The 57,671-nt window shown below is 66.1% G+C and carries 39 protein-coding genes, 12 tRNA genes and 1 other RNA gene (1 of these 52 only partly in view); 18 read left to right on the top strand and 34 right to left on the bottom strand.

The features are described from left to right. Together AC5P57_RS00565 and AC5P57_RS00560 are read right to left on the bottom strand one after the other, a co-directional pair. Positions 1–8,401 carry the 5' portion of an autotransporter-associated beta strand repeat-containing protein gene (locus AC5P57_RS00565; RefSeq protein WP_495219408.1) on the bottom strand. The gene continues 2,492 nt to the left of window position 1, outside the view, so only the first 8,401 of its 10,893 coding nucleotides appear in the window; the start codon lies at positions 8,399–8,401; the stop codon falls past the left edge of the window. A gap of 359 nt (positions 8,402–8,760) precedes the next feature. Next, on the bottom strand, positions 8,761–9,078 hold the full coding sequence (locus AC5P57_RS00560; RefSeq protein ID WP_099553816.1) for a DMT family transporter: 318 nt from the start codon (positions 9,076–9,078) through the stop codon (positions 8,761–8,763). Between the two features lie 300 nt (positions 9,079–9,378). Here AC5P57_RS00560 and ffs point away from each other — a divergent pair. After that, an RNA gene (gene ffs / locus AC5P57_RS00555) (signal recognition particle sRNA small type) lies at positions 9,379–9,475 on the top strand. A 119-nt stretch (positions 9,476–9,594) separates the two neighbouring features. On the opposite strand, the gene AC5P57_RS00550 is transcribed toward ffs, so the two are convergent. The 3 genes from AC5P57_RS00550 to AC5P57_RS00540 are packed head-to-tail and all read right to left on the bottom strand — an operon-like array spanning position 9,595 to position 11,497. Then, the gene (locus AC5P57_RS00550; RefSeq protein ID WP_262235972.1) at positions 9,595–9,984 is read right to left on the bottom strand and encodes a nuclear transport factor 2 family protein; all 390 of its coding nucleotides are present in this window, start codon (positions 9,982–9,984) and stop codon (positions 9,595–9,597) included. Next, a complete protein-coding gene (locus AC5P57_RS00545; protein WP_099553812.1) occupies positions 9,981–10,748 on the bottom strand; it encodes an MBL fold metallo-hydrolase in 768 nt (255 codons plus the stop codon). Before AC5P57_RS00545 ends, AC5P57_RS00550 begins: the two co-directional genes overlap by 4 nt. Then, a complete protein-coding gene (locus tag AC5P57_RS00540) occupies positions 10,748–11,497 on the bottom strand; it encodes a 3-deoxy-D-manno-octulosonic acid kinase (protein WP_012479275.1) in 750 nt (249 codons plus the stop codon). The genes AC5P57_RS00545 and AC5P57_RS00540 overlap by 1 nt, the downstream gene beginning before the upstream one ends. Before the next feature lie 20 nt (positions 11,498–11,517). Here AC5P57_RS00540 and AC5P57_RS00535 point away from each other — a divergent pair, with 20 nt between their 5' ends. Further along, complete coding sequence (locus AC5P57_RS00535) at positions 11,518–12,564, top strand: glycosyltransferase family 9 protein (RefSeq protein ID WP_262235970.1); 1,047 nt, start codon at positions 11,518–11,520, stop codon at positions 12,562–12,564. A gap of 46 nt (positions 12,565–12,610) precedes the next feature. Here the strand turns inward: AC5P57_RS00535 and AC5P57_RS00530 are convergent, their stop codons facing one another. Continuing rightward, on the bottom strand, positions 12,611–13,015 hold the full coding sequence (locus tag AC5P57_RS00530; RefSeq protein ID WP_049430220.1) for a DUF6165 family protein: 405 nt from the start codon (positions 13,013–13,015) through the stop codon (positions 12,611–12,613). Between the two features lie 252 nt (positions 13,016–13,267). Between AC5P57_RS00530 and AC5P57_RS00525 the strand changes: the two genes are divergently transcribed. Continuing rightward, complete coding sequence (locus tag AC5P57_RS00525) at positions 13,268–16,282, top strand: autotransporter outer membrane beta-barrel domain-containing protein (protein WP_262235969.1); 3,015 nt, start codon at positions 13,268–13,270, stop codon at positions 16,280–16,282. Positions 16,283–16,908: 626 nt separating this feature from the next. On the opposite strand, the gene AC5P57_RS00520 is transcribed toward AC5P57_RS00525, so the two are convergent. Beyond that, positions 16,909–16,999: transfer RNA gene (locus AC5P57_RS00520), tRNA-Ser, on the bottom strand. A gap of 165 nt (positions 17,000–17,164) precedes the next feature. Here AC5P57_RS00520 and AC5P57_RS00515 point away from each other — a divergent pair. After that, positions 17,165–17,869, top strand: coding sequence for a PP2C family protein-serine/threonine phosphatase (locus tag AC5P57_RS00515; protein WP_005408277.1), 705 nt, complete (start codon positions 17,165–17,167; stop codon positions 17,867–17,869). A gap of 69 nt (positions 17,870–17,938) precedes the next feature. Here the strand turns inward: AC5P57_RS00515 and dnaQ are convergent, their stop codons facing one another. From dnaQ to AC5P57_RS00500, 3 genes are read right to left on the bottom strand one after another with little or no spacing between them, the layout of a single operon-like run. Continuing rightward, complete coding sequence (dnaQ, locus tag AC5P57_RS00510; protein WP_099551252.1) at positions 17,939–18,670, bottom strand: DNA polymerase III subunit epsilon; 732 nt, start codon at positions 18,668–18,670, stop codon at positions 17,939–17,941. A gap of 4 nt (positions 18,671–18,674) precedes the next feature. Beyond that, positions 18,675–19,127 (bottom strand): ribonuclease HI, encoded by a 453-nt coding sequence (gene rnhA / locus AC5P57_RS00505; RefSeq protein ID WP_032129326.1) that lies wholly within the window; start codon positions 19,125–19,127, stop codon positions 18,675–18,677. 13 nt (positions 19,128–19,140) lie between these two features. Beyond that, entirely contained in the window at positions 19,141–19,785 is a 645-nt protein-coding gene (locus AC5P57_RS00500; RefSeq protein WP_262235968.1) for a class I SAM-dependent methyltransferase, read from the bottom strand. An 11-nt stretch (positions 19,786–19,796) separates the two neighbouring features. On the opposite strand from AC5P57_RS00500, the gene gloB reads away from it, so the two are divergent. Then, positions 19,797–20,561: a hydroxyacylglutathione hydrolase gene (gloB, locus tag AC5P57_RS00495; protein WP_099551254.1), complete on the top strand. Its 765-nt coding sequence runs from the start codon at positions 19,797–19,799 to the stop codon at positions 20,559–20,561. Further along, positions 20,558–21,757 (top strand): lytic transglycosylase domain-containing protein, encoded by a 1,200-nt coding sequence (locus AC5P57_RS00490; RefSeq protein ID WP_099551255.1) that lies wholly within the window; start codon positions 20,558–20,560, stop codon positions 21,755–21,757. Before gloB ends, AC5P57_RS00490 begins: the two co-directional genes overlap by 4 nt. A gap of 183 nt (positions 21,758–21,940) precedes the next feature. Here the strand turns inward: AC5P57_RS00490 and AC5P57_RS00485 are convergent, their stop codons facing one another. From AC5P57_RS00485 to AC5P57_RS00405, 17 genes are all read right to left on the bottom strand, one after another. Continuing rightward, positions 21,941–23,896, bottom strand: a complete 1,956-nt coding sequence (locus AC5P57_RS00485; protein ID WP_262235966.1) for a peptidyl-prolyl cis-trans isomerase — start codon at positions 23,894–23,896, stop codon at positions 21,941–21,943. Between the two features lie 192 nt (positions 23,897–24,088). After that, positions 24,089–24,165, bottom strand: a tRNA-Asp gene (locus AC5P57_RS00480). A gap of 106 nt (positions 24,166–24,271) precedes the next feature. Next, positions 24,272–24,348 (bottom strand) — tRNA-Asp (locus AC5P57_RS00475). 87 nt (positions 24,349–24,435) lie between these two features. Further along, a tRNA-Asp gene (locus tag AC5P57_RS00470) sits at positions 24,436–24,512 on the bottom strand. Between the two features lie 83 nt (positions 24,513–24,595). Continuing rightward, a tRNA-Asp gene (locus AC5P57_RS00465) sits at positions 24,596–24,672 on the bottom strand. Between the two features lie 26 nt (positions 24,673–24,698). Next, positions 24,699–24,773: transfer RNA gene (locus AC5P57_RS00460), tRNA-Val, on the bottom strand. 11 nt (positions 24,774–24,784) lie between these two features. Beyond that, complete coding sequence (locus tag AC5P57_RS00455; protein ID WP_004146343.1) at positions 24,785–25,057, bottom strand: HU family DNA-binding protein; 273 nt, start codon at positions 25,055–25,057, stop codon at positions 24,785–24,787. 217 nt (positions 25,058–25,274) lie between these two features. After that, the gene (lon, locus tag AC5P57_RS00450; protein ID WP_099485204.1) at positions 25,275–27,725 is read right to left on the bottom strand and encodes an endopeptidase La; all 2,451 of its coding nucleotides are present in this window, start codon (positions 27,723–27,725) and stop codon (positions 25,275–25,277) included. 142 nt (positions 27,726–27,867) lie between these two features. Then, entirely contained in the window at positions 27,868–29,157 is a 1,290-nt protein-coding gene (clpX, locus tag AC5P57_RS00445; protein ID WP_004154600.1) for an ATP-dependent Clp protease ATP-binding subunit ClpX, read from the bottom strand. Between the two features lie 126 nt (positions 29,158–29,283). Further along, the gene (clpP, locus tag AC5P57_RS00440) at positions 29,284–29,910 is read right to left on the bottom strand and encodes an ATP-dependent Clp endopeptidase proteolytic subunit ClpP (RefSeq protein ID WP_004146318.1); all 627 of its coding nucleotides are present in this window, start codon (positions 29,908–29,910) and stop codon (positions 29,284–29,286) included. A gap of 76 nt (positions 29,911–29,986) precedes the next feature. Then, on the bottom strand, positions 29,987–31,282 hold the full coding sequence (gene tig / locus AC5P57_RS00435; protein ID WP_049448004.1) for a trigger factor: 1,296 nt from the start codon (positions 31,280–31,282) through the stop codon (positions 29,987–29,989). Between the two features lie 189 nt (positions 31,283–31,471). Further along, positions 31,472–31,556 (bottom strand) — tRNA-Leu (locus tag AC5P57_RS00430). Positions 31,557–31,736: 180 nt separating this feature from the next. Then, positions 31,737–31,812 (bottom strand) — tRNA-Lys (locus tag AC5P57_RS00425). 197 nt (positions 31,813–32,009) lie between these two features. Continuing rightward, a tRNA-Lys gene (locus AC5P57_RS00420) sits at positions 32,010–32,085 on the bottom strand. Between the two features lie 79 nt (positions 32,086–32,164). Continuing rightward, positions 32,165–32,241, bottom strand: a tRNA-His gene (locus tag AC5P57_RS00415). Between the two features lie 175 nt (positions 32,242–32,416). Further along, a tRNA-Arg gene (locus AC5P57_RS00410) sits at positions 32,417–32,493 on the bottom strand. A gap of 39 nt (positions 32,494–32,532) precedes the next feature. Continuing rightward, positions 32,533–32,609, bottom strand: a tRNA-Pro gene (locus tag AC5P57_RS00405). 180 nt (positions 32,610–32,789) lie between these two features. Between AC5P57_RS00405 and AC5P57_RS00400 the strand changes: the two genes are divergently transcribed. Then, positions 32,790–33,548 carry a Bax inhibitor-1/YccA family protein gene (locus AC5P57_RS00400; RefSeq protein WP_099551257.1) on the top strand — a complete coding sequence of 253 codons (759 nt, stop codon included), beginning with the start codon at positions 32,790–32,792 and terminating at the stop codon, positions 33,546–33,548. Between the two features lie 70 nt (positions 33,549–33,618). Next, entirely contained in the window at positions 33,619–34,239 is a 621-nt protein-coding gene (locus AC5P57_RS00395) for a flavin reductase family protein (RefSeq protein ID WP_142807345.1), read from the top strand. Positions 34,240–34,242: 3 nt separating this feature from the next. Here AC5P57_RS00395 and AC5P57_RS00390 read toward each other — a convergent pair whose 3' ends face one another. From AC5P57_RS00390 to grxC, 6 genes are all read right to left on the bottom strand, one after another. After that, entirely contained in the window at positions 34,243–35,004 is a 762-nt protein-coding gene (locus tag AC5P57_RS00390) for a sulfite exporter TauE/SafE family protein (protein WP_262235964.1), read from the bottom strand. Positions 35,005–35,029: 25 nt separating this feature from the next. After that, entirely contained in the window at positions 35,030–35,938 is a 909-nt protein-coding gene (locus tag AC5P57_RS00385) for a LysR family transcriptional regulator (RefSeq protein ID WP_262235963.1), read from the bottom strand. 54 nt (positions 35,939–35,992) lie between these two features. Next, positions 35,993–36,736 (bottom strand): cysteine hydrolase family protein, encoded by a 744-nt coding sequence (locus AC5P57_RS00380; RefSeq protein WP_262235962.1) that lies wholly within the window; start codon positions 36,734–36,736, stop codon positions 35,993–35,995. Between the two features lie 244 nt (positions 36,737–36,980). Next, the gene (locus AC5P57_RS00375) at positions 36,981–37,985 is read right to left on the bottom strand and encodes an isocitrate dehydrogenase (protein ID WP_099551263.1); all 1,005 of its coding nucleotides are present in this window, start codon (positions 37,983–37,985) and stop codon (positions 36,981–36,983) included. A gap of 311 nt (positions 37,986–38,296) precedes the next feature. Beyond that, entirely contained in the window at positions 38,297–38,689 is a 393-nt protein-coding gene (locus AC5P57_RS00370) for a carboxymuconolactone decarboxylase family protein (protein WP_053462275.1), read from the bottom strand. Further along, a complete protein-coding gene (gene grxC, locus AC5P57_RS00365; RefSeq protein WP_004154541.1) occupies positions 38,686–38,976 on the bottom strand; it encodes a glutaredoxin 3 in 291 nt (96 codons plus the stop codon). The genes AC5P57_RS00370 and grxC overlap by 4 nt, the downstream gene beginning before the upstream one ends. A gap of 142 nt (positions 38,977–39,118) precedes the next feature. Between grxC and AC5P57_RS00360 the strand changes: the two genes are divergently transcribed. The 10 genes from AC5P57_RS00360 (at position 39,119) to lpxH (ending at position 56,184) form a co-directional block, all read left to right on the top strand. Continuing rightward, positions 39,119–40,765, top strand: a complete 1,647-nt coding sequence (locus AC5P57_RS00360; RefSeq protein ID WP_049431132.1) for a M48 family metalloprotease — start codon at positions 39,119–39,121, stop codon at positions 40,763–40,765. Positions 40,766–40,881: 116 nt separating this feature from the next. Then, positions 40,882–41,571, top strand: a complete 690-nt coding sequence (phoB, locus tag AC5P57_RS00355; protein WP_005408258.1) for a phosphate regulon transcriptional regulator PhoB — start codon at positions 40,882–40,884, stop codon at positions 41,569–41,571. A 106-nt stretch (positions 41,572–41,677) separates the two neighbouring features. Continuing rightward, positions 41,678–43,009 carry a phosphate regulon sensor histidine kinase PhoR gene (gene phoR / locus AC5P57_RS00350; RefSeq protein ID WP_087921666.1) on the top strand — a complete coding sequence of 444 codons (1,332 nt, stop codon included), beginning with the start codon at positions 41,678–41,680 and terminating at the stop codon, positions 43,007–43,009. Between the two features lie 4 nt (positions 43,010–43,013). Next, entirely contained in the window at positions 43,014–45,101 is a 2,088-nt protein-coding gene (gene ppk1 / locus AC5P57_RS00345; protein ID WP_099551265.1) for a polyphosphate kinase 1, read from the top strand. Between the two features lie 452 nt (positions 45,102–45,553). Continuing rightward, the gene (gene ppx / locus AC5P57_RS00340; RefSeq protein ID WP_099551266.1) at positions 45,554–47,080 is read left to right on the top strand and encodes an exopolyphosphatase; all 1,527 of its coding nucleotides are present in this window, start codon (positions 45,554–45,556) and stop codon (positions 47,078–47,080) included. A gap of 300 nt (positions 47,081–47,380) precedes the next feature. Further along, the gene (locus tag AC5P57_RS00335; RefSeq protein ID WP_099551267.1) at positions 47,381–50,308 is read left to right on the top strand and encodes a TonB-dependent receptor domain-containing protein; all 2,928 of its coding nucleotides are present in this window, start codon (positions 47,381–47,383) and stop codon (positions 50,306–50,308) included. A gap of 338 nt (positions 50,309–50,646) precedes the next feature. Next, positions 50,647–53,571, top strand: coding sequence for a TonB-dependent receptor domain-containing protein (locus AC5P57_RS00330; RefSeq protein ID WP_262235961.1), 2,925 nt, complete (start codon positions 50,647–50,649; stop codon positions 53,569–53,571). 142 nt (positions 53,572–53,713) lie between these two features. After that, positions 53,714–54,859, top strand: a complete 1,146-nt coding sequence (locus AC5P57_RS00325) for a glycosyltransferase family 4 protein (protein ID WP_099551269.1) — start codon at positions 53,714–53,716, stop codon at positions 54,857–54,859. Next, positions 54,840–55,379 carry a phosphatase PAP2 family protein gene (locus AC5P57_RS00320; protein ID WP_099551270.1) on the top strand — a complete coding sequence of 180 codons (540 nt, stop codon included), beginning with the start codon at positions 54,840–54,842 and terminating at the stop codon, positions 55,377–55,379. The genes AC5P57_RS00325 and AC5P57_RS00320 overlap by 20 nt, the downstream gene beginning before the upstream one ends. A gap of 58 nt (positions 55,380–55,437) precedes the next feature. Next, positions 55,438–56,184 (top strand): UDP-2,3-diacylglucosamine diphosphatase, encoded by a 747-nt coding sequence (gene lpxH, locus AC5P57_RS00315; protein ID WP_099551271.1) that lies wholly within the window; start codon positions 55,438–55,440, stop codon positions 56,182–56,184. 49 nt (positions 56,185–56,233) lie between these two features. Here the strand turns inward: lpxH and AC5P57_RS00310 are convergent, their stop codons facing one another. After that, positions 56,234–57,487, bottom strand: a complete 1,254-nt coding sequence (locus tag AC5P57_RS00310) for a zinc-dependent metalloprotease (RefSeq protein WP_099551272.1) — start codon at positions 57,485–57,487, stop codon at positions 56,234–56,236. Positions 57,488–57,671 lie beyond the last annotated feature (184 nt).

Genomic DNA, 57,671 nt, shown 5'->3' with positions numbered 1-57,671 from the left:
CGCCCAGCGCAGTATTGCCGGCCACGTTGGAAATCAACGCACCATTGTTGGTGATGTCGCCGGCGATGGCGCCGGTTGCCCCGCCGTTGCCGACCTGCAGCGTGCCGCCGGCATTGATGGTGGTGCCGCCGGTGTAGCTGTTGTTGCCTACCAGGGTCAGCACGCCGGCGCCGGCCTGGGTCAGGCCACCACTGCCGCTGATCGCACCGCCGACCGTGGTGTTGCCGCCGACGTTGAACACCAGGCTGCCGTTGTTGGCGACATTGCCGGTGATGGCACCGGTCGCACCGCCATTGCCCACCTGCAGCGTGCCGCCGGTATTGATGGTGGTGCCGCCGGTATAGGTGTTGTTGCCGGTCAATGTCAGCGTACCGTTGCCGGCCTGGGTCAGGCCACCAGCGCCGCTGATGGTGCCGCCCAGCGTGGTGTTGCCGGCCACGTTGGACACCAGCGCACCGTTGTTGGTGATGTCACCGACAATCGCACCGGTCGCACCGCCGTTGCCGACCTGCAGCGTGCCACCGGCATTGATGGTGGTACCGCCGGTGTAGGCGTTGTTGCCGGTCAGCACCAGCGTGCCACTGCCGGCCTGGGTCAGGCCGCCGCTGCCACTGACCACAGCACCCACGGTTGCCGTGGTGCCGAGGTTGTAGACCAGGCTGCCGTTGTTGGTGATGTCACCCAGCACCGAGCCGGTGCTGCCGCCGTTGCCGATCTGCAGCGTGCTGCCGCCATTGATGGTGGTGCCGCCGGTATAGACGTTGTCGCCGCTCAGGGTCAGCGTGCCGGTGCCGCTCTGCACCAGGCCGCCGGTGCCACTGAGCACGCCGCCGAAGGTGGTGCTGCCGTTGTTGCCGCCGGTGGTCAGGGTTGCACCACCCAGCACCACGCTGGAGCCGGTTACGCCAGCCAGGCCACCGATGCTCTGGCTGCCACCGGCACTGATGTCCAACGTGCCAGCGCCGGCCAGGTTCACCGTGCTGGCACCGGACAGGCTGCCACCGGCCGCCACCGCCAGCGTGCCGCTGTTGATGGTGGTGGCACCGGTATAGGTGCTGGCACCGCCCAGGGTGACCGTCGCTGCGCCATCCTTGAGCAGGCCGCCAGCGCCGCTGATCGGGCCGTTCAAGGTCAGCGTGTTGCCGCCGGCCAGGGTCAGCGTGCCGCTGGCCAGCTGCACGGTGTTGGCCAGGGTCAACGCGCTGGTGCCGTCCAGGCTGGCGTTGCCGCCCACGGTCAGCGTGCCGGTTCCCAGCGCACCGTTGTCGCCCAGCACCAGGCCACCGGCATTGAGTGCCACGCCGCCGCTGAAGGTATTGCTGCCGCTCAGGGTCTGCACGCCAGCGCCGTTCTTCACCAGGCCACCGGTGCCGGTGATGTCACCAGCGAACGTAGTGTTGCCCACGCCATTGAGTGTCAGCGTGCTGCCACCCAGCGCCACGGTGCTGCCGGCCACGCCTGCCAGCGAGCCGATGGCCTGCGGGCCGCCCGCGCTGATGTCAAAGGCGGTACCGGCGTTGGCCAGATTCACCGCACCCGTGGCAGCCAGGCTGCCACCGGCGCCGATCGCCAGCGTGCCAGCGTTGATGGTGGTGCCACCGGTGAAGGTATTGGTGCCGGTCAACGTCTGGGTGCCCGAACCTTCCTTGACCAGGCCACCGGTGCCCGCCACCGAACCACTGAAGGTGCCATTGGTGGCGTCTCCGATCGTCAGCGTGTTGGCGCCCAGATTCACCGTACCGTTGCCGATCAGGGTACCGAACTGCTGCGTGCCGCTGCCCGCCGACAGATCGAACGTCGCACCCGAGGCCAGGTTGACGATGCCACTGGCGTGCAGGCTCGCGCCAGCACCCAGTGCCAACGTACCGGCGTTGATGTTGGTGCCACCGGTATAGGTGTTGGTGCCGTTCAGGGTCAGCGTCGCCGCACCCTCCTTGGTCAGGCTGCCGGTACCACTCAGGTTGCCGTTGAGTGTCAGATTGTTGCTGCCGAGGACGGTCAACGCGTTGTTGAGGATGAAGTTGTTGGCCAGCGTCACCGCGGTGTTCGAATCGAGCGTAGCCGCGCCACCGACCGTCACCGCACCGGTGCCCAGCGCAGCGTTGTTGCCGACCACCAGGCCACCGGCGTTGAGCGCCACGCCACCGCTGAAGGTGCTGGCCCCATTGAGCGTCTGCACGCCCGCGCCGTTCTTGATCAGCCCACCATTGCCGCTGATCGCACCGTTGAAGGTGCTGTCCACGGTGCCGCCCAGGGTCAGCGTGCTGCCGCCCAGCGCCACCGTGCTGCCGGCCACGCCGGCCAGCGAACCGATGGCCTGGTTGCCCGCCGAGATGTCGAGCGTGCCGGTACCGGCCAGGTTCACCGCGCCGGTTGCGGCGAGGCTGCCACCGGCACCGATCGCCAGCGTGCCGCTGTTGATGGTGGTACCCCCGGTGTAGGTGTTGGCACCGCTCAGGGTTACCGTGGCCGCACCGTCCTTGATCAACCCACCTGTACCCGAGATCACACCGCCCAGCGCCAGCGCCTGGCTGCCGAGCAGATCAAGATTGGCACCCGCTGCCAGGCTGATGTTGTTGGCCAGGCTGGCAGCGGTCGATGCATCCAGTGTTGCGTTGCTTCCGACCGTCAACGCACCGCTGCCGAGCGCAGCGTTGTTGCCGACCACCAGGCCACCGCCGTTGAGTGCAACGCCACCACTGAACAGATTGGCACCGCCCAGCGTGAGGATGCCGGCGCCATTCTTGACCAGGCCACCCGTGCCGGAAATCGCGCCATCGAAGAGGCTGTTGCCAACACCACCGAGTGTCAGCGTCTGTGCCCCCAGGCTCACCGTCGAGCCGGCCACGCCGTTCAACGAGCCGATGGTCTGGTTGGCCCCTGCGGTGGAGATATCGAAGCCGGTGCCTGCTGCACTCAGCGTCACCGCGCCGGTGGCTGCCAGGCTGCCGCCCGGACCAATCGCCAGCGTACCTGCATTGATGAAGGTGCCGCCGGTGTAGGTGTTGGCACCGGTCAGCGTCTCGATGCCCGTACCAACCTTGGTCAGGCCACCCGTGCCTGCGATCGAGCCACTGAAGGTGCCATTGGTGGCGCCGCCCACTTCGATCGAGTTGGCACCAAGGTTCACCGTACCGTTGCCGACCAGGGTGCCGAACACCTGCGTGCCGCTGCCGGCAGACAGATCCAGCGTGGCACCGGTAGCGAGGTTCACCGTGCCGCTCGCCGCCAGGCTGGCGCCGGCCCCCAGCGCCAGCGTGCCGGCGTTGATGTTGGTGCCACCGGTGTAGGTGTTGATGCCGTTCAGGGTCAGCGTTGCGCCGCCATTCTTGGTCAGGCTGCCGGCCCCGGAAAGAACACCGTTGAGTGTCAGCGCGTTGCTGCCGAGCACGGTCAGCCCGGCGTTGAGCGCGATGTTGTTGGCCAGTGTTGCCAGGCCGGTGGTATCCAGCGTGGCGGCACCGCCGACGGTCAAGGTACCCGTGCCCAGCGCCGCGTCATTGCCCAGCACCAGCCCGCCTGCGTTGAGCGTCACGCCGCCGCCAAAGGTGTTGGCGCCGGACAGCGTCTGTACGCCCGCGCCTACCTTGATCAGACCGCCGCCGCCACTGATCACGCCGTCGAACGCGGCGTTGCTGGCCGTACCGAAGGTCAATGAATTTCCGCCCAGCGCCAGCGTGCTGCCGCCCGCACCGTTGAGCGCACCGATGGTCTGGCTGCTGCCGGCACCGGAGATATCGAAGCCAGCGCCCGCGCCCAGCGTGACATCACCCGCTGCGGCGAGACTTCCACCCGTGCCCAGCGCCAGCGTGCCGGCGTTGATGGTGGTACCGCCGGTGTAGGTATTGGCACCGGACAGCGTCAGCGTGGTAGCGCCGTTCTTGACCAGGCTGCCGTTGCCACCGATCACACCCGCCAGCGTCAGCGCGTTGCTGCCAGGCAATGTCAGTGCAACGCCCGAGCCCAGCGTGATTGCATTGCCGAGCGTCACTGCCGCGCCTGCATCCAGCGCGGTACTGGCATTCACCGCCAGCGCGCCGGTACCTAGCGCACCATTCGCACCGACCACCAGGCCGCCACCATTCAAAGTCAGGCCGCCACCGAAGGTATTGGTGTTGTTGAGGGTCAGCAGGCCCGCACCATTCTTGATCAGGCTGCCGTTGCCGGCCACCACGCCACCAAGGGTGACATCGTTGCTGCCGCCCAGCGTCAGCTGCGTACCGGCACCAAAGTTCACCGCATTGGCCAGGTTCAGCGCCACGGTGCTGTCGAGCGTGGTGGTGCCGCCGATACCGAGCGCCCCCGTCCCCAGCGCGCTGGCGTTGCCGAGAATCAGGCCACCCGCATTGAGCGCAAGGCCACCACTGAAGGTGTTTGCACCGGACAGCGTCTGCACGCCCGTGCCGTTCTTGACCAGGCTACCGGTGCCACCGATCACGCCGGCAAAGCTGCCGTCGCTGGCACCGCCGAACGTGAGCGACTGCGCGCCCAGTGCAAGCTGGCTGCCCGCCACGCCGTTCAGCGCACCGATGGTCTGTGCCGCGCCGGCTGCGGAGATGTCCAGTGTCGCTCCCGCACCGGCAAGATTCACCGCACCGGCTGCGGCAAGGCTGCCACCTGCCCCCAACGCCAGTACACCGGCATTGACCGTGGTGCCTCCGGTAAAGAGATTGGCACCGGACAGAGTGAGTTGCGCCAAGCCATCCTTGATCAACCCGCCTGCACCGAATACCGGACCGGTGAGCGTCAGGTCATTGCTGCCCAGCACGGAAAGATTGGCACCGGCAGCGAGGCCGATGTTGTTGCTTACGGTGAGCGCCGATGCTGCATCCAGCGACGCGTTGCCGCCCACGTCCAGCTGGCCGGTACCCAGTGCCTGTGCATTGCCCAGCTGCAGTAGGCCCGCGTTGAGGCCAACACCCCCGCTGAAGGTATTGGGCCCGTTCAACGCCAGTGTCGCCGCACCGTTCTTGACCAGGCTGCCGGTGCCGGCAATGACACCGCCCAGTGCTACATTCTGGCCGCCCAGCAGGTTAAGCACTGCCCCTGCTCCAAGATTGACGCCGTTGGCCAGGCTCAGCGCCACCGAACTGTCCAGCGTGGTGTTGGCGCCCACCGACAATGCACCGGTGCCCAGCGCACCGGCATTGCCCAGCACCAGTCCGCCACCGTTGACGGTCAACCCACCGCCGAAGGTGTTGGCGCCATTGAGAGTCAAGGTGGTGGCACCGTTCTTCACCAGCCTGCCCGCACCGGAGAGCACCCCGCCCAACGTGATGGCCTGCGAGCCCGGCAACGACAGCGCGGCTCCCGCGCCCAGGGACACGTTGTTGGCCAGATTCAGCGCGGCGCCACCATCGAGCGAGACGTTGCCGCCGATGCCCAGCGTCCCCGTACCGAGTGCGCCGCTGTTGCCCAGCAGCAGGGCGCCAGCGTTTGCACTCAAGCCACCCGTGAAGGTGTTGGTGCCGTTCAAGGTCAGTGTCGACGCACCGTTCTTGACCAGGCTGCCAGTGCCGGTGATGTCGCCGCCCAGGGTCAGGTTCTGGCTGCCCGGCAGTGTCAGCGCTGCGCCGAGGTTGATCGCATTGCCCAGGTTCATCGCTGCGGTGGTGTCCAGCGAACCGTTGCCACTGATCGACAGTGCGCCGCTTCCCAGCGCACCGGCGTTGCCCAGCACCAGGCCACCGGCCGCAAGATTCACCCCACCGCTGAAGGTATTGGCGCCGGTCAGCGTCTGGATGCCGGTCCCTTGCTTGACCAGGCCGCCGGTACCACCGATCGCGCCCGCGAACGTCTGGTTGGTGGCATCACCAAAGGTGAGCGTGCTGCTGCCCAGCGAAAGCGTGCTGCCAGCCACACCGGACAACGCACCGATGGTCTGGTTGCCGCCGAGTGAGATATCCAGTTCGGCGCCGGCCCCGGCCAGGCTCACCGCCCCGGTTGCCGCCAGGCTGCCGCCACTGGCCAGCGCCACCTTGCCGGCATTCACGTTCAGGCCGCCGGTGAACGCGTTGGCCCCACCCAGCGTCAGCGTGGAGGCGCCGTTCTTGACCAGGCTGCCGGTACCACCGATCACGCCACCCAGCGTCAGCGCGTTGCCCCCCAGCACATTGAGCGAACCACCCAGTCCCAGGTTGATGCCGTTGCCCACGGTCAGTGCCGAGCTGGCATCAAGCGTCACTGCACCACCGACATTCAATGCGCCGGTTCCCAGCGCACCGCCGTTGCCAAGCACCAGTCCACCGGCGGTGAGCGACAGCCCTCCACCAAACGTGTTGGCGTTGTTGAGGGTCAGGGTGGCCGCACCGTTCTTGACCAGGCTGCCGGTACCACCGATGACGCCGTTGAAGGTCAACGCCTGGTTCCCGGACAGATTGAGGATGCTGCCCGCGCCCAGATTGACCGCGTTGGCGAGAGCAAGCGACCCGGTACCATCGAGGGACACGTTGCCGCCGACACTGAGCGCGCCGGTGCCCAGCGCGCCTGCATTGCCCAGCAGCAGGCCGCCGCCGTTGAGCGCGACGCCACCGGTGAAGGTACTGGCACCAGACAGGGTCTGGGTACCCGTACCGACCTTGACCAGCGCGCCACCGACACCGCCGATGACGCCGGAGAAGGTGGTGTTGGTGTTCAGGCCGCCCAACGTGAGGCTGCGCGCGCCGAGGTTGAGCGCACCGGATCCGGCAAGTGAGCCGATGGTCTGGCTGGCCGCAACCGAGAGATCGAGGTTGGTGCCTGCGCTCAGCGAAATCGCACTTGTAGGCGACAGGCTGCCACCGGCGCCCAAGGCCAGCGCACCACCGGTGACCGCGAAGGAGCCCGTGAGCAGGTTGGCACCATTCAAGGTGAGCGTGCCCGGACCGGCCTTGACCAGGTTGCCGGCGCCGGAGATCGATCCGTTGAGGCCAAGACTGTTGTTGCCGAGCAGGTTGAGCGTGCCGCCCCCGCTGACGATCAGGTTGTTGCTCAGGTTGAACGCGGCGGTGGTGTCCAGCGACGCCGTGCCACCCACGGTGAGGGTGCCGGAGCCGAGAGCACCCGCATTGCCCAGCAGCAGGCCACCGGCATTGAGATTGACGCCGCCGGAGAACAGGTTTGCGCCGCCCAGAGTGACGATGCCGGTGTTGTTGACGGTCAGCCCACCAGCGCCTGAAAGGACGCCCCCCAGGCCGAACGCATTGGTTCCGGACAGAGACAGATTGCCACCGAGGCTGAAAGCGTTGGCCAGGTTCAGGCCGGCCGTGGAGGAGGCGATGGCACCGCCGTTGGCGGTGAACAGCCCTGTGCCGAAGGAACCGGCATTGTTGAAATTGACCAGGCCATCATTGAGCGTCGTCGCCCCGGCTCCCGTCCATGCGCCCTGCAGATTCCAGGTACCACTGTTGACGGTCAGCTTCCGGAAGTTGAGGTACTGGTTCCAACCCAGCGTTGTCACCGCTCCACCGGTGCCGGATCCCGTACCGGAAGCGCTGTTCTGCAGCACCAGTGTGTTGTTGGTGGCACCGCTGCCGGTACCGGCATCGACCGATCCCGCAGCCGCAACCTTCACCCCGGTGACACCGGTAATCACGCCGGCAATGGCGGTGCCGCCGCCTGCCACAACGCTGGAACCCGACACTGCGGTGAAGGTATTTCCGCCGGTTGAATCACCCAGGTGAACGCTGCCGCTGACCGCCCCCGCATTGAGGAACGCATTTCCGCCGGAAGCACCCAGGCCGACCCGCCCGTCGATGGTGCCGGTGTTGGTCACATTGGCTGCCCCGCCACCATAGGTCACCACCGTGGTCGCGTCGGACACACTACCAACGCCGATCAACGACGTGCTGATCAGGCCGGCGTTGTTGATGGTGGTGGTGCCATTGACATTCTGGGCCACCAGCGCCTGGCCACCAAACCCCAGCAGCGTTGCGATGTTGACGACACCCTTTATCTGCCCGCCGGCATTGTTGTTGACGACGATCGCGCTGTTGTTGGCCGAACCATTGCCGACGACCAGGCCGGGCGAGGCGAGGATGATCGAGCTCGGATCGATCGTGCCACTGTTGTTGACCGTCACGTTGTCGCCGCTCAACGTCGCTGCATTGCCGCCGCCTACAACCGGAGGCGTGCGCAGCGTGGCTCCTGCCAGGACATTCAGCGTGATGCCGGAAGTCCCGTTGCTGTAGTTGTTGACCGTAGTGCCGGGGTCGCAGGTAACGACTGCGCCCACCGTATTGCACGCTGCGAGCGCCGAACCACTGGCCAGCGTGGCCGCCAAGGCAACCGCCAGCTGATGCGCCCGCAATCGCGGCACCCGCGCCATGCAGACCGCGCTTCCGCCGGGATTCTGGGCGACCTCCGATGCAACCTGCATTACGCCGAGGGCGCGATTGAAAACCAGACGGTAAATGCGGTTCATCGGTAAATCTCCATGAAAAGACCAGATGGCACTGCAGGCAGGTTTTTTTGAAGACAATGCGGCCCACCCCGGCTCCCGGCAGGGGAACAAGGCCTGGCTTCATTAACTTCTGAAAATCTTCACATCTTCACGCGGCCGCACCTGGAACAGGCAGGCCAACGTGTCCGTCAAGGCGAAAACTCCCCGGTTTCGCATGACGAATGGCGGCACTGTGCGACCGATGGCGCCAGCGGCATGTGAATCACGCTCGTTATTTTTATGACGTACGTCAAATAAAGCGGGCGGACAAAATGATTTTGCCGAAAATGCATATACCTGCAGAACGCGGAGATTCCTTTCTCCGCCATAAGTAAATGCATTCAGCTGCTGGAGAGTTTCATCAGCACCAGGCCGGAAACGATCAATACCGCTGCGCCGATGCGCATCGGGTTGACCTGCTCGCCGAGGAACACAATGCCAACCACGAACGCGCCGACGGCGCCGATGCCGGTCCAGATCGTATAGGCGGTGCCCAGCGGCAGGCTGCGCATGGCCACCGCCAGCAGCCAGAAGCTGGCGATCATGCCGATGATCGTGACCACGGTGGGGGTGAGCTTGGTGAAGCCTTCGGACTGCTTCATGGACACGGCCCAGACGATTTCCAGCAGGCCGGCGAACAACAGATAGATCCAGGCCATGACGGCCCTCCTCTTGGTAGGGCCAGGCCGTCCTGGTCTTTGATTCCCGATGTGGGGGAGGTCGTTCCTCCTGGCCGGCATTCTAGCAACGGGGGCCGGCCCCGGCCGCCGTGGCCGGGAACGGGTTACAGGCGATTCAGTGCGTGAAGCTGGCGTCGATGCATCTGCCTGCGCTAGACTACGCGTCTGCCATCGGCCAGCCGATGCGCAGTCCGGCTGTGGTCTCTGGCGCATCGCGCGCTGCTTCCCCTGATCCGTGAACTGGCCGCCCACCGGGCGGCCAACGTCTCTATGGTGGCCCCGTCGGCCCCTCGCGACGCTAGGTCGAAAACCCCGCCAGGGCCGGAAGGCAGCAACGGTATCGATCGACGCGGGCGCCGAGGTCAGCCGGCGGGGCCACCGCCTTTTCGGGCCGTGCCCCGCTCTGGTAGATGCCAACCTTGGTTGGCGCCCCTCGCCCCTCGCTCTGGTAGCTGCCAACCTTGGTTGGCGCTCTTCGCCGGGCATGGCCCGACGCTACCCCGCCTCCGGCGTTCCCTGGTGGAACACCACCCGCCATCCCTGCGCATGCCGTCGCCACAGCGAGCTGCGCAGCACCCAGCCCTGCGGCTGGCCATCAAGGTGATGGCGGCTGCGGTAACGCACCTGGGCCAGGTCCTGCGTCAGCAGCGAGACCGCGTACTGCTCCGATTCGATCTGCACCTGCGCGCGCTCCAGCGGAATCTCCGCCAACGCCGCTTCACGGCCGTAGCAACGGCCATAACTGCCGATTTCGTTGAAATCCTCGTCCAGCAGTGCGGCAAGGCGCTCACGGTCGGCACGCACCCGCAGCGCATGCAGCGCGCGCTCCAGCGCCTCCAGTCCGGCGGCCAGCACCGTATCGGCGGGCCTGCCGGTTCCGCTCACGGCGGATCCTGTGCCAGCACGTTCGGTGCGGTCGGGAAAGCCAGCGGCACGCACTGCCCCGGTTGCGCCACGCGGTGGCCGCGCGCGGCCAGCGCCGCACCGTCAGCCACGCTGGCGTAGTGGTAGAGCATCATCCGCGACTGCAGCTCGGCGCTGTACTCACGCTCCAGGTCGTCCACGCCGGTATGCGACGGGTTGCCGTGCAGGCCGCAGTCGTGGGCGATCAGTTCGTTGTCGTTGGCATAGCGTGCCAGCATCTCCGGAATCGGCCGGGTATCGCCGCTCCAGGTCAGCGCGCCCTGCAGGCGCAGGCCATAGGCGGTCTCCGGCCAGTGATGGCGCACCGGAAACACTTCCAGGCGCACGCCCTCATGCCAGAACGCCTCGCCCACCACGATCAGCTGGAAGGCATCCCAGAAGTTCGCACCGCCCTCGGCCAGCACGTTCGGGTAGTCGCCGATGCGCTTGTGCAGCAGCGGTACCACCGTGGCCGGCACGTACAGGCGCACCTTGCCGCGGCGGTGCGTGCTGAAGAAGGTATCCACGAACAGCCGCTCGAAACCGGCCACGTGATCCAGGTGCACATGGGTGACGAACAAGGCCTGCGGCATGTGCCCGTAGTGGGCCTTGAACGCGGTCAGGCCTTCGCCGCCACAGTCGATGGTCAGCCACGGACGCCCGTCCCGCTCGATCACCGACATCGGCGACCCCAGCTCGACCGCCGACGCGTTGCCGACGCCGAGGAAACGCAACGACCAGTCCATCAGGTGCCCCGGTTCCAGGCCATGTCATAGGCGCGGCGCAGGCGCGCGTAGTCCTTCTGCACGTCTTCCACGCTGCGTTCGCCGCGCAGCTTGATCAGCGAGCGCAGCAGGCGCTTGAGGTTGCGTTCGCGCCAAGCGGTGGCCGGAATGCGGATCACCCCGCGGTCGAAGTCGATCAGCCAGCCATGGCCGTTGCCATCGAACAGGATGTTGTGCGCGTTGAGGTCGGCATGGTCCAGGCCGGCACGGTGGAAGCGGGCGATCAGCCGCCCGGTCTCCTCCCAGGGCGCGCCCCGGCCGGCGACCAGCGCACGGTCGGCCAGCGAGCGTACGCCCTCGATCCGCTCCATCAGGATCGCGGCGCGGTAACGCAGGCCCTCGCGCATGTAGTACGCGGCGATCGGCCGGGGCACCGGCAGCTTCTTTTCGCGCAGGGCGCGCATCAGGCGGAATTCGGCAAAGCTCCGGGTCCGGTCCGACCCGCGCCAGAGGTACTGGTCATGGCTGATCTTCGCTGCCAAACCGCCGCGCAGGTAGTGGCGCAGCACGCTGGCGCCGAACGGCGCATCGATGAACCAGGCGCTGCCGCGACCGCCCTCGCCGACCGGCCGGGCCTTGCTGCCCCAGTGCTGGGGCGAGAACAGACCAACCTCGGCTTGCCGCAGCCGCTCGCGGTCGAACAGAATGGCCCCGATGCCGCGACCCTCGCGGCATGGCGTCAGCGCTTCATTGGCGTCGAATGCGACCATTTCATTGAGTCTAACAACACATGGCATCAGCGTCCTCCTCCTTGTGCCTCCTGCGCCTGTCCGCACTCGGCGATGTCACCCACGTGGTGCCCCTGGTGCGCACCCTGCAGGCTGCGCGTCCGGACACGCCGATCCACTGGATCATCGACAAGGTCGGCCACAAACTGCTTGACGGCCTGCCCGGCGTCACCTTCCACGCCTACGACAAGAAGAGCGGCATGGCAGGGGTCAAGGAGCTGCGCAAACAGCTGCCACCGGGGCGTTTTGAAGCGCTGCTGCAGATGCAGGTGGCGTTCCGTGCCAACCTGCTGTCGGCGTTCATTCCCGCCGAGCGCCGCATCGGCTACGACCGCAGCCGCTCCAAGGACCTGCACGGGCTCTTCATCAACGAGCGCATTCCCGACCGTCCCGGCATCCATGTGCTGGATGCCATCGGCAGCTTCTGCGAGCCGCTGGGTCTGCGCCAGACCGAGGTCAGCTGGGACCTGGCCGTACCGCCGTCCGCCTTTGAGTGGGCCGCCGCGCAATGGCAGGACGATGGCCGCCCTGTGCTGATGATCTCGCCCTGTTCCAGCCACGTGCGCCGCAACTGGTATGCAGACCGCTATGCAGCCGTGGCCAACCACGCCGCACAGCGCGGTTGGCAGGTGGTGCTGTGCGGTGGCCGCAGCGAACTGGAGCGCAGCATGGCCGATGCCATCCAGGCACAACTGCACACGCCGGCACTGGACCTGGTCGGCAAGGACACCTTGAAGCAGCTGCCTGCCCTGCTTGCCCGCGCCAACCTGGTGATGACCCCGGACTCGGGCCCGATGCACATCGCCAACGCGATGGGCGCCAAGGTGCTGGGCCTGCATGCGGCCAGCAACCCGAACCGCAGCGGCCCGTACTCGGACCGCCGCTACTGCGTGGACCGCTACGACGATGCCGCGCGCAAGTACCTGGCCAAGCAGGCCGCCGATCTGAAATGGGGCACCAAGATCGAGTTCGACGATGTGATGGAACTGATCACCGTTGAAGACGGCATCGCCGCATTCGAACGTTACGTGGCGGACCACCTCACCTGAGCGGATGGATCATCGATAGCGCCGGGCCACGCCCGGCGGGTCCACCTCACCCACGCTGCGCGTAATCCTGGTAGGACTTCTCTTCCACGTACGCCGAGCCCAGCGCCAGGTTGATCGCCTTCTTGATGCGCGCACGCTCATCGTTGCGCAGGTAGACGCTGCGCGCCAGGTCGACGAAGCCCTGGTCGAACGCCTGCGCCTTTTCCTTCAGGCGGATGTCGTCCTCGATGTCCCACAGCTGCTCGTTGACCGCCTTCAGCTCGGCACGCAGCTTGGCGATGTCCTTCACCGCCGCCGGGTGCGCCATCCAGGTCTGCTCCAGCGCCGACAGCTCCCTGCGCACGTTGGCCAGCTTGCCCTCGTCGCTGATGCGCTCGGACTTGATCTGCAGGATCGAGATCTTGTCCAGCAGCTCGCCGAAGGACACGGGGACGAGGATTTCAGCGCTCATGGGGGAAGGCTCCAGCAAGTGATGCACACATGGTAACCCGCGCGGTGCGAACGCTCCGCCCCTGCACCTGCATTTTCCCGCGAGAACGGCGACTGGGGGAGAAACCCCCGCACCTGCGTTAGCGGTCTGGAGAGGCGGCCTGCCGCCCTCCACGCCCGGCCAGTCCAACGGCCGAGCGCGCGCGACCCGCCCTGACCAGATGCAGCAAAAGAGGGCGGCAACCGCACTTCACTCCTTTCCGTGGAACTCCGCATGCATCGATATCCCGCCCTCCCCGCCCGTCGCGCCACCGTCCTCGGCAGTGCCCTTGTTGCAGCACTTCTCGGCATCGCTGCCGCGCCGCAGGCCCATGCCAGTGCCTTCCATGTGAATGGAGACACGCTCTACTACACCGGCAACGTGCTGGCGACCGATCCGCAGACGCTGGAGGCCTACATCCTGGCCGCGCAGGCCCGTGGTACGCCGCTGCGCCAGGTGGTGTTCCGCAACTCGCCGGGCGGGGCCGCCTCCGGTGGCGTGGGCATGGGCGCCATCATCCGCCAGCATGGGCTGGATACCGTACTGGACGGCGGCTGCTACTCGGCCTGCGCCGACGCCTTCGTTGCCGGCGTGAAGCGCAAGGTGACGCAGTTCGGCCTGCTGCCGGCGCACGGGAGCTACACGGAGACGGTGCTGGGCATCCATGGCGAATCCGGCCCGAACGGCCCTACCCCGTACCCGGGGCAGGACAAGTACATCAAGTACTACCGGGACATGTTCGGCCCGACCGACTTCGCGGTCATCGAAGCGCGCATCGTCCAGGCGCACTATGAACTGACCCAGCAGTCGGGCTTCCTGCGCTACTTCGACCCGAACGTGGCGGCCGTGGCCACGCGCTTCTGCCCGACCCGCGACCAGAGCGCGGCAGGCAACTGCACCGCGTATCCCGGTGTCACCTTCTACAGTGATCGCGTCGTTACCGAAGCCGGTTACGTCCAGCCTGGCGACGTGCTTTCCATCGACAAGGAAGTGAGCGGAGACCTCAATCCGAACCTGGCCGTGCGCGGGCGCTACACCAACGCGCTGGCCAACCTGCGCTACTTCCAGCAATCGGCCCCGGACATCCGGCTGGACGACGCCTTCGGTGTGATCCGCATCGGCAGGGGCGGTGTCTGGTCACTGGATACCGCCTCCGCCGCCCAGTATGTGGTGGCCGATGGCGGCACCCTGCGCCTGCAGCAGAATGGCTGGATCCACCACGCCGAAGCCATCGGCGCCCGCAATGGCGGGCGCATCGAGCTGCAGCAGGGCGCACTGCGCAGCCTGACCGTGGTCGAACGCGGCGGCGTGCTGACCGGACACGGTTCATTGAATGCCACGATCGACATCAACGAGGGCGGAACGCTCGCGCCCTCCGGCATCGTCATGCGCCCCTACTCGCTGGAAGCACTCGCGCCGGGTGGCGACGACGTGTTCACCAGCGAACGCTTCCGGATCGGCAAGGGGCGCTACATCAACCTCAAGGACGGCGCGAACCTGGCCTTCCAGGTCGACAGCCAGCGCACCGCACCGGCACTGACGCTGGAAGAAGCCCGCTACTTCCTGGTCGAAGAGGACCGGCGGTCCGGTGACTACAACCTGTACGGCAACATCAACCGCGCCGTGCTGAGCATTGCCCCCAGCGCCAGGCTGACGCTGGACGTCAAGCAGGCGTTCTTCCCGGCAGGCCAGCAGAACCATCTGGTCGGAACCCAGGTGGATTCCAGCGCCCTGCAGCTGCCCGTCGCCCCCTGCGGCCCGTCGAACGGTGAGTACGCCGGCTTGTGGTGCCGCACCGCTACGCCCGATACCCTGACCCGCGCAGCGCCGGTGTCGGACTTCATCGAAGGGCGCTTCCAGTACGTCGAGCGCAGTGGCGAGGCCGGCAGCGCGGTGGATCTCACCGCTCCCGGCGCGGTGTTCCGCCCTCGCCACAATTCACTGCTCAGCTTCACCGTCAACCAGACCGGCAGTGGCCTGTGGCTGACCGCCAATCCTTCCTTCGACGACACACGCTTGTTCGGCAATGCCGCGTCCGGCGACGGCCTGGGCATCGCACTGCAACAGGCAGCTGCGCAGCGCACTTCCTCGATGAGTGGACTGCTGGGCGCCCTGCAGTTCGCTGACCGCGATGACATCGCGCGCCAGGCGGGAGCACTGCGTGGCGACGGGCATGCCAGCCTGCGCCTGGCCGATTCCGCACTGGTCGGCAGCATCGGCAACGTCGTGCAGCAGCACCAGGCAGCATCGCGCAGCGGTGGCGATGCGGACGGCCTGGCTGCACAGGCCGCACAGACGGCCTCGGCACAATCTGCGATGACCGGCAATCGCCTGTTCAACCAGCTGGCGATGCACCTGGTCGCACCGGCGGATGCGGGCAGTGATGCGGGCGACGCCGGACGCAACCGCAGCTTCTGGGCGCGGGGCTTCGGCAGCCACGGCCGTATCGAGGGGGATGCCGGCGTCGCCAGCCTGAGCCACACCATCGGCGGCATCGCACTTGGTGCCGATACCCGCCTGGCAGACGACCGTGTGACACTGGGCGTGAGCCTTGCCGCGGCCGACATGTCGACCCGGTCCAGCGAAGGTGCAGGATTCAGCGGCGATGTCCGCGCGCTGGATATCGGCGGCTACGTGGACGCGCTCTATTCGCGCGGCTACCTGTCCGCCGCCGTCCGCTACACCGATCTTCGCCACGACACCCGTCGCAGCATCGAGGGTATCGAGGGCCTGCAGGCACCGCTGCGTGCGAAGTACAGCAACGACGCGATTTCCGCGCGCGTGGAGCATGCGTTCTCATTCACCACCGGCAACGGCGTGGTGATCCAGCCGCTGCTGCCGGTGATCGACTACACGCGCACCTCGGCCACGCACTTCAACGAAGGCCGGGACGCAGCCGCACTGGTCGGCCGCAGTGGCAGCCTGGAGAGCATCCGCGTGGGCGCTGGCCTGCAGTTGTTCAAGACCTTCGACGGCAACAACGGCGAGCGCATCACCCCGCGTGCCCGCGTGGTCTGGCAGAAGGAGCTTGGCGATACCCAGGCCCGCTACAGCAACGGCTTCGCCGCCGCCCCGGACCTGCTGTTCAGTGCCAGCAGCCAGACCGTCGGCGAACAGGTCCTCGCCTGGAACCTGGGCGTGACCAGCCGTGCCAGCAAGCGCCTGTCGGTGATGGTTGATTACGTGGGCGAGCGGCGCGACGGCCAGACCCAGAACGGCATACAGCTGGGGCTGGGCTACACGTTCTGAGCACACGCCATTCGCACAGGGCATGGATTCCCACCCTGTGCGAATGGCCTTCCCTCGCACGCCATGCGTGGATGCGCCCAGCGGCAACGTCTCGGGCGACGCGCGCTACGCGCGGCGCATCCCGCGCCAGATAAAAGAAATCGGGCTGCCTTTCGGCAGCCCTCCACTGCTCCTGCAGAGACAAGGAACTCATCAATGCAGCAGCCACCACGCACGGAACGATCTGGAGCAACAAGCCCCTCTGTTGAGGGGCTGCCCCGACAGGGGCGGGGAGAGGCAGGCAAAGGGAGGGGCCCACGCGTTGCACGGCAACGTGTGGGGCGACGCGCGAAACGCGCGTTGCGTCCCGCGCCAGATAAAAAAAAAGGGCTGCCTTTCGGCAGCCCTTTTTTTTTATCTGGCGGAGAGGGGGGGATTGTCGGGTGCATCCATGCACCCGACCCTTCCGCGCTACGCGCTCCAGGGCCAGCCTACGGCTGTCCGGTTCTGCTCCTGCAGAACCGTCGAACCCCGTCGGGGGTTCTCATCCCCCCGCATCAGAGGTGTCGATCACTACAACAACCGCCTGCATCTCCCGAACGTTGGCCAAGAAAAAAGCCGCCCAGTGGGCGGCTTTCTTCTTTATCTGGCGGAGAGGGGGGGATTCGAACCCCCGAGGCGCTATAAACGCCTGCCTGATTTCGAGTCAGGTACATTCAACCACTCTGCCACCTCTCCGGGTGGTCCCCGGCGGACCGGGGACGCGCATCATACGAGGAAGTGAGGCCGACGACAAGTGATTCCGGCCAACGAAGTGAAAATTTCCTGGGCGCATGCCTTGCCGGATGCCTGCGCCCACCCGATGATGCCTGTCTCCCCCGGCAATACTCCGCCCTGCCCACCATGATCGAATTCGGACACCTGACCCACCCCGGCATGCGCCGCGAGCTCAACGAGGACACCTACTACGGTGACAGCGAGCTGGCCCTGTGGCTGGTGGCCGACGGCATGGGCGGGCATGCGTGCGGCGAAGTGGCCAGCGCACTGGCACGCGAAACCATCGTGCGCGAGATCCGCCGCGGCGCACCGCTGGCACAGGCCATCCGCACCGCCGACGAAGAGATCATCCGCGCCTCGCGCCGGCGCAACGACACGTTGCCGATGGGCACCACCGTGGTGGCCGCGCGCGTGCAGGGCAACCGCTATGAAGTAGCCTGGGTCGGCGACAGCCGCGCTTACCTGTGGCGCGACGGCCAGCTGGCGCAGCTCAGCCAGGACCACAGCGTGGTGCAGGAACTGGTCGCACAGGGCAACCTGACCGCTGAGCAGGCCCGCGCGCATCCGCACCGCAACGTGGTTACCCAGGCACTGGGCGTGACGGATCCGGCACACCTGAACGTGGCCACCACCAGCGGCGAGCTGCGCCCCGGCATGCAGCTGCTGCTGTGCAGTGACGGTCTCACCGAGGAAGTGGATGACCGCGGCATCGCCCGCACCCTGGCATTCGAAGATGCCAGCGCGCAGGAATGCGTGGATACGCTGGTCGCCGCCGCACTCGACGGCGGTGGCCGTGACAACATCAGCGTGATCCTGGTGCGCTGCCACTGACCGGTAGATCCACGCCACGCGTGGATACGGCGCTGCCGGCCAGCGGCCGGCACTACCTCATTCCAGGCATTACGCGCTGGCGGGCTCTTCCACCTTCGGGCCATCCCACAGTGCGTGGCCGGCCTTCTTGCGCAGTCGCTCCAGGCGCGCGGTGTGCGCTTCCAGTTCCGACGGCGTAGCCACCACGCGCGGACGTGGCAGCAGTTTGCTGGTATCGAAAGCCTGCAATGCCGCGCCGGCACCGCCGCCATCTTCATCGCCCAGACCGAAGCCGATCTCTTCCTGGCCCGAGGTCAGCGCGATGTAGACATCGCCCAGGATCTGCGCATCGAGCAGGCCACCGTGCAGCGCACGGTGCGAGTTGTCCACGCCCAGCCGCTTGCACAGCGCATCCAGCGAATTGCGCTGGCCCGGGAAGCGCTCGCGCGCCATCACCAGGGTATCGATCACCGTGCAGCGATCGGTGATCTTGCCGTACTGCGGCCCCAGCAGCGACAGCTCGTTGTCGAGGAAGCCCAGGTCGAACGCCGCGTTGTGGATGATCAGCTCGGCGCCATCGATGAAGGCCAGGAACTCATCGGCGATCTGCGCGAAGTCCGGCTTGTCATCGAGGAACTCCAGGGTCAGGCCGGTGACTTCCTGCGCGCCCTGTTCGAACTCGCAGTCCGGCTTGATGTACTGGTGATAGTTGTTGCCGGTCGGGCGGCGCTTGAACAGCTCCACGCAGCCGATTTCGACAATGCGGTTGCCCTTCTTCCACTCCAGGCCGGTGGTTTCGGTATCGAGGATGATCTGACGCATGGGCTCAGTTTACCGGGCTGGCGTCGCGGATCTGGATCGCCGCGTTGCGCGCCAGGGTATCCACCCGCTCATTGTCCGGATCGCCGGAGTGGCCCTTCACCCACCGCCAGTCGATCTGATGCCGCAGCGTGGCCGCCTGCAGGCGCTCCCACAGCTCGCGGTTCTTCACCGGGTCGCCACCGGCGGTCTTCCAGTTCTTGCGGATCCAGCCCGGCATCCACTGGGTCAGGCCCTGCCGCACGTACTGCGAGTCGGTGTAGAGCACGATGTTGCACGGCTCGGTCAGCGACTCCAGCCCGGAAATGGCCGCCATCAGCTCCATCCGGTTGTTGGTGGTGTGCGCCTCGCCACCACTCAGTTCGCGCTCGTGGCCCTTGTAGCGCAGCAGCGCGGCCCAGCCGCCGGGGCCGGGATTGCCGAGGCAGGATCCGTCGGTGTGGATTTCGATGGTCTTCAATACAGCTCCAGAATCAAGTAGCTACGGTGCCGTGCCAGCGCACCGGCAGCGGTTTCGGCCCGGGCAGGGCCAGCGTGCGTTTTTCCGCATGGAACAGGCAGGCCGCGCGCAATGGCGCCCAGCCCCCCGGGCGACGGCTGCCGGCACCGCGCCAGAGCGGGCCGAGGTAGCGCACCTCGTCGCACTCCAGGCCATGGCGGCCGAGCAGCAGGCGGATCCGCTGCGGCGTACGCACCACCAGCCCATGCTGCCGCCAGTGGGTGCGGTACGGGCTGAACGGATTGAGGCTGCTCAGCCACAAATGCCCGCCCGGCATCAGTACGCGCTCGCACTCGTCGAGCAGCTGGTCGGCATCGCCTGTGGTGACATGCTGCAGCACGATCGCATTGACGCTCTCGTTGGCCAGGGGCAAGGGCAGCCCGCAGCGGGTATCGCCGTCATAGCCCGGCCCCTGCCGGTACAGGCGCAGACCGCGTCCGCCCAGCTGTGCATCGTCCAGCCAGGCCACACTTGGTGCGATCCACAGCCAGGGCTGCGCCGGCAGCACCGACAGCTGTGGCAGCAGCAATTGCCGCTCCAGCACGCGCAAGGACTCCGCCGGTTCACTGTCGAACCACGGGGTCTGGCTCGCTTGACGGGTGCTCTGCAGCGCGGGCATGGTCCAATTCTATGCGACTGACTGCCCTGCCCGCATTTGCGGATAACTACATCTGGACGCTGATCGACAACGATGGCGCCGCCGTGGTCGTCGACCCCGGTGATGCCGCGCCCGTGCTCGCGCTGGCCGATCAGGGCCTGCGCGTGGACACGATCCTGCTTACCCATCACCACGACGACCACATCGGTGGCGTGCCGGCATTGCAGGCACGTTTCCCCGGCGCGCGGGTCGTCGCGCCGGTCGAGGAACGCATTCCCACGGCGACCGAGCGGGTCGGCGAAGGTGAACGCGTTCAGGCACTGGGCCGGACGTTCCACGTACTATCCGTGCCCGGGCATACCCGCAGCCACATCGCGTTTCACACTGCTGAACATCTTTTCAGCGGAGATTCGTTGTTCAGCCTGGGCTGTGGACGCCTGTTCGAAGGTACGCCGTCCCAGCTGCTGGCGTCGATGCGCAAGCTGGGTGCCCTGCCCGCGCAACTGCTGCTTTGTTGCGCTCATGAGTACACCGTGTCAAATGCCGTCTTCGCGCGGCATGTCGACCCCGCCAACGCTGCCTTGTGGCAGCGCCAAGAGGAGGCTTTGGCCATGCGCCGCGATGACCGTTCCACCCTGCCGGTAACCCTGGCCAACGAATTCGACTGCAATCCCTTCCTGCGTGTGCACGCTGCACCGATCCGTGCGTCGGTATCGGCACACCTGGGCCGTGACGTCGTGGACGACGTCGACGTGATGGCCGGTCTCCGGCACTGGAAAGACGGCTTCCGCGCATGATGCGCCGAAGTCTGCCGCTGGCCCTGGGCCTTGCCCTGGGGCTGGCCGGAACCGCAGGCGCACAGTCGCTGGGCGCCGGCATCAGCCAGAACCTGACCGCTGCCGCGGCCCTGCCGCTGGATCCCTCGGCGCTGCCGGCCGCTTCGGTGCGCAACGGCCAGGAGATCTTCACCAGCTTCCGCGACGGCCTGGCCGAACCCAGCTGCGACGCAGAGGCCACCAGCCCGCGCTGGCAGAAGCAGTTCGCCCACGCCCCCTCGCGCCTGGCCAACCAGGATGACGATGCGCTGGTGCTGTTCGGCTATGTGGTCGAAGAGCTGCGCAAGGCGAACCTGCCCACCGAGTTCGCGCTGATTCCCTTCGTGGAAAGCGGCTACCGGCCCAATGCCCGCAACGGCAGCGGCCCGACCGGCCTGTGGCAGTTCATCGCCACCACCGCGCGCAACCACCGCGTGCCGATGGCCAACGGCTATGACGGCCGCCTGTCGGCAGTCGATTCGACCCAGGCCGCAGTGCGCTACCTGAAGACCCTGCACGGCATGTTCGGCGGCGACTGGCGCCTGGCCACCATGGCCTACAACGCCGGCGAGTACCGCGTGCTGCAGTCCATGCGCAAGGCCGGCATGAACGCGCAGAACGCCAAGCCGTCGGCGCTGCCTGGCCTGTCGCCGGTTACCCATGCCTACGTCGAGAAGCTGCATGCCCTGGCGTGCGTGCTGGAAGACGTGGAAGACCAGCCCGGCGTGATGGCCTCGCTGGACCGCACCGTGCCGGTACTGAAGGACCACACCCTGCCTGCGGGCACCAGCGTGCAGCAGTGGGCCGCACAGCGCGCCCTGGACCCTGCCAGGATCGCCCGCCTCAATCCGGCCCTGGCCTCCGGTGGCCGCCCCTCGGGCACCACCCGCGTGCTGGCACCTGTCTCGGCTGCAAATGCGACGGTGACGGAGACAGCGACCGCGCTGGTCGCCAGCGCCGCACCGGTGGCGGCCGCGGTACCCGCGCCGCAGGCCACCAGGACCGTCGCCGCGATCGCCGACCGTCCGCGCAGCCGCCGCCACACCGTGCGTGATGGCGAGTCGGCCTGGACCATCGCCCGCCGCTATGGCATGCCGGTGAAGGCCCTGCTGTCGCTGAACGGCCTGAGCGGCAGCAGCGTGCTGAAGCCTGGCGCGGTACTGCGCGTGGAAGACTGACGGACAGGCCAAGCGCCTCCCCACGTAGAGCCGAGCCCACGCTCGGCTTTTTTCTTGCCTGCGACTTGTCTGGATTCATGACAAGCCGAGCATGGGCTCGGCTCCACAGTTCAATTTCCAGCAACGCTCCAACAAAAAAGGCCCGGCATTGCCGGGCCTTTCTCGTCCTGCCCACCGCGAGGCTTACAGGTTCGCTTCGGTGGTCTGGATCACGAACTTCTTGCGCATCGCCTCGACGTAGGCCTTGGCCGCAGCCATGCCATCGATCTGGCTCAGCTGGTCCTTCAGCTGCTTCTGCTGCTCGGCGGTCACTTCCTTCACGTCGCCCGGGTTCACCTTGTTCACCGCGAACAGCAGCGCGTGGCCGTTGACGTCGACCTTGCCGTAGCTCGGCTTGCCATCCGCCGGCACCGGCGCGCTGAAGATCGCGCGGTTGATTTCCGGGGTCGGCACCGGCTGGCTGCGCGGCAGGCCCGGCATCGGGCTCAGCTGCAGCTTCTCGCTGGCCGCCAGCGAATGCAGGGTAGCGCCCGCCTTCAGCTTGGCCAGCACGGCATCGGCCGCCTTGTCGCTGGCCTGGCGCTGACGGTCGGCACGGATCGCGGCGATCACCTGCTCGCGGGCCTTGTCCAGCGGCATGGCCTGTTCCGGGGTGTGCGCGGCCACACGGATGACCACACTGTGGTTGGTCGCACCGCCCAGAGCGATCGGATCGCTGGCGGTCCCGTCCTGCACCAGCACGTCGGAGAACGCGGCACGCAGCACGGCCGGGTCAGCGGCGATGCCACTGGCGGTGGCACGGGTGATCGGGCCCAGGGTCTGCAGCGGCAGGTTCACTTCCTTGGCCGCAGCCGCCAGATCGCTCGGGCTCTTGTTGATGGCGTCGACCAGACGGCCGGCCAGTTCGTTGAAGCCGCGCTCGCCGTCGGCCTTCAGCTGCTCGGCGGCCAGCGTGTCACGCACTTCCTCGAACGACTTGCCCTGGCCACCACGGACCGCGGCAACCTTGATGATGTGATAGCCGAACTCGGTCTTGACCGGGCCGATCACGTCACCGGCCTTGGCAGCGAACAGTGCATCTTCGAACGGCTTGACCATCGCGCCGCGTTCGACCCAACCCAGGTCACCGCCCTGGTCCTTCGAGCCCGGGTCTTCCGAGTTGGCCTTGGCCAGTGCAGCGAAGTCGGCGCCGGCGGCCTTGGCTTCGGCGGCAATCTTGTTCGCCTTGGCTTCGGCACCGTCGCCGGTGATCAGGATATGCGAGGCCTGGCGCTGCTCCGGCGTGGTGAACTTCGCCTTCTCGTCTTCATAGCGCTTGCGCAGGGTGGCTTCGTCGGCTGCGGTCGGTGCCGGCAGGTTCGCGCCATTGATCTCAACGTACTCGAGCGAGACACTCTCGGCCTGGCGGAAGTCCTTGCCATGGCTGTCGTACCACTGCTTGATCTGCGCATCGGTCACCGGCGCGGTGTCGGCCGGCACTTCCGGCAATGCGGCCAGTTCGACGTCGCGGGTCTCGCCCAGCAGCTTCAGCAGGCGCTCGGTCTCGGACTGGGTGACGAAGCCCGAGTTCTGCAGGCCCGACGGAATCACCGACTGCTGCAGGCTCTCACGCACCAGTTCCTGGAACTGGGTCGGGGTACGCGGCGGATTGCCACCGGCCAGCGCCAGGCGGTAGTTGTTCTCGTTGAACTTGCCGTTCGAATCGAGGAAGGCCGGGATGGTGGCGATGTACTCGCGCACCGCGCCATCGCCGATCACGACACCGGCCTGCTCGCCGACCAGGCGCACGACCTGCTCGTCGATCAGCTGATCGAGCACGGCCAGCTTGTTCTCAGTGCTCTCGAACGCGCGCGGGTCGAAATTCTCGCCCTGCTGCTGGCGCTCACGCATGCGCTCCTGCTCGAAGCGGGTGCGGAAATCCTGCGCGCTGATCTCATGGTGCTGCCACAGCATGCGCACCGGCCACCACGACGGTGCCGAACGCCACCAGGTCGGGGGCGCGGAAACCTTGGCCACGTTCTGTGCGCCAACGCCACCAAGGTAGCTGTTGTCGATCACGAACAGGAACGGAATCATCAGCAGCCCCAGGATCACGGTGACGATCCAGCCTGAGGTCTTGTCGCGGAGTTTCTGCAGCATGGTGAGGAATCACAAGGCCTGATTGGCGAGCCCGGCAGTGTAACCCGCTTCGCCGCAGGGACCAAAAGCAGCGCCCGCATGGCCTGCGCGCGCCTTCGCGGCAACGCGCGGCGGGCAGATCCCCCCCGCGCGTGCGATTGCACGCATGACACAAAGAAAAAGCCCCCGGCTTGCGCCGAGGGCTTTTAGAGTTGGCGGAGCGGACGGGACTCGAACCCGCGACCTCCGGCGTGACAGGCCAGCATTCTAACCAGCTGAACTACCGCTCCGCGCTGAAACTTTGCAGGCGCCCAGTATATCCGAAGACTCCCTGGAAACCCAGCCCGATGAACACTTTTTTCAAAGTTTTTTCACAGGGACTTAAGAATTCTGCAATGGCGGAGCGGACGGGACTCGAACCCGCGACCTCCGGCGTGACAGGCCAGCATTCTAACCAGCTGAACTACCGCTCCGTTCTTGCAAAAACCTTTTCGCCTTCTTCCCGAACCTTCCAGGGAGAAGACAAGGCCCCCGGCTTCAGGCCGGGGGCCTCGATGTAGTGGCGGAGCGGACGGGACTCGAACCCGCGACCTCCGGCGTGACAGGCCAGCATTCTAACCAGCTGAACTACCGCTCCGCGTTGTTACCTTTTTTGTTTTCAGCCGGCCTGGACCGGGGAGAAAACAAAGCCTCCAGCTTTTGGCCGGAGGCCTCGTTGAATGGCGGAGCGGACGGGACTCGAACCCGCGACCTCCGGCGTGACAGGCCAGCATTCTAACCAGCTGAACTACCGCTCCACACTCAAACTTTTACCGCGGTGCTGTGGTGGGTGCTGAGGGTTTCGAACCCCCGACCCTCTCCGTGTAAAGGAGACGCTCTACCGCTGAGCTAAGCACCCCAGCGAGCCGCTTAGTTTACAGCATCCTTCAGGGCCTTACCAGCCTTGAACGACGGATTCTTCGAAGCAGCGATCTTGATGGTGTCGCCGGTCTTCGGGTTGCGGCCGGTGCGTGCAGCACGGTCGCGGACCTGGAAGGTACCGAAGCCAACCAGGGTGACCGCATCGCCGTCCTTCAGCGCCTTGGTGACGGCAGCAACGACGGCATCGACAGCGCGGCTGGACTCGGCCTTGGTCAGGTCGGCAGCTTCAGCAACGGCATCGATCAATTCGGTCTTGTTCATTCTCTACAACTCCTTTGGCGGTGGGTTCCGCTTATTCGACAGGGAAGCAACCGCATGCCTTCTGCATGCGGCCGCCATGTGGAAACGGTTCGCCGATTCAGTCATCGCTGACAGCGATCACTCATTCGCGAGTGCTGCTTTTATACCAGTGGCCCTACCCCCACGCAAGCTGGAAAGCCAGCAACGACGCGGGTTTCGGGCCATTGGACAGCGCGCGTCAATGCTTGACGCGCGCGCTTCCACTCGGTTTGGCCTTGCTGCGCACCGTGACACGCTGCGCACTCTTGCGCGCCTTCTTCGGTGCCAACGGACGCTCCAGCGCCAGGTCCAGGACTTCTTCGATGTACTTCACCGGCACGATCTTCAGATCGCGGGTGACGTTGGCCGGAATGTCGGCCAGGTCCTTGCGGTTCTCTTCCGGGATGATCACCGTGCGGATGCCACCACGCAGTGCCGCCAGCAGCTTTTCCTTCAGGCCACCGATCGCGGTGACGCGACCACGCAGGGTGATCTCGCCGGTCATCGCCACGTCAGCACGCACCGGCACCTTGGTCAGCATCGACACCAGCGAGGTCACCATCGCCGCGCCGGCACTCGGGCCGTCCTTCGGCGTGGCACCATCGGGCACGTGCAGGTGCACGTCGTGCTTCTGCAGGAAGTCGCTGTCGATGCCAAAGCCCACGGCGCGCGAACGCACCACCGACAGCGCCGCCGACGCAGATTCCTTCATCACGTTGCCGAGCTGGCCGGTCAGGATCAGCTGGCCCTTGCCCGGCACCAGCGTCGATTCGATCTGCAGAAGATCGCCACCGACCTCGGTCCAGGCCAGGCCGGTGACCAGGCCGATCTCGTTCTCTTCCTCGGCACGGCCGAAGTCGAAGCGACGCACGCCCAGGTACTTGTCCAGGTTCTTGCTGGACACGCTCACCAGCGCCTTCTTCTTCGCACCCTTCTTCGCCTTCGCCGCCGGCTGCGGGCCGGCCAGCGCGATCTCCTTCACCACCTTGCGGCAGATCTTGGCGATCTCGCGTTCCAGGTTGCGCACGCCCGATTCGCGCGTGTAGTAACGCACGATGTCCTGGATGGCATCGCTGCCGATCTCCAGTTCTTCCGGCTGCAGGCCGTTGGCCTTGATCTGCTTCGGCACCAGGTAACGGGTGGCGATGTTGAGCTTCTCGTCCTCGGTGTAGCCGGGGATGCGGATCACTTCCATGCGGTCCAGCAGCGGGCCCGGAATGTTGAGCGAGTTCGAGGTCGCCACGAACATCACTTCGGACAGGTCCAGATCCACTTCCAGGTAGTGGTCGTTGAACGCGTTGTTCTGCTCCGGATCGAGCACTTCCAGCAGCGCCGAAGACGGATCGCCACGGAAGTCCATCGACATCTTGTCGATCTCGTCGAGCACGAACAGCGGGTTCTTGCTGCCGACCTTGTTGAGGTTCTGCACGATGCGGCCCGGCATCGAACCGACGTAGGTACGGCGGTGGCCACGGATCTCGGCCTCGTCGCGCACGCCGCCCAGCGACATGCGCACGAACTTGCGGTTGGTGGCCTTGGCGATGGACTGGCCCAGCGAGGTCTTGCCCACGCCCGGCGGCCCGACCAGGCACAGGATCGGGCCCTTCATCTGCTTCACGCGCGACTGCACCGCCAGGTATTCAAGGATGCGCTCCTTGACCTTCTCCAGGCCATAGTGGTCGGCGTCGAGGGTGTCCTGCGCGGCCTTCAGGTCCTTGCGCACCTTGCTGCGTTTCTTCCACGGCACGCCCAGCAGCCACTCCAGGTAGTTGCGCACAACCGCCGCTTCGGCCGACATCGGCGACATCTGCTTGAGCTTGTTCAGTTCGTTGCGCGCCTTGGCTTCAACCGCCTTCGGCATACCGGCTTCGGCGATCTTGCGGGCCAGCTCTTCCAGCTCGCCCGGCGCGTCGTCCAGGTCACCCAGTTCCTTCTGGATGGCCTTCATCTGTTCGTTGAGGTAGTACTCGCGCTGGCTCTTCTCCATCTGCGACTTCACGCGGCCGCGGATGCGCTTTTCCATCTGCTGCACGTCGATCTCGCCGTCGACCAGGCCGACCAGCATCTCCAGGCGATCGCCGACGGCCAGCGTTTCCAGCAGGCGCTGCTTGTCGGCCAGGCGCACGCTGATGTGCGCGGCGATGGTGTCGGCCAGGCGCGCCGGCTCATCGATGCCCGACAGCGTCTGCAGCAGTTCCGGTGGCAGCTTGCGGTTGGTCTTGACGTACTGCTCGAACAGCGACATCAGCGAGCGGGCGATCGCCTCGACCTCGCGGGCCTCGCGTTCGTCGGTGGCGTCGATTTCCACCGCCTGCCCGTGCAGCGAGCCGTTGCGCTCGTCGACGTGGGTGACCTGCACGCGCGACAGGCCTTCGACCAGCACCTTGATGGTGCCGTCGGGCAGCTTCAGCAGCTGCAGCACCTGCGCCAGCGTACCGACCTGGTAGAGGTCGGCCGCATGCGGGTCATCGGTCTCGGCCGACTTCTGCGCCAGCAGCAGGATGCGCTTGTCCGATTCCATTGCCTGTTCGAGCGCGTGCATGGACTTGTCACGGCCGACGAACAGCGGGATGACCATGTGCGGGAACACCACTACGTCGCGCAGCGGCAGGACCGGCAGGTCGAGGGTTTCACTTGGGGAACGGGCCATGGGGGCTCCAGGGAAGGGGAAAACCGCCTCCGGGAGGGCATCTTCCGGAGACAAAAAAAGCCGATGGCCCCGTTATGGGGCCATCGGCTTTCAGATGCAAGGCATTCCTTGAAAATCCTTTCCAATCAACAACCTGGAAGGATCACTCGGCGCCTGCGGCCTTCTGTTCAGGGGCCGCCGGGGTCTGGTAGATCAGGTACGGCTCGGACTTGTGCTCGATCACCGACTCGTCCACCACCACCTTGCTGACGTTTTCCTGCGACGGCAGGTCGTACATGGTGTCCAGCAGGACCGATTCGACGATGGTGCGCAGGCCACGGGCACCGGTCTTGCGCTTGAGCGCCTTGCGGGCAATGGCCGACAACGCGTCCGGACGGAACTCCAGCTCGACGTTCTCCATCTCGAACAGCTTCTTGAACTGCTTGGTGATGGCGTTCTTCGGCTCGGTCAGGATCTTGATCAGGGCCGGCTCGTCCAGCTCCTCCAGGGTCGCCACCACCGGCAGGCGGCCGACGAACTCGGGGATCAGGCCGAACTTGATCAGGTCTTCCGGCTCGACTTCGGCCAGCACCTTGCCCACTTCCTGCTTGCGCTCGCTGCTCTTCACCTTGGCGCCGAAGCCGATGCTGCCGACGTCGGTGGAACGGGCCTGGATCACCTTGTCCAGCCCGGCGAACGCGCCGCCGCAGATGAACAGGATGTTCTTGGTGTCCACCTGCAGGAATTCCTGCTGCGGATGCTTGCGGCCGCCCTGCGGCGGAACGCTGGCCACGGTGCCTTCGATCAGCTTCAGCAGGGCCTGCTGCACGCCTTCGCCGGACACATCGCGGGTGATCGACGGGTTCTCGCTCTTGCGCGAGATCTTGTCGATTTCATCGATGTAGACGATGCCCTGCTGCGCCTTCTCGACATCGTAGTCGCACTTCTGCAGCAGCTTCTGGATGATGTTCTCCACGTCCTCGCCCACGTAACCGGCTTCGGTCAGCGTGGTGGCATCGGCCATGGTGAACGGCACGTTGAGCAGGCGGGCCAGGGTCTCGGCCAGCAGCGTCTTGCCCGAACCGGTCGGGCCGACCAGCAGGATGTTCGACTTCGCCAGTTCGACGTCGTCGTTCTTCTGCCGGCTCTCGATGCGCTTGTAGTGGTTGTACACGGCCACGGCCAGGGTGCGCTTGGCGCGGTTCTGGCCGATCACGTACTGGTCGAGCACCTCGAGGATCTCGCGCGGCTTCGGCAGCGAACTGCGCGCCGACTGCGCCTTTTCCTCAAGTTCCTCGCGGATGATGTCGTTGCACAGCTCCACGCATTCATCACAGATGAACACGCTCGGACCCGCAATCAGCTTGCGCACTTCATGCTGGCTCTTGCCGCAGAAAGAGCAGTAGAGGATCTTGCCGGTGTCCGTGGAACGACCTTGGCGGTCTTCGCTCATGCTTCGCTTACCCAGTTACCCCACCCGCTGAACGGGGGTTCGATTCGAGAATAGCACAGGGTCGAGGGGACACCAGTCCCGCCCGACCCTGCAGGAACGGGGCCTCCATGGCCCCGTGAAGGCCGGTCAGCCGGCCTGGATCGACTCATCCGGACGACGCTCCAGGACCTGGTCGACCAGACCGTAGGCCTGCGCCTCGAAGGCGCTCTTGAAGTTGTCGCGCTCGGTGTCACGGGCGATCGTCTCCAGCGACTGGCCGGTGTGCTTGGCCAGCACCTCGTTCAGGCGCGAACGCAGGGTCAGGATCTCACGCGCGTGGATGTCGATGTCGGTCGCCTGGCCCTGGTAGCCACCCAGCGGCTGGTGGATCATCACGCGCGAGTTCGGCAGCGCGTAGCGCTTGCCGGCTTCGCCCGCGGCCAGCAGCAGGGCGCCCATCGAGGCGGCCTGGCCGATGCAGGTGGTGCTCACATTCGGCTTGATGTACTGCATGGTGTCGTAGATCGCCATGCCGGCGGTGACCACGCCACCCGGCGAGTTGATGTAGATGTTGATGTCCTTTTCCGGGTTTTCCGATTCCAGGAACAGCAACTGCGCCACCACCACGTTGGCCATGTGATCGTCGATCGGGCCCACGAGGAAGATCAGGCGCTCCTTCAACAGGCGCGAATAGATGTCGTAGGCACGCTCGCCGCGGCTGGTCTGCTCGACCACCATCGGAACCAGGTTCAGGGCTTTGGTTCGGTTGTCCATTACGTGAGGTACCTATCTTGGGGGGCAACAACCCCGCGCCGGCAAAGGCGCGGGGCATCCGGTGATCCGGCCGGGCTTACTGGCGGATCGCGTCCTGGAACGACAGCTTCTCTTCGGTGTGCTGGGCACGCTCGGCGATCCAGTCGATCACCTGCTCTTCCATCACACGGTTCTGCAGGCCAGACATCAGCTGGGGGTCGTTGCGGTACATCTCAATGACCTGCTCCGGCTCTTCGTAGGTCGAAGCGATCAGGCGCATCGTTTCGTTCAGGCGCTTGGCTTCCAGGCGCAGGTCGTTGATGCGGGCCACCTCGCCGACCAGCAGGCCGACCAGCACGCGCTTGGCGGCGGCGTCCTTGAAGCCTTCGTGGGCATCGGCCGGGATCTCACCGACGTTCTGGCCGTTGCGGCGGATCTGCTCGACCTGCTGGGCCAGCATGGCGCGGGCCTCGTTCTCGACCAGGCGCGGCGGCATTTCCACCGACGAATAGGCGGCAATCAGCTGCTCGCCCACTTCGCGGCGCAGACGGTTCATCAAGGCGCCCTTCAGCTCGCGCTCCAGGTTGGCACGGATGTCGCTGCGGAACTGCTCCACATCGCCACCCTTCACGCCGAAGCTCTTGATGAAGGCTTCGTCGACCGCCGGCACGACCGGCTCGGAAACTTCGGCAACCTTGACGGTGACCTGCACGGTCTTGCCGGCCAGCACCGGCACGCGCCAGTCCGCCGGGAACTCGACGTCCAGGGTCTTCTCTTCGCCCTTGGCCAGGCCAACCAGGCCCTTTTCGATGGTTTCGAACATCATGCCCTGGCCGAGCACGATCGAACCCTTCTCGGTGCCCTCGGCCGGCAGGCGCTCTTCGCCGGCCTGCGACCAGGTTTCCACGGCGACCAGATCACCGTCCTGTGCGCCACGGCTGACCGGGGCCCAGGTACGACGCTGGTTCTGCAGGTTCTCGATCATCTGGTCGATGTCGGCGTCGGTGATCTCGGCGCTGTGGCGCACGACGGTCAGCTTGCTGACGTCGATGTCGCCGAAGTCCGGCACCACTTCCACGGTGGCGACGAAGGAGAACTCACCCTCGTCGCCCTTGTCGATGCGCGGGCTGCCGACGATGCGCAGGTCGTGCTCGCGCACGGCCGCGTCGAAGGTTTCGCGCAGCAGGCCGTCCAGCGCCTCGCCACGGACCTGCGCGCCGAAGCGCTGCTCGATCACCTTGGCCGGCACCTTGCCCGGACGGAAACCCTTGATGCGGGTGGTACGGGCGATTTCGCCCAGGCGGCCGACGATGTGGCTCTGCAGACGCTCTTCCGGCAGCGAGAAGCTCAGGCGGCGTTCCAGGTTGCCGGTGGATTCGATCGAAGCTTGCATGTTGACTCCTGCCACCGGTGGCCCAGGCCCCCGGCTCGATGATTGGGATGAAACGGTTGTAAGGACACGACGTCTGGGACGCGCCTGCTTGCCGCAGCCCTTTAGTTTCGCCCAATTCGGCCTGCACTGCCAGCGCGTGCCGGTCAAGGGGGCGCAGATGGCCCGATCAGGGCGGGGACAGGCCGGCACTGGTGCGAAAGGGGGGACTCGAACCCCCACGCCTTGCGGCACTGGAACCTAAATCCAGGGCGTCTACCAATTCCGCCACTTTCGCGTGGCCGGCACAGACGTTCATTGTCGCAGGCGATGCCGGGAAGCGAAAGGCCTGCACAAAGCTGAACATGGCAGCTCGTGCACAACCGGCGCTTTCAGTAGATCCACGCCATTCGTGGGTGAAGGCCGGGCGACGCCCGGACAAGAAAAAAGCCACTTGGCGAACCAAGTGGCTTTCGTCTGGTGGGCTGTCAAGGATTCGAACCTTGGACCTATTGATTAAGAGTCAACTGCTCTACCAACTGAGCTAACAGCCCGAAATCGGGGCGCGAATTATGACCCGATCCGCTTGGTGGGTGCAAGCACTTTTTTCAACATCGTTGAAACCAGTCCTGCTGTCCCGCTGCCTCTGCAGACCCCCGCCAGGCGGAGCGCTTCAGCGTGTGATCCATCGAAATGATGGGGTCACACTTATAAGAAAAAAGCCACCTGGCATACCAGGTGGCTTCCGTCTTGGTGGGCCGTCAAGGATTCGAACCTTGGACCTATTGATTAAGAGTCAACTGCTCTACCAACTGAGCTAACGGCCCGTAAAACCCAGACGCACATTGTAGCGTGCATTCTGTTTATTGCAATACCGTTTCGGCTGCGCCGATGCGGTTGAATCAGTGGGGTGGCTGAGGGGATTCGAACCCCCGACCACCGGAATCACAATCCGGTACTCTAACCAACTGAGCTACAGCCACCACTGAAACTTTTGTTCCTTCGCCGCTATCCGCTGGCGCTGGAACTTCAAACCTTTGCCTGGGGACTGTCACCGAAGTTCCGGTCTGCCGAAGCGAGTCCGATATTCTGGTGGAGTCTTTACGCTTTTGCAAGCACTTCTTCACATCCGCCGATGCGATCCCAGTGCCTCGCCGATGGCGCGCCCGACAGGAATCGAACCTGTAACCGCCGGCTTAGAAGGCCGGTGCTCTATCCAGTTGAGCTACGGGCGCCCGAACCGGAACGGCGTCCAATCCGACGTGATGTGGGATTGGTCGGGGTAGAGGGATTCGAACCCCCGACATCCTGCTCCCAAAGCAGGCGCGCTACCAGACTGCGCTATACCCCGGTCTTGCAATCCCCTCGGGCCAGGCCCGGGGAGCTGGTCATTGTGGCCAAGCGCATCATGAACTGTCAACGCGGGCGACCCGCATCCGAAGCCTGGCACCGCACCACGTGCAACCATCGGCTATGCTCCCGGTCATCGGCCGGATGGCCGTCCAGCCCCTCATTCGCACGGAGAACACGCATGCGCAGCGGCAACCCGGCTCTTTCCGAGTCGACCTTCCTCGACCTCGCCAGTGGCTCGGTGGTAACCAGCCCCGACCAGGCCATGACGCTCAACGGCACCGTCAACAAGACCGGTTTCCTGCTGCTGCTGACAGTGTTGACGGCGGCCTTCGCCTGGAACCAGTCGATCGACGAGTACGACCAGGTCATGGACGCGGCCAGGCTGTACGCCATGGGCGGCGCGATCGGCGGCCTGGTGCTGGCACTGGTCACCGTCTTCAAGAAGGAATGGTCCCCGGTCACCGCACCGATGTACGCGCTGGTCGAGGGGCTTTTCCTCGGCGCCATCTCGGCCGTCTTCAACGCCAAGTTCCCGGGCATCGTGTTCCAGGCGGTGCTGCTGACCTTCGGCACCCTGTTCGCGCTGCTGATCGCCTACCGCAGCGGCGTGATCAAGGCCACCGAGAACTTCAAGATGGGTGTGGTCGCCGCCACCGGCGGCATCGCCCTGCTCTACCTGGCCTCGTTCGTGCTCGGCTTCTTCAACATCGATGTGCCGGTGATCCACGATTCCAGTTGGCTGGGCATTGCGTTCAGCCTGTTCGTGGTGGTCGTCGCCGCGCTGAACCTGGTGCTGGATTTCGACTTCATCGAAACCGGCGTGGCCCAGCGCGCACCGAAGTACATGGAGTGGTATGGCGCATTCGGCCTGATGGTGACCCTGGTCTGGCTGTATGTGGAGTTCCTGCGCCTGCTGTCGAAGATCCAGCAGCGCTGAACCCCATCTGGTCGTAAACGACAAGCCGTGGTCCGCGAGGATCACGGCTTTTTTTTTGGAACCCTGCCCCATGTCCTGCACCTTCCACAGCTACCGCCCGGCAGACGGACACCGCCTTCCGCACGACCCGTTCAACGCCATCATCGGCCCACGCCCGATCGGCTGGATTTCCAGCTGCGACGCCGAAGGGACACTGAACCTGGCGCCGTACAGCTTCTTCAATGCGTTCAACTACACCCCGCCGATCATCGGCTTCTCCAGCCAGGGCCGCAAAGACTCGCTGCGCAACATCGAAGCGACCGGTGAGTTCGCCTGGAACCTGGCGACCTTCGACCTGGCCGAAGCAATGAACGAAAGCTGTCGTGGGGTCGGGCCGGAGGTCGACGAGTTCGCCCTGGCCGGGCTGACGCCACTGGCCTCCACACAGGTCGCGCCACCCCGCGTGGCACAGAGCCCGGTGAGCATGGAGTGCCGTTGCACCCAGATCGTGCGCCTGCGCGATGCCGCCGGGCAGGACACCAACGGCTGGCTGGTGCTGGGCGAAGTGGTCGCAGTGCACATCGACACCCGTTTGCTGGTCGACGGCATCTACGACACCGCTGCAGCGGCGCCTATCCTGCGCGGCGGCGGCCCCGCCGACTACTTCCGCATCGGCGCCGAACAACGCTTCCGCATGTTCCGCCCAGCCTGAGCCTCAGGCTGCCGACACACGCGCCAGCAGCGTCGGCAGCGACGAGGCCAGCAGCGCGATGCCGGATGCGGTCAGCAGACTCAGTACGATCTGCCGGAAGCGCGCCTCGCTGATACCGATGTAGACCCGCGCGCCCAGCAGGGTCGGCACCAGCATGGCCGGCGCCACGATGGCGAAGTACGGCAGCATCTGCCGCGTCACCAGGCCACTTCCGACATAGGTGGCCATGGTCACCGCCAGCATGGCCAGGTTGAAGTTCTGGATGACCGCGCGCTGCTCGTCCTTGCCGAAGCCGCGCAGCGTGCTCCACAACGTCGGCACCGGCCCGGCGAAGCCACCGATGCCACTGAGCGCGCCACCGGCCATACCGGCAATGGCGTCACCCACGCGCCCTCCGACGGTGATCGGCGGCAACGAGCGCGCCATCAGCATCACCGGGCACCACAGCGCCAGGAAGCCGCCCAGCAAAGCCTTGAACCAGTCCATGTCCAGCTGCGGCAGCAGCATCACGCCCAGCGGAATGCCAGCCAGCCCACCCAGCACGAAAGGCAGCAGCAGGCGCGGATTGAAGCCGCGGCGCACGGTGAACACCGCCACCAGCTGGCCGACCAGCGCGCCGAACACCGACAGTGTGGCCGCCAGTCGCGGCTCCAGCCCCCATGCCCAGAACGACATCGCCACCATGCCGAAGGCGAAACCCGACAGCCCCTGCACGAATCCGGCGACGATCGCGCCGAGCGCGACCAGCAGGTACACCGATTCCATCACCACCTCGGTTGCAGCGGCGCGGCTACCCTGCCGCGCCCACCTGTGCAGCGTAGTGCGCCGCGAGATGCTCGACCAGCGCACGCACCTTGGGGGCAAGCGCACGCGCATGTGGATACAGCGCGAAGTAGCGTCGCTGCCCCGCATGCCACGCTGGCAGCACACGGATCAATCGACCGGCGCGCAGGTCTTCCTGCACCGTCAGCGCGGTGAACAGGCTGATGCCCATTCCCGCCAGCGCGGCGGCATACAGCGCTGGCGTGGCATCCACGCGCAGGCGCTGGCCAGCCTCGATGTTCATGCTGGCACCACGTGGCCCCTGCAGCTGCCAGGGCGGCATCGACGGCGTGGGACTGAAGCCCAGCAGGGCGTGCTGCGCAAGGTCGGCCGCCTGCCGCGGCAGGCCGTGCCGGGCCAGATAGGCTGGCGCGGCCACCAGTATGCGCGGGCAGCTGGCCAGTTCACGTGCGACCAGTTGGCTGTCCGGCAACGCATGCGCGATGCGCAGGGCCAGGTCGAACCCACCGCCCACGACATCGACCAGCTGATCATCGGCCGACAGATCCAGCGAGACCTGCGGGTAGCGCTGCAGGAACGACGGCAACCACTGTGGCAACTCCTGGCTGGCGACCACCTGCGGCACGCTGATCCGCACTGAGCCACCGGGCCGGGCCTGTCCTGCGCGCGCGCGGTCATCCGCCTCCTGCAGACGATCGAGCAGCGCGCCGGCCTCCTGGTAGTAATCGCGTCCGGCTTCGGTCAATGACAGCCGGCGGCTGTTTCGATCGAGCAGGCGCACCTGCAGATGGTCTTCCAGTTGCCGCAGCTGCCGAGACATCGCCGAGTGGGTCGTGCCCAGACGTTCGGCCGCAGCAGTGAAGCTGCCTGCGTCGACGATGGCGCGCAGCGCACGCAGGGCAGCGAAATGATCCATCAGCGGGCAACTCCACCTGGCGGGGGCCCACGGCATGCGGGCCCTACCAGCTTATCAAGCGCCGTCGCCGGCCTTGCGCACCGGCAGCGCCAGGATTGCATCGGTACTCAGAACGTCACCAAAGGTATCCTCGATCTGCGCCAGCGAGGCCTCGTGCAGCGCGCGATGATCCATGCGCTGGCCGCCGGCCAGATCCAGATCGCGACTGGCCGACGCATCGGACGACACGATCACCCGGTAGCCGCGCGGTGCGGCGGCAGCGTCACGGGCGGCGCCGGCCACGCAGGCATGGGTCTGCAGGCCGGTGACGATCAGCGTGTCGATGCCGGCGTCCTTCAGCACGGTGTCCAGCACGGCAGCCGAGGCGCCGGCGAACACGCTCACGTTGTCCTTCTGCACCACGGCCTCGCCCTGGCGCGGCAGCAGGCCGCGATGAAAGGCGGCGTTGACGCTGCCCTGCGCGAACAGCGGCGCGCCGGCCGGCAGCACATGCTGCACGTGGATCACGCGGATGCCGTTGGCATCGGCGAACTCGACCACCCGCTTCGCCTGGCGCAGCGCGGCTACGCCGTCAGGGATGACCATGCGGCCACCAGCAAAGCCGGGCGCGGCACTGGCGTCGAAGTATTCGTTCTGGAAATCGATGACCAGCACGGCGGTCTTCGCGGCATCCAGCGAGGCCGCGACCGGCGCGCCGGCCATATGGCGGATGGTGGGATGGGCCGGTTCGGCAGCGGCGACCGGGGCGGTGGCGGCCATGCCGATCAGGCTGGCCAGGCCGAAGGCGGAAAGGTTCATGGGGCGACTCCTGTGCGGTGGGAAGTGGGCACAGGATGCGGAGCGGCTGGCGCACGAACCAGCCGGGATCGGGCACATGATCTGTACGATAAACGCACAGATAACCGCCTGTAGCCACCCCATGGGTGGCTGCGGATCAAAGCCCCGCCATCCACGCATGGCGTGGATCTACCGAGTCAGCCCACAACGCAACGGGGCGCCCGAAGGCGCCCCGCTGTGGATCCAACCGAGGTCGACCGGCCGCTTACAGGCGGGTGGCGATGGCCTTGGCGAAGCTCATGGTGGTACCGGTGCCGCCGAGGTCGCCGGTCAGCGAATCCTTGGCTTCCATCGTGGCCACGATGGCCTTGCGCAGGCGCTCTGCGTTTTCCGGCTGGCCGATATGGTCCAGCATCTGCGCGGCTGCCAGCAGCAGCGCGCACGGATTGGCCTTGCCCTGGCCGGCGATGTCCGGCGCGGTGCCGTGCACGGCTTCGAAGATCGCCGCGTCCTTGCCGATGTTGGCACCCGGGGCCAGGCCCAGGCCGCCCACCAGGCCGGCGCACAGGTCGGAGATGATGTCGCCGAACAGGTTGGTGGTAACGATCACGTCGAACTGTTCCGGACGCATCACCAGCTGCATGCAGCAGTTGTCGACGATCATTTCCTGGAACTCGATGTCCGGGTACTGCGCGGCCACTTCACGGGCGACGTTCAGGAACAGGCCCGAGGTCGACTTGATGATGTTGGCCTTGTGTACGGCGGTGACCTTCTTGCGGCCGACGCTGCGGGCCAGCTCGAAGGCGTAGCGCACGATACGCTCGGAACCCTTGCGGGTGATGCGGGTGCCGGAGAAGGCGGTCTCGCCATCAGCCGACACTTCCTGGCCTTCGGCCAGGTACGCACCTTCGGTGTTCTCACGAACGGTGATCAGGTCGACGTTGTCGAAACGCGACTTGGTGTTCGGGAAGGTGTGGGCCGGACGCACGTTGGCGTACAGGTCGAAATGGCGGCGCAGGCTGACGTTGATCGAGGTGAAGCCACCACCGACGGGGGTGGTCAGCGGGCTCTTCAGCGCGACCTTGTTGCGCGCGATCGATTCCAGGGTCACCGCCGGCATCAGGTCGCCGTGCTTTTCCAGGGCCACCAGGCCGGCGTCGGCGTCTTCGTACTCCAGGCCAGCGTTGAGCTGGTCGAGCACGAACAGGGTGGCGTCCATGATTTCCGGGCCAATGCCGTCGCCGCGGATGACCGTAATTTTCTGCGTCATTGATCGATGTTCCGAACAGGGGGAAAAACGCCGTCCGGACGTGCCCGGAAACGCCGGCGCAAAGGAAGTTTCACCCGCAATTATGCCTTAGCCGGGGGCGGCTACCCAAGTAGACGATGGTCCCGGCCCCGGCCAAGACATAATTGCCCGCGCATTCCTCCTCTACCCCCGCCTGTCGGCGCGCCCCTTCAACAAGAAGGGGCTCCTGGGCTGAGAGATAGCGGTAAAGGCCCCTGCGCGCGTCCGGTAGCGCCGGGCCATGCCCAGCGGCCGTTTGTTCAGGTATCCGCCGGGCATGGCCCGGCGCTACCTCAGTGCTCGTGCGCTGCCGGGGCGGCCGCGCCGCCTTCAAGCTGGTCGAGGAAGTCGACCGCGCGGCGCAGGTGCGGGATCACGATCGAGCCGCCGACCACCAGGCCGACCGAGAAGGTCTCGAAGAACTCCTCACGGGTCACCCCGGCGTCCTTGCACTGGGCCACGTGGTAGCTGATGCAGTCGTCGCAGCGCAGCACCATCGAGGCCACCAGGCCCAGCAGTTCCTTGGTCTTCACGTCCAGCGCGCCGGCCTGGTAGGTCTGCGTATCCAGCGCGAAGAAGCGCCGCACCACCTGGTTCGGCTCGCCCAGGATGCGCTCGTTCATGCGCTTGCGGAACTCGGTGAACTCGGCGATGCGGTCCTTGCTGCCGTCGTCGGCCGTGCTCATGCCTGGCCCTGCCCGGCCAGCAGCGGCTCAAGCTTGCCTTCACGGTGCAGGGCCATCATGTCGTCGTAGCCGCCAACATGGACGTCGCCGACGAAGATCTGCGGCACACTGGTGCGGCGGGTCAGCGCCATCATCTTCTCGCGCTCGGCCGGGTCCAGGTCGATGCGGACCTCGGTCCACTGCTGGCCCTTGCTCTTGAGGAAGTTCTTGGCGGCCACGCAGTACGGGCAGACGGCGGTGGAATAGATGGTGATGGCGGGGGCACCGCCGGCGGTCTGGGCTGTCACGGGAAACTCCACGATGGATCGACGGTCTACATATGGTACCGGCGCGCTGGAATTTCCACGCCACCGCCGCAACACTGTGGATTAACGAATGGTTGCCCCCTGCCCTGCCACGCTTGGCGCGCCCTGCCCGAGGACCTTCTGCTTGCGAGCCCTGCTGCTGACTACCGCCGTCACCCTGGCCCTGGCCATGCCGCTGGCCCAGGCCCAGGAGAAGCTGCCCGACATCGGCTCCTCGGCCGGCGAGCTGCTGACCCCGGCGCGCCAGGCCGAGTACGGCGCGATGATGCTGCGCGAGCTGCGCAACTACGGCTACCTGCTGGACGACCCGCTGGTGAACGATTGGCTGCAGACCATGGGCACCCGGCTTGGCTCCAACAGCGACCAGCCGCGCCAGCCCTACACCTTCTTCGTGATGAAGGACCGCCAGATCAACGCCTTCGCGACCCTTGGCGGCTACATCGGGGTCAATGCCGGCCTGGTGCTGACCGCCGAACGCGAGGATGAGGTGGCTGCGGTGCTGTCCCACGAAATCGCCCATGTCACCCAGCAGCACGTGCTGCGCGGGGTCGAGCGCGCCCAGCGCGACCAGATTCCGATCCTGCTGGGCATGCTGGCTGCAGTGGTGGCTGCCCAGGCCAGCAACAGTACCTCCTCGGGCAACGCGACCATGGCCGCGATCAGCTCGGGCATGGGCCTGATGCAGCAGCGGCAGATCAACTACACCCGCTCCAACGAATCGGAGGCCGACCGCCTCGGCATTCGCACCCTGTCGCGCAGCGGCTATGACGTGGACGCGATGGCCGGCTTCTTCGAGCGCATGTCGGCGGCGATGCGCGGCAACGAGGGCGGCTACAGCGTGCCCGAGTTCCTGCGCACCCACCCGGTCAACATCACCCGTATCAGCGAGGCCAAGGCCCGCGCCGAGCAGATGAAGAAGGACACGGTGCTGCTGACCACCAGCACCCCCAGCGGCGAACGCAAGGAGCGGGTGAATCCGGCCGATCCAGGGCTGGCCGAGCCGCTGCTGCGCGGAAACAACCCCTTGCTGCCCAGCAGCGTGCTGCGCATTCCGGTCGGCCAGCTGGCCCGTGGCGCCAGCGGCGACTTCGAGTGGGCACGGGAACGCCTGCGGGTGCTGAGCGCCGATTCCACCGCCGAGCTGGAGCGCGAATACGCGGACATGGCCAAGCGGCAGAAGGACGGCCTCAACGACGCCCAGCGCTACGGCCAGGCGCTGGCTGTCATGCGCGGCGGCCGCAGCGGTGCCACGCAGGCCCGGCAGACCCTGGCCAGCCTGCTGCAGACCCGCCCGGACAACCTGTGGCTGGCACTGGGCCTGGGCGAGGCCGAATCGCGTGCCGGGCTGGGCGCGCAGGCCAACACCCGTTTCGAGCAGCTGCTGCGCGAGCACCCCAACAGCCGGCCCGTGGCCCTGACCTACGCCGAGATCCTGAACGAACAGGGCACCCGAGAGGCGGGCCAGCGCGCGCAGGCCATGCTGCGGCCCCTGCTGTCGCAAAGTGGTAACGATCCGGTCTTCCAGCAGCGATACGCCCGCGCCAGCGAGCTGGCCGGTGACAGCGTGCGCGCCAGCGAGGCCTATGCCGAGGCCGCCTTCCTCAGCGGCCGCCCGGAGCAGTCGCTGATGCAGCTGCAGGCGCTCAAGCGCAACCCGGCGCTGGACTACGTGGGCCGGGCACGGGTGGACGCACGCATCGAGGCGATCACCCCCACCGTGCTGGAGCTGCGCCGCCAGGGCGTGCAGGACCCGGACCTCGACCGCCGCTGAGTGCTGCATGACCGGTCGATGGCAATCCCGGCCGGTTCCGGCCAGGTAGTCACAAACATGTCATCAAACCGTAGTCTACTGGCACCACTCCAGTAACCGAGCCCTACGGTGTCCTCGTGCAGAAACGCATCCTGATCGTCGATGACGAGCCCGCGATCCGTGAAATGGTCGCCTTCGCCCTGCGCAAGGGCGATTACGAACCGGTCCACGCCGGCGATGCCCGTGAGGCCCAGACCGCGATCGCCGACCGCGTTCCCGACCTGATCCTGCTGGACTGGATGCTGCCCGGCACCAGCGGCCTGGATCTGGCCCGCCGCTGGCGCAAGGAAACGCTGACCCGCGAAGTACCGATCATCATGCTGACCGCCCGCGGTGAAGAGAACGACCGTGTCGGTGGCCTGGAAGCCGGTGTCGACGACTACGTGGTCAAGCCGTTCTCGGCGCGCGAACTGCTGGCCCGCATCCGTGCGGTCATGCGCCGCGCCCGCGAGGACGACGAGGACGGCAGCGTGGCGGTCGGCCCGATCCGCATCGACGGCGCCGCCCATCGCGTGTTCGCCAACGACCAGCCGGTGCCGATCGGCCCGACCGAATACCGCCTGCTGCACTTCTTCATGACCCACCCCGAGCGCGTCTACACCCGCGCCCAGCTGCTGGACCATGTGTGGGGCGGCAGCGTGTACGTGGAGGAGCGCACCATCGACGTGCACATCCGCCGCCTGCGCAAGACGCTGGAACCGTTCAACGCCGAGAACATGGTGCAGACCGTGCGCGGCGCCGGCTACCGCTTCTCCACCGCCACCTGAGTCTCGTCGTGCCGGCGCCGCGCACCCGCGGGTGCCGGCACCGGCAACTCTGCTATAACCCTCGGTTCACCCCAGTGAACCGCCGCACCTCAACGACGAGATCGCAATGCCCCGCCACATCCGCTCTGCCTGGTTGAAGACCCTGGCCACCGTTGCCGCGGTACTGCTGTTCTCCGGACTGGTGGGGTGGTTCACGGGTCACCTGTGGTTGTGCATCGCACTGGGCGCGCTGGCCACCCTGGCCTGGCATTACTGGCGGCTGCGCAGCGTGCTGCGCCGGCTGACCGCGCGCCAGCGCTGGGACACCGCGGAGGAAGGCACCGGCGTCTGGAACGAGCTGGACCGCCTGCTGTACCGCAACCAGGTGGAAATGCGCGTTCGCAAGCGCCGCCTGCTCGACATGCTGCGCAGCTACCGCGCCGCCGCCGCCGCGTTGCCCGATGCCGTGGTGGTACTGGACCGCAACAGCCAGCGTGTGCAGTGGTTCAACGAAGCGGCCACCGCCCTGCTCGGCCTGCATCATCCGGGGGACCTCGGCGAAGCCCTGGTCGAACGCCTGCAGCCGATGCCGCTGGCACACTGGCTGGCCGGTGGACGTAATGCCGAGCCGATCCTGGATGTGCCCTCGCCGGTCGATCCGGCGATCCGCCTGAACCTGCGCCTGATTCCCTATTCGTCGGACTACTGGCTGCTGATCGCCCGCGACGTCAGCAAGCTGCTGCGCCTGGAACAGGTGCGCCGCGACTTCGTCGCCAACGTTTCACACGAACTGCGCACGCCGCTCACCGTGGTGCACGGCTACCTGGACATGATGGACCCGGAGGATTTCCCGGGCACCGGTCCGATGCTGGAAGAGATGCGCAAGCAGAGCCAACGCATGGCCCAGCTGGTGGAAGACCTGCTGACCCTGTCGCGCCTCGAATCGCAGGAACACAGCGAGGAAGAAACCGTGGCCATGCAACCGATGCTGGCCACGCTGCGCCGCGAGGCCGAGGCGCACAGCCAGGGCCGCCACCAGATCAGCATCGACGATCTGGCCGGCGTCGACCTGCAGGGTTCCACCAAGGAGCTGCACAGCGCCTTCTCCAACCTGGTGACCAACGCGGTGCGCTATACCCCGGCCGGTGGCCGCATCGCGGTGGAATTCCGCCGCGAAGGCGACGGCGCGGTGCTGGCGGTGCGCGATTCCGGTTACGGCATCCCGGCCACCCACCTGCCGCGGCTGACCGAACGTTTCTACCGTGTCTCCAGCAGCCGTTCCCGCGAAAGCGGCGGTACCGGCCTGGGCCTGTCCATCGTCAAGCACATCCTCGGCCTGCACCACGCGCGGCTGGAGATTGAAAGCGAGGTTGGCAAGGGCTCGGTGTTTTCCTGCCATTTCGATGCCGACCACGTGCGCCCGCGCGAGTCCGCCCCCCTGACTTCCATCGAAGAATGACGCCATGAGCAGCCTCGGATCCCTCCCCCTCCCCGTGAGCCCGGACAACGATCCGTTGCGCGACCCGGCGCTCTACATCAACCGCGAGCTGTCGCAGCTGGATTTCAACTTCCGCGTGCTGGCCCAGGCGATGGACCCGCAGGTGCCGCTGCTGGAGCGCCTGCGCTTCATGTGCATCTCCTGTACCAACCTCGACGAGTTCTTCGAAATCCGCGCCGCGGCCGTACGCCACGCGCAGGAGTTCGGCCTGCCGCCGGCACCGGACGGAATGAGCCCGCAGGCCATCCTCAACGCCATCCACGACCGTGCCGCCGAACTGGTGGACCAGCAGTACCGCTGCTGGAACGAGACGCTGCGCCCGGCACTGATGGAGGCCGGCATTGGCGTACTCGGCCGGCATTCGTGGACCCACCGCCAGAAGCGCTGGCTGCGCGCGTACTTCCGCAACGAGATCATGCCGGTGCTGTCGCCGCTGGGCCTGGACCCGGTGCATCCGTTCCCGAAGATCCTCAACAAGTCGCTGAACATCGTGGTGGTGCTGAAGGGCACCGACGCGTTCGGCCGTGCCGGCCACCTGGCCATCGTGCGTGCGCCGCGCTCGCTGCCACGCATCATCCAGCTGCCGGAGAAGCTCGGCGGATCGCAGAACTTCGTGTTCCTGTCGTCGGTGCTGTCCACCTTCGTCGATGAGCTGTTCCCGGGCATGGAAGTCCAGGGGGCCTACCAGTTCCGCGTTACCCGCAACTCCGAGCTGGTGGTGGACGAGGAAGAAGTGGAGAACCTGGCGCTGGCATTGCGCGACGAACTGGTCGACCGCGGCTACCGGCCGGCGGTGCGGCTGGAAATCGCACAGGACATGCCACGCGACATCGTGCGCACCCTGCTGCAGAACTTCGGCCTGACCGAGAACGCGGTGTACCGCATCGACGGCCCGGTCAACCTCAACCGCATCATCCAGCTGTACGACCTGATCGCGCAGCCGGACCTGAAGTACCCGCCGATGACCCCGCGCACGCTGCGCGACAGCGACGGCATCTTCGAGACGGTCGCGCGCCAGGACCTGCTGCTGCACCACCCGTTCGATGCATTCACCGCAGTGCTGGACCTGATCCGGCAGGCGGCGACCGACCCCAATGTGCTGGCGATCAAGCAGACCCTGTACCGCACCGGCAAGGATTCGCTGATCGTCGACGCGCTGATCCAGGCTGCACGCAACGGCAAGGACGTGACCGTGGTGGTCGAGCTGCGCGCGCGCTTCGACGAGGAGGCCAACCTGGGCCTGGCCGATCGCCTGCAGGAAGCCGGCGTGCAGGTGGTGTACGGCGTGGTCGGCTACAAGACCCACGCCAAGATGCTGCTGATCGTGCGCCGCGAGGGCCGCAAGCTGCGCCGCTACGTGCACCTGGGCACCGGCAACTACCACAGCGGTACCGCCCGCGCATACACCGACATCAGCCTGATCACCGCCGATGCGGACATCGGCAACGACGTGCACCTGCTGTTCCAGCAGCTGTCCGGGCTGGCCTCGAAGATGAAGCTCAAGCGCCTGCTGCAGTCGCCCTTTACCCTGCACACCGGCATCCTCGGCCGCATCGAGCGCGAAACGCGCATCGCCGCCGCCGGCCGCCCGGCGCGGATCATCGCCAAGATGAACGCGTTGAACGAACCGCAGGTGGTACGCGCGCTGTACGCCGCCTCGCAGGCCGGCGTGCAGATCGACCTGATCATCCGCGGCGCCTGCACTCTGCGCCCGGGCGTGCCGGGCATCTCGGACAACATCCGCGTGCGCTCGATCGTCGGCCGCTTCCTGGAGCACAGCCGCGTCTACTGGTTCGGCAACGACGGCGCACCGGAGATGTACTGCGCCAGTGCCGACTGGCTGGAACGCAACCTGCTGCGCCGGGTCGAGACCTGCTTCCCGATCCTCGACCCGGAGCTGGCCAAGCGGGTGTACCGCGAAGTGCTGCAGAACTACCTTGACGACAACCTCAACGCCTGGGAACTGGATGCCGACGGCATCTACCACAAGCGTGCACCGGCCCACGACGAAGCACCGCATTCTGCGCAGATGGCATTGATGCAGGGCCTCTGATCCGGTACGTGTCGACCAAGGTCGGCGCGTTTGGACTCATCCACGCATGGCGTGGATCTACCGTGTCGACCAAGGTCGACACCCACCAACAGCCGCACAGCACGCCGTCCCGGCAGATCGCAGGGAACTGTCGAAGGCGGGGTGGGTCCGGTTGCGGGGGTGTCCGCGGCATGGATGCCGCGGCCAAGCCCCCAAGGGTGAGGGCGCTTTGCTTGCGGAGCATTGCTTCGCAAGCGCCCGAACGCACAGCCGCCAGCGGCTGGGCAGGACCGCGGAGCGGGGTTCACGGCGTCCCCCGCAACCGGACCCACCCCGCCATCCCACGGATACCCCGCTTTTGACGTTGACGTTGATTCGGCAGGTGCAGGGCGCAGCCCTGCCGCACTCCCCTCTTCCAAAATGTGAAGGCCACGCGGTGACGAGCACACCGCCCCTTCGGCTAACATTCGTCCATGCCGCACACCACCACGACTCCGCCCGCATTGCAGGATGGCGACCTGCTGGCCGCCATCGACCTTGGCTCCAATAGTTTCCACATGGTCATCGCGCGCTACACGCTCGGCCAGCTGCGGGTGATCGACCGCCTCCGCGAGACGGTGCGCATGGCCGACGGCCTGGATGGCAAAGGTGGCCTCTCTGCCGCTGCACGGCAGCGTGCGCTGGAATGCCTGGCCCGTTTCGGCCAGCGCATCCGCAACGTGCCGCCGCACCGGGTACGCGCATTGGCCACCAACACCGTACGCCAGCTGCGCTCGCCGCAGTCGTTCCTGGTCCCTGCCGAAACCGCGCTGGGGCACGCCATCGAAGTGGTCAGCGGACGCGAAGAAGCGCGCCTGATCTACCTGGGCGTGGCCCATGCGCAACCGCCCAAGCCCGGCCAGCGCCGGCTGGTGATCGACATTGGCGGTGGCTCCACCGAATTCATCATCGGCATGGGCATGCAGACCCTGGAGCGCGAGAGCCTGCAGGCCGGCTGCATTGCCAGCACCCGGCGCTTCTTCCCCGGCGGCAAGCTGAGCAAGAAGCGCTGGAAGGACGCGCTGGCGGAGATCGGCCGCGAGTTCCAGCCCTTCGCCAGCAAGTACCGCGCGCTGGGCTGGCAGGAAGCACTGGGCTCGTCGGGCACGCACAAGGCAATCAGCGAGATCTGCGCGACGATGAAGCTGAGCAAGGGCGCGATCACCGCCGAGGCCCTGCCCCAGCTGCGCGACGAACTGCTGAAGGCCAAGAAGATCGACGACATCCAGCTGCCGGGCCTGTCCAGCGACCGCCGCCCGATCATCGCCGGCGGCATCCTGGTGCTGGAAGCGGCCTTCCAGGCGCTGGGCCTGCAGAAACTGCTGGTCAGCAAGGCGGCGATGCGCGAAGGCATCCTGTACGACATCGTCGGCCGCGCCGGTGAGAACGACCTGCGTGACGAATCGGTGGCCGCGCTCAGCCAGCGCTACGACATCGACACGGTACAGGCCGACCGCGTGCAGGACACCGCGCTGTCGCTGCTGGAGCAGGTGCAGGAGCGCTGGAAGCTCGATGCCGACGACGCACGCATGCTCGGCTGGGCCGCGCGCCTGCACGAACTGGGCCTGATGATCGCCCACAGCGGCTATCACGTGCATGGCAGCTATGTGCTGGAGCACTCGGACATCGCCGGTTTCTCGCGCCAGGAGCAGCAGATGCTGGCCGCACTGGTACGCAGCCATCGCCGCAGTGTGACCAAGACCGCCTTCGACGCCCTGCCCGAGCGACTGCTGTCGACCGCACGCCGGTTGGCTGCCCTGCTGCGCCTGGCGGTACTGCTCAACCGTGCCCACGAGGACGATCCGCTGCCGGCGTTGGAACTGACCGCCGACGACAACCGCCTGTCACTGATCGTGCCGCAGACCTTCATCGATGCCCGCCCGCTGCTGCGCGCCGACCTGATCGGTGAGACCGACGGCCTCGCTGGCCTGGGCATCCAGTTCCGGCCGTTCGTGGCCTGATCCCTACTGCCAGGGCGGCGCGTCACAACGCGTCGCCATAGGCCTCCTCTGCGCGTTTTCCGCGCAATTCCTGCTGCATCGCAGCAGTTGAAGCCCGACGCTGGCTATGCCGAAATGGCATAAGCATCTGCTTTTGTTCATTTTTCGTGAAATCACGTGAAGTGAAGCGACACCTTTCGACACGCTCTCTTTACAGGATGTTAACCAACGAGACTACTATCGGTCGTCGGTCTGATTAACGACCGGCTTCATCGACGTCCGGAGTGACGTCTCGCGCACGACCTGAGAGAGAGATCGTTAATGACTTCACGTACCACCGCGCTGGGCCAGGCCATCCGTTACGCCCTGGCGACCACCGCTACGCTGGCTGCCCTGCCGGCCTTCGCCCAGAGCAGCAGCACTGCACCGACCACCCTGGACCGCATCGAGATCACCGGTTCGCGCATCCGCCAGGTTGACGTTGAAACCGCCCAGCCGGTGCTGGCCCTGTCCCGCCTGGACATCGAACGCCAGGGTTTCAGCTCGGTGTCGGACATCCTGCAGAACGTCACCGCGATGGGCAGCCCGACCATCAGCCGCGCCAACGTGCTGTCGGCCGGTGAAGATGCCGGTGGTACCTACGTCAACATGCGCAACCTCGGCACCCAGCGCACGCTGGTGCTGGTCAACGGCAAGCGCCTGGGCATCAGCACCTCCGGCTTCCAGGACGTGTCGACCCTGCCGGTGTCGGCAGTGGAACGCATCGAAGTGCTGAAGGACGGCGCCTCGGCCATCTACGGCTCCGACGCGATGGCCGGCGTGATCAACATCATCACCCGCACCAACGTCAGCGGCATCACCGCCAACGTCTACCACGGCCAGTACGGCGAAGGCGACGGCGCGCGTGACCGCTTCGACGTGGTTGCCGGCTGGTCCAACGATCGCTTCTCGGCCACGTTCGCTGCCGAACACTCCGAAGAAAAGGCCGTGTGGGCGCGTGACCGCGGCTTCAGCCGCTACAGCAACACCGATCGCCACCCGACCGATGGCTGGACCACCAACAGCCAGTGGGGCCAGTTCTATGGCGTGAAGGGCGGCCCGGGCTGCACCAATGCGAAGGAAGGCTGCAACTACGCACTCAACCGCGGCAGCGACCCGACCAACCCGGCCAACTACCACTTCACCGATCCGACCGCGTTCACCGGTGACGTCAGCAACACCAATGATCAGATGCACCTGAGCTATCCGATCAAGCGAGATTCGCTGTACTTCTCGGGCCAGGCCAACATCACCGACAACGTGCGCTTCAAGGCCGAACTGGGCTACAACAAGCGCTCCTCGACCCGCGTCACCGCCGGCTATCCGTTCGATGTCGACGTCGCCAAGATCGACCCGATGTCGATCGACAGCTACTTCAACCCGTTCGGCAACCAGCATGGCTATGCCACGCCGACCGCAGTGAAGTGGAACCGTCGCCTGTGGGAGCTGCCGCGCACCAGCACCAGCGAACTGAAGACCTACCGCGCCGTGGCCGCGTTCGACGGCTCGTTCGAGATCGGCGAGCGCTACTTCGACTGGGAAGTGGGCTACCAGTACAACAAGAACGAGCTGCGCCAGCACACCACCGGCAACCTGCACAAGGGCCGCGTGCAGGCCGCTACCGGTCCGTCGTACTACAACGCCACCACCGGCAAGGTCGAGTGCGGCAAGCCCGGCGCGCCGATCGCCGGCTGCCTGCCGTGGAATCCGCTGGTTCCCTACGGTGTGGACAGCCCGTACGGCATGACCAACAACCAGGCCCTGCAGGACTGGCTGTTCCCGGCCGAGAACGCGACTGGCCGCACCACCTCCAAGAACGCCTTCGCCACCATCAGCGGCAGCCTGTTCACCCTGCCTGCCGGTGACCTGGGCTTTGCCTTCGGCGTGGAAAACCGCGAGGAAACCGGCAAGTTCGTGCCGGATGCACTGGCCCAGACCGGTGCCACCACCAACCTGGCCGCTGGCCCGACCGGTGGCTCGTACAAGGTGAAGGAAGCCTACCTGGAGTTGAACGTGCCGGTGCTGGCCGACCTGCCGGGTGCCCGTGAGCTGAGCCTCAACGCCGCGACCCGCTTCTCGGACTACAACACCTTCGGCAACACCCTCAACAGCAAGTTCGGCTTCAAGTGGAAGCCGATCGACCAGCTGCTGGTGCGTGGTACCTGGGCACAGGGCTTCCGTGCCCCGACCATCTCCGACCTGTACGGTGGTGGTTCGGAGACCTTCGCCAACTTCTCTGACCCGTGCGACAGCAAGTACGGTTCGGCCAAGAGCAGCGCCGAAGTCCGCGCACGCTGCGCGAAGGACATCGCCGATGTCGCCAACTTCCGCCAGCTGGACAGCAGCAACAAGCCGACCGAAGGTTCGGTCGCCGCTACGCCGACGCCGTTCATCGGTGGCTCGAACCCGAACCTGAAGCCGGAAACCTCGACCAGCCGCACCCTGGGCGTGGTCTGGAGCCCGACGTTCGTCAGCAACCTCAATGTCTCGCTGGACTGGTGGAAGATCCGCATCGACGACACCATCGTCGACGACAGCCCGAACCAGATCCTGATCGACTGCTACGAGCAGGGCCTGGCCGATCGTTGCGCGCGCTTCACCCGCAATCCGTCCAACGGCATCGTCACCGGCCTGAGGTTCGGTGGCCGCAATGCCGGCTTCGCCGAAGTCGAAGGCTACGACATGGACCTGTCGTACCGCCTGGAGACCGACTACGGCAAGCTGAGCACCTCCTGGTCGACCACCTACGTGGCCAAGGACATCTCCCGCTCGTCCAACGACAGCTCGATCGTGCCGACCGTCAGCAACGGCATCGTCACCAACTCGGGCATCGGCTTCCGCGTGCGTTCGAACCTGACCGTCGGTTGGGACCTGGAGAACTTCGGCGTGAGCTGGACCGCGCGCTACTACTCCAGCGTCAAGGAACAGTGCGTCAACCCGACCAAGTACGCCGATGAGTGCTCCGATCCGGGCGTGATCGCGCCGTGGTACAAGGGTGCGCGCAACTACAACGAGCGTGGCGCAGTGACCTTCCACGATCTGCAGTTCCGCTACAACCTGCCGTGGGATGCCACCGTTTCGGTGGGCGCCAACAACGTGTTCGACAAGCAGGGCCCGGTCATGTACACCAAGCCGCGCTCGGTCTTCTCGTACTACGGCGGTTACGACATTGGTCGTTTCATCTACATGAAGTACACCCAGCGCTTCTGATCCATCCGCGCTGTTGAAGCTCCACGACCACGGCCCTTCGGGGCCGTGGTTTTTTCTGTTTCCACGCAGGTTGTCGCTGCCTGCAATTGCCATGACGCATTCGATCCAGAGTCGCGGCGAGGGGGCTTCGTCCATCGCTCCCACGTCGATCACATCAATCGATTGATTCACTTCCGGTTTGTGCGGAAGCGTCATGCCGTTCCATGGCGATTTCGTCCTTTCCCCATACCTCTCCCTCTCCTCCTTCACTAGGTTCGAACAACCACCGCCCGCGGTGGCGTTGGCGCAGCCCGCTTGGCCGCGCACCGAAGACTTCGAAGACTGAGAGAGAGAGACCCATGACCATCCGTATTCCCGCACTGGGGCTGGCGATCCGTCGCGCACTTGCGATCACGGCGACCACAACCCTGGCCGCTCCCGCACTCGCCCAGCAGGCACCGGAAGCCACCACGCTGGACCGCATCGAAATCACCGGCTCACGCATCCGCCAGGTCGACCTGGAAACCGCGCAGCCGGTGCTGACCGTCAGCCGCGCCGACATCGAGCGACAGGGCTTCAACTCCGTTGCCGACATCCTGCAGAACCTGACCGCGACCGGCAGTCCGGCATTGAGCCGCGCCAGCCCATTGAGCGCCGGCGAAGCCGCCGGCGGCAGCTACGTGAACATGCGTGGCCTCGGTGCGCAGCGCACCCTGGTGCTGGTCAATGGCAAGCGGCTGGGCATGACCACGTCTGGCTTCCAGGATATCTCCAGCATTCCTGCCGCTGCGGTGGAACGCATGGAAGTGCTCAAGGACGGTGCCTCGGCCATCTACGGGTCCGACGCGATGGCCGGCGTGGTGAACATCATCACCCGGCGCAACGTCCAGGGCGTAACCGCCAACGTTTACCATGGTCAGTTCAGCGAAGGCGACGGTGCCCGTACCCAGTACGACGTGGTTGCCGGCTGGTCCAATGACCGTGCTTCCATCAGCATTGCTGCCGAGCATGTCGAAGAAAAGGGCGTCTGGGCGAAGGATCGTGGCTTCAGTGCCTACACCTATACGGATCGCCATGCGGATGAGGGCTGGACCACGGTCGGCCAGTGGGGTCGCATCACCGGCTTCAAGGGCCCCGGTTGCAACAACAGCCGGGGCTGCAGCTACTCGCTCGACCGTGGCAGCCAGCCAGGTGGGCCGGACAGCTTCCACCTCAGCGACAACACACCGTTCACCGGCGATGTCAGCAACAGCAACGAGCAGATGCATCTGCAGACGCCGATCAAGCGCGATTCGATCTTCGTCGACGCACGCGCGGATCTGAACGACCAGATCCGTTTCAACACCCAGCTGGCCTGGAACCGGCGCACCACCACCCGGCAGGTCGCCGGCTACCCCTTCCAGTCCGGCCCAGCCGAAATCACCCCGATGTCGGCCGACAGCTGGTTCAATCCGTTCGGCAACCATCACGGCTATGACACGCCCAGCGATGTGCACTGGAACCGTCGTGCCTGGGAAATTCCGCGCGTCAGCACCAGCGAACTGACCACCTGGCAGGGCGTGGCGGCATTCGAGGGCAGCTTCGAATTCGGCGGTCGCGACTTCGACTGGGAAGCGGGTTACCAGTACAACCGCAGTGAGCTGACCCAACGCACCACCGGCAACCTGCACAAGCAGCGCGTGGCCGATGCCACCGGTCCTTCGTTCTACGACCCGGCAACCGGCAAGGTCGAATGCGGAACGCCGGATGCGCCTATCGCGGGCTGCAAACCCTGGAACCCGCTGGTTCCGTATGGCCAGGACGACCCCTATGGCCTGACCGGCAACCCGGAACTGCAGGACTGGCTGTTCCCGGAAGAACTCACCCGCGGCCGCACCACCACCCGCAACCTGTTCGCCAACCTCAGCGGCAGCCTTGCCAGCCTGCCCGCCGGTGAGCTGGGCTTCGCCGTGGGTGCCGAGAGCCGCCGCGAGGACGGCCGCTTCATCCCTGATGCGCTGGCGCAGGCCGGTGCCACCACCAACCTGGCGGCAGGGCCCACCGGTGGCGGCTACCGCGTCGACGAGGCCTACCTGGAACTGAGCGTGCCGGTGCTGCGCGACCTCGCCGGTGCCCGCGAACTGACCTTCAGCGCGGCGACGCGGTACTCGGACTACTCCACCTTCGGCGGAACCCTCAACAGCAAGTTCGGCTTCACCTGGAAGCCGATCGATCAGCTGCTGGTCCGCGGTACCTGGGCCCAGGGCTTCCGTGCGCCGACCATCGCCAACCTGTACGGCGGCGCCTCGGAGACGTTCACCACCGGCTTCCGTGATCCCTGCGATACGGTCCATGGCGCAGCCGCAAGCAGTGCCGAGGTTCGCGCCCGCTGCGCCGCCGACATCGCCAATGCCGACGCCTACCGCCAGCTCGGCCAGGGCAATGAACCCATCACCGGCAGCAGTGGACAGACGCCCGTGCCCTTCACCAACGGCTCCAACCCGGACCTGCAGCCGGAAACCTCGACCAGCCGCACCCTGGGCCTGGTCTGGAGCCCGACGTTCGCCGAAGGACTTCACATCGCACTGGACTGGTGGAAGATCCGCATCGACAACACCATCGTTTCCGACCATCCCAATGACATCCTCCGCGACTGCTACGAGCTGGGTATTGCCGAGCGCTGCAGCAGCTTCACCCGCAATCCGGAGCTGGGCATCGTCAACAAACTCAACTTCGGCAACCGCAACAGTGGCTTCCGCCAGGCAGAAGGCTATGACCTGGAGATCGGCCACAAGGTCGAAACCAGCTGGGGCAAGCTGAGTGCCGACTGGAAGACCACCTACGTGGTCAACGCCGAAGAGAAGACCACCAACGAAGCCGGCGTACCGGCCATCCCCAGCAATGGCATCGCCACCAACGGCGGCATCGGCTTCCGCGTGCGCTCCAACGCATCGCTGGGCTGGGAGCGTGGCAATCTCGGCCTGACCTGGGGCCTGCGTTACTTCTCAGCGGTCAAGGAACGCTGCCTGGGTGCCGAGGACTATCCGAACGAATGTTCCCATCCTGGCCAGCGTGCGCCGTGGTTCAGCGGTACGCGTGACTACAACCGTCGTGGATCGGTCACCTTCCATGACGTGCAGGCGCGCTACAGCCTGCCGTGGGACGCCACCGTTTCGATCGGCGCCAACAACGTGTTCGGCCGCCAGGGTCCGGCCATGTACAGCCAGCCGAGTTCCAACTTCTCCTACTACGGTGGCTTCGACATCGGCCGTTTCATCTACATGAAATACCAGCAGCGCTTCTGATCCACGCACCACGCACGGTGCCCACCACGGCCCTTCGGGGCCGTGGTGGCGTAGGCTTCCGACCGCGTCATCTGCCGGTCGCAAAGCGGTCACATCGGCTACATCGCCAGGCCCGAGCATGCCGGAAACCCGGAGGCCCGCCATGCGCTATGCCATCGTCACCGAGACCTATCCGCCGGAAGTGAACGGCGTTGCCCTCACCGTACAGGGGCTGGAGCAGGGACTGCGCAACTCCGGCCATGAAATCGACCTGATCCGGCCCCGCCAGGCCAACGAAGCGCTGGACTCCGCACCGGGCACCCTGTTGGTTCCTGGTGCCGCCCTGCCGCGCTACCCCGGCCTGCGCTTCGGCATGCCGGCACCGATCCGGCTCGGTCGCCACTGGCAGCAGCAGCGCCCGGATGCCGTCTATGTCGCCACCGAAGGCCCGCTGGGCTGGTCGGCGGTGCGCACCGCACGGCGCCTCGGCATCCCGGTGGCCAGTGGCTTCCACACCCGCTTCGACGAGTACCTGCCCGACTACGGCGTGGCCTGGCTGCAGGCCGCCGCGATGCGCTGGATGCGCCGCTTCCACAACCAGGCCGATGCAACCCTGGTACCCACCCGCGAACTGCAGCAGTTCCTCGGCGAGCAGGGCTTCGAACGCGTGCGCCTGCTGGCACGCGCGGTCGACAGCCAGCAGTTCGATCCGAACCGTCGAGACCCTGCCCTGCGCGAAGAGTGGGGTGTGGACGGCAACGGCCTGGTGGCGATCTACGTCGGCCGCATCGCCGCAGAGAAGAACCTCGGGCTGGCGGTGAAGGCCTTCCGCCGGCTGCAGCAGATCCGTCCCAAGGCGCGCTTTGTGTGGGTGGGTGATGGCCCGGCCCGCGAAAAGCTGGCGCATGAAAATCCCGACTTCATCTTCTGTGGCATCCAGCGCGGCGAAGCCCTCGCGCGTCATTTCGCCAGCGGCGATCTGTTCCTGTTCCCCAGCCGCAGCGAGACCTTCGGCAACGTGACCCTTGAAAGCATGGCCAGCGGCGTGGCAACGGTGGCCTTCGACTACGGCGCTGCGCGCGAGTACCTGCGCAATGGCGAGAATGGCGCCGCAGTGGACAACGATGAGCAGTTCATCGAAGCAGCCGTGCAGCTGGCCGCCGATGACGCGCAGCGCCACGTGCTGGGCGGCAACGCCGCACGCGCGATGAAGCGCCTGCATCCGCAGCAGGTGGTGGCGGAATTCGACGCCCTGCTGGCCGAACTGGCCCAGTCGCGGAGGACCGGCCATGCGCACAACGCGGCTTGAACTGCTGGCCGACCGCGAAGCACGCCTGTGCCGGCGGGCCAACCACTACTGCCGCCGCCGCCGCGTGCGCCGCCTGTTCGCGGTCATCAGCCGGCTCGGTGATGGCGTGTTCTGGTATGTGCTGATGGGCGCCCTGGTGCTGCTTGATGGCTTCGACGGCCTGCGCGCGTCCGTGCACATGGCCGCCACCGGCCTGGCCGCGTTGTTGCTGTACAAGGGCCTCAAGCGCTGGACCCGGCGCCCGCGCCCGTATGCTGCCGACCTGCGCATCCGCGCCTGGGTGGCACCGCTGGACGAGTTCAGCTTCCCCTCCGGGCATACACTGCACGCGGTGTCGTTCACCATCGTGGCGCTGGCCTACTACCCGTGGCTGGCGCCCCTGCTGGTGCCGTTCACCGTCGGCGTGGCGCTGTCGCGGGTGGTGCTGGGCCTGCACTATCCGTCCGATGTGCTTGCCGCCACCGGCATCGCCATCGGACTGGCCTCGGCCAGCCTGGCCTGGTTGCCGTTGCCGGTGTAGCCCCTGGGGTCAGATGCCGGCGGCGCTACCGACATCGTTGATGCCCTAGAATGACCGCATGACCACGCTGTTCATTTCCGACCTGCACCTGGACCCCAGCCGTCCGGAGATCACCGACCTGTTCCTGCGCTTCCTGCGCGAACAGGCGCCCGGCGCCGATGCGCTGTACATCCTCGGCGACCTGTTCGAAGCCTGGATCGGCGACGACACGCCCTCGCCCGCCGCCGATGCGGTGGCCGACGCGCTGAAGGTGCTCTCCGACAGCGGCGTGCCGGTGTATTTCATCCGCGGCAACCGTGACTTCCTGCTTGGCGAGGACTACGCGCGCCGCGCCGGCCTGCGCATCCTGCCCGACCCGTGCGTGATCGAGCTGTACGGTCGCCCCGTACTGCTGCAGCACGGTGACCTGCTGTGCACTGATGACATTCCTTACCAGCAGTTCCGTGCACAGACCCGTGACCCGGTGTTCCAGGCACAGTTCCTGTCACAGCCGCTGGCCGCGCGCATCGCATTCGCGCAGAAGGCGCGTGAAGCCAGCCAGGCCCGCCAGTCGGAAATGAAGCAGGGTGATCGTGCGCAGTTCGAGACCGTCACCGACGTGGCTCCGTCCGAAGTCGATGCCACCTTCGTGCGCCATGGCGTGGACACCATGATCCATGGCCACACCCACCGTCCGGCGATCCACTCGCTGCAGGCCGGTGGTCGCGCCTGCACCCGCATCGTGCTGGGTGACTGGTACGAGCAGGGTTCGGTGCTGCGCGTGGATGCCAGCGGCTGGTCGCTGGATACGCTCGCGCGCGCCTGAGCACGGCGGCAACACCCGCGACCGCGCAAGGCGGCCGCGGGCGCAGCACTCAGCGGAAGGCCGCGATGGTGGCCTTGGTATTGACCAGTACGCGCTGGTTGTCGGCGGTACTGGCATTGCCCATCGGGATGCCGTTGTAGCTGATGTTCGGGTTGGACCAGTAGTTCAGGCGCGGGCAGCCGGCCGAGCAGTCATAGGCCATGATCGTGCGCCAGCGCGAACCAGAGGACGGCTCGTAGCGATAGCCGTGCCCATAGGCATAGGGCGACGTGCTGGGATCACTGGCGATATCGTGCCGCGCACTCTGCAGATGGCCGATCTCATGCGCGAAGGAGTAGTAGCCGGTCGCGCAGTCCCAGTACACCGCCGCGAAGGCCGTCGATGCCGTCGAGCCGATGCCCGAGGCCAACCCGCAGTAGCTCGTGTTGTTGATCAGCAGGACACCGACATCGGCCGCGGTGTTGTTGCGGCTGGTGTGGATGCTGTCCATGTAGCCGTCGCTGGTGTTGCGGAAACGGGTCAGGTCGGTGGTGAAATTGCCGGACTCGGTGTAGTTGGTGGTCTCGTAACCGGCCAGCTGCAGGGTGATGCCGACGTTGCTGTTGACGTAGCCCTGGTTGGACTCGGCCACCGCCAGCTGCACCAGCGACTGCATGTTGCCGCCATAGGCAGTGACCGCCGCATTGGTCGCCACCACCAGCACGCGGATGGTCGCCGGCGATCCCGACGAGGCCTGCGCGATGCCGATGTGGTCGTTGTCGGCCATCGGGATCTTCGGCAGCTGGTTGTAGTCGGCCGGATGATCGGCCGGCATCCGCGATTCATCGACCTCGACCAGCACGTGGCGGTTACCCAGTGGACGCAGGCGATAGAGCTTGCCGTCCTTGCGGATTGAACCGGTGAGGGTGTTGCCCGAACGCACCAGGATCAGCGAATTGCCCGGATCGTCCTGGCCATTGGACGTGGCGGCGGTCAGCTTGTCCGAAGGTGAGCGGAACTGGCCGTACCAGATGCTGCCACCATCGGGCAGTGCCTCGACCTTGCTGCGTACCGCCTGCACCTGCTTGCCGAGCAGTTCGAATTCGAGCTGCGGCTGCGCCGTAGCCGTCGCGTCGACACGTACTTCCTGCACCGTCGCCGTGGACGGGGTGGCCAGCAGCTTGCCCAGGGCAGGCTCACTGTTGGCCGATGCCCGGCTGATGACCGTTACCGGTTCGAACAACGGTGCCGCATGCGCGGCAGCCGCCACCGACAAACCCAACACGAGGCCACCTGCCGCTTTGCCAATCGATCTGGACAACATTGCGTCGCTCCTTGAATGATGTGAACAGCGTTGATGCAGCACGCCCGGGTTTGCCGGGTTTGGCCATATGGCCTGCGCGGGTCGTGTGAATTCAATAGAAGATGGGAATGAAAATCAGGAACTGTGATCGACCGCATCTGCGTTAAGTAAGGTCAAAAGCGTCACTACACTTCGCCAACACATC

The sequence above is a fragment of the Stenotrophomonas sp. YJH_SMC_79 genome, assembly GCF_059367995.1.
This window is presented reverse-complemented; position numbering and strand designations above follow the sequence as displayed.

Coding starts and splice junctions, on each gene's coding strand:
- AC5P57_RS00560 (WP_099553816.1), bottom strand. CDS start 9,078: ATGGCCTGGATCTATCTGTTGTTCGCCGGCCTGCTGGAAATCGTCTGG.
- AC5P57_RS00545 (WP_099553812.1), bottom strand. CDS start 10,748: ATGGACTGGTCGTTGCGTTTCCTCGGCGTCGGCAACGCGTCGGCGGTC.
- AC5P57_RS00540 (WP_012479275.1), bottom strand. CDS start 11,497: ATGGTCGCATTCGACGCCAATGAAGCGCTGACGCCATGCCGCGAGGGT.
- AC5P57_RS00535 (WP_262235970.1), top strand. CDS start 11,518: ATGGCATCAGCGTCCTCCTCCTTGTGCCTCCTGCGCCTGTCCGCACTC.
- AC5P57_RS00530 (WP_049430220.1), bottom strand. CDS start 13,015: ATGAGCGCTGAAATCCTCGTCCCCGTGTCCTTCGGCGAGCTGCTGGAC.
- AC5P57_RS00525 (WP_262235969.1), top strand. CDS start 13,268: ATGCATCGATATCCCGCCCTCCCCGCCCGTCGCGCCACCGTCCTCGGC.
- AC5P57_RS00515 (WP_005408277.1), top strand. CDS start 17,165: ATGATCGAATTCGGACACCTGACCCACCCCGGCATGCGCCGCGAGCTC.
- dnaQ (WP_099551252.1), bottom strand. CDS start 18,670: ATGCGTCAGATCATCCTCGATACCGAAACCACCGGCCTGGAGTGGAAG.
- AC5P57_RS00500 (WP_262235968.1), bottom strand. CDS start 19,785: ATGCCCGCGCTGCAGAGCACCCGTCAAGCGAGCCAGACCCCGTGGTTC.
- gloB (WP_099551254.1), top strand. CDS start 19,797: ATGCGACTGACTGCCCTGCCCGCATTTGCGGATAACTACATCTGGACG.
- AC5P57_RS00490 (WP_099551255.1), top strand. CDS start 20,558: ATGATGCGCCGAAGTCTGCCGCTGGCCCTGGGCCTTGCCCTGGGGCTG.
- AC5P57_RS00485 (WP_262235966.1), bottom strand. CDS start 23,896: ATGCTGCAGAAACTCCGCGACAAGACCTCAGGCTGGATCGTCACCGTG.
- AC5P57_RS00455 (WP_004146343.1), bottom strand. CDS start 25,057: ATGAACAAGACCGAATTGATCGATGCCGTTGCTGAAGCTGCCGACCTG.
- lon (WP_099485204.1), bottom strand. CDS start 27,725: ATGGCCCGTTCCCCAAGTGAAACCCTCGACCTGCCGGTCCTGCCGCTG.
- clpX (WP_004154600.1), bottom strand. CDS start 29,157: ATGAGCGAAGACCGCCAAGGTCGTTCCACGGACACCGGCAAGATCCTC.
- clpP (WP_004146318.1), bottom strand. CDS start 29,910: ATGGACAACCGAACCAAAGCCCTGAACCTGGTTCCGATGGTGGTCGAG.
- tig (WP_049448004.1), bottom strand. CDS start 31,282: ATGCAAGCTTCGATCGAATCCACCGGCAACCTGGAACGCCGCCTGAGC.
- AC5P57_RS00400 (WP_099551257.1), top strand. CDS start 32,790: ATGCGCAGCGGCAACCCGGCTCTTTCCGAGTCGACCTTCCTCGACCTC.
- AC5P57_RS00395 (WP_142807345.1), top strand. CDS start 33,619: ATGTCCTGCACCTTCCACAGCTACCGCCCGGCAGACGGACACCGCCTT.
- AC5P57_RS00390 (WP_262235964.1), bottom strand. CDS start 35,004: ATGGAATCGGTGTACCTGCTGGTCGCGCTCGGCGCGATCGTCGCCGGA.
- AC5P57_RS00385 (WP_262235963.1), bottom strand. CDS start 35,938: ATGGATCATTTCGCTGCCCTGCGTGCGCTGCGCGCCATCGTCGACGCA.
- AC5P57_RS00380 (WP_262235962.1), bottom strand. CDS start 36,736: ATGAACCTTTCCGCCTTCGGCCTGGCCAGCCTGATCGGCATGGCCGCC.
- AC5P57_RS00375 (WP_099551263.1), bottom strand. CDS start 37,985: ATGACGCAGAAAATTACGGTCATCCGCGGCGACGGCATTGGCCCGGAA.
- AC5P57_RS00370 (WP_053462275.1), bottom strand. CDS start 38,689: ATGAGCACGGCCGACGACGGCAGCAAGGACCGCATCGCCGAGTTCACC.
- phoR (WP_087921666.1), top strand. CDS start 41,678: ATGCCCCGCCACATCCGCTCTGCCTGGTTGAAGACCCTGGCCACCGTT.
- ppk1 (WP_099551265.1), top strand. CDS start 43,014: ATGAGCAGCCTCGGATCCCTCCCCCTCCCCGTGAGCCCGGACAACGAT.
- ppx (WP_099551266.1), top strand. CDS start 45,554: ATGCCGCACACCACCACGACTCCGCCCGCATTGCAGGATGGCGACCTG.
- AC5P57_RS00335 (WP_099551267.1), top strand. CDS start 47,381: ATGACTTCACGTACCACCGCGCTGGGCCAGGCCATCCGTTACGCCCTG.
- AC5P57_RS00330 (WP_262235961.1), top strand. CDS start 50,647: ATGACCATCCGTATTCCCGCACTGGGGCTGGCGATCCGTCGCGCACTT.
- AC5P57_RS00325 (WP_099551269.1), top strand. CDS start 53,714: ATGCGCTATGCCATCGTCACCGAGACCTATCCGCCGGAAGTGAACGGC.
- AC5P57_RS00320 (WP_099551270.1), top strand. CDS start 54,840: ATGCGCACAACGCGGCTTGAACTGCTGGCCGACCGCGAAGCACGCCTG.
- lpxH (WP_099551271.1), top strand. CDS start 55,438: ATGACCACGCTGTTCATTTCCGACCTGCACCTGGACCCCAGCCGTCCG.
- AC5P57_RS00310 (WP_099551272.1), bottom strand. CDS start 57,487: ATGTTGTCCAGATCGATTGGCAAAGCGGCAGGTGGCCTCGTGTTGGGT.